Source organism: Dermabacter sp. p3-SID358, assembly GCF_025147465.1.
Lineage (GTDB): Bacteria > Actinomycetota > Actinomycetes > Actinomycetales > Dermabacteraceae > Dermabacter.
Window position 1 is genome coordinate 57,086 of the sequence record NZ_JALXOZ010000002.1, and the last position, 57,671, is coordinate 114,756.

A 57,671-nucleotide genomic window follows, 5' to 3' on the forward strand; every position below is an offset into this window, starting at 1 on the left:
ACACGGCCGAATCGATGTATCGTCACCGCCCGCGCGGGATTCTCGCGGCGGGCATCGAGGAGCCGAACGGCCTCATCACCGTGCGTGCGCGCGATGCGCATGACATCGACGAGACGATGCTCCCCGTGACCACGGTCCCGGCCACACCCGGACTCGAAACCCTTTTCGTTTCGGGGCAGGGCGCACTCGATCCCCGCCCCGATCCGACTCTTTACGACCACAAGCATCGCCACGCCGATGTGCTCATCGTGGGCGCGGGGCCCGCGGGCATCGCCGCGGCGCGCTCGGCGCTCGCCGGCCAGTGCAGGGTTGTGCTCATCGATGACCAACCGATCCCCGGGGGTTCGCTCCTTTCGTCACGCGATGTGGAGATCGATGGATTAAGCGGCCCCGAATGGGCGAGCGCCGAGATCGAGAAGCTCAAGAAGAACAGCGACTTCACGTATCTTCCTCGCACGAGCGCGTTCGGCTGTTACGACGCGAACTATGTGATCGCGGTCGAAAATCGCACCGATCATTTACCTCGCGCGAAGCGTCCCGGGGTTTCTCGCCAGCGCATGTGGCAGTTTCGCGCCACCGAGGTCATCCTCGCGACCGGTGCCCTCGAGCGCCCCCTCGTGTTCAAGAACAACGATCGCCCGGGCATCATGCTCGCTTCGGCAGTGAGCACCTACATTAATCGCTACGGGGCGCTTCCCGGACGCCGCGCGGCGCTTTTCACGACGAACGACGCGGGCTACGAGAGTGCGCTCGACCTCGCGGCCGCGGGCGCGAAGGTCGAGGCCATTGTCGATGCGCGCGAAGACGTTCCCGAGCACTGCACAACAATCGCGAATGATGTCGGCGCGCAGCTCTACGCGGGATCTGCGGTCGTCGACACTGACGCGGGTAAGGGCGGTGTCCTCTCGGGCGTGAGGGTGCGCGGGCTCGACGAGAACGGCGCGCTCACGGGCGAGGCGGCACGCATTGACGTGGACCTCCTCGCGGTCTCGGGCGGCTACAGCCCGACCGTGCACCTGCACACGCACCGTCAAGGTAAGACCACGTGGAAGAGCGACGTCGCGGGGTTCGTGCCCGTAGCCCCGGTTGCGCATCAACACCACGCAGGCGCCTTGACGGGCCAGTACTCCCGCTCATCCGCGCTCGACGTCGGTCATCGCGTGGGCATCGAGGCCCGCGAGGCTGCCGCCGAAGCGAAGGGCTTCAACGCCGGGAAACTGAAGCGCGAGGTGGCCGAGGCAAGCGTCGGAACCGCACTTCCCCTTGACCGTTCCCCCGTGCGCCCCGTGTGGCTCGTGCCCGCGGAGGAGGGTGAGCCTAGCGAGTGGAATGAGCACTTCGTGGATCTCCAGCGCGACCAGGCCGTTGCCGAGGTCATGCGCGCCTACGGGGCGGGCATGCGCAGCATCGAACACATCAAGCGCTACACGTCGATCGGCACGGCAAACGACCAGGGCAAAACCTCGGGTGTGAACGCGATGGCAATCCTTGCGGCGGCACTCGGAGAAGAGGACCTCGAGAAGGTCGGCGTTTCGAACTATCGTGCGCCCTACTCCCCCGTGTCGTTCGCCGTGATTGCGGGCCGCGAGCGCGGCGACCTGTTCGATGCCGCGCGCATCACGTCGATCCAGCCCTGGCACCTCGCGCACGGCGCCACATTCGAGGATGTGGGCCAGTGGAAGCGCCCGTGGTACTACCCGCAAGGCGCCGAGTCGATGGATGCAGCCGTGCGTCGCGAATGCGCGGCGGTACGCGAATCCGTGGGGTTCATGGACGGCACCACACTCGGAAAGATCGAGATTCGCGGCAAGGACGCCGCGGAGTTCCTCGATCGCGTATACACGAACTCGTTCCGCTTGCTCAAGGTAGGCATGGGCCGCTACGGCGTGATGTGCACGCCCGACGGCATGATCTTCGACGATGGCGTGACGATGCGCCTCGCGGAGGATCGCTTCCTCATGACGACGACCTCCTCGGGCGCCGCCAAGGTTCTCGATCATCTCGAGGAATACTTGCAGACGGAATGGCCAGAGCTCGACGTGACGCTGACATCGGTCACCGAGCAATACGCAACGATCACGGTCGCGGGCCCGAAATCGCGCGCGGTCGTCGAGAAGGTCGTGCCAAACATCGATGTTTCCGCGAAGGGTTTCCCGTTTATGGCGTTTCGCGACACGACCCTCGCGAGCGGGATTCCGGCGCGCGTGTGCCGCATTTCGTTCTCGGGTGAGCTGTGCTTCGAGATCAACGTCGAGGCCTACTACGGTCTCGCCGCATGGGAGGCCGTTGAGGAGGCTGGGCGCGAATTCGGCATCACGCCGTACGGCACAGAGACGATGCACGTGCTGCGCGCCGAGAAGGGCTTCATCATCGTAGGCCAAGACACGGACGGCACGGTCACCCCGCACGATGCGGGCATGAGCTGGGTCGTCTCGAAGAAGAAGGAGGAGTTCCTCGGCAAGCGTTCGTTCGCGCGCGCCCACACAGCTTCGGAGGATCGCCGCCACCTTGTGAGCGTCATGCCCGTGGATCGCCGGCTCAAGCTTCGCGAGGGTGCGCAGCTCGTTGAGAAGGGCACGAATCTCGAGGTGCGCGACGCCGACGTCACGACTCCGCTCCTGCCCGGCGACGGGCAAATCGAGGACATCGGTTGGGTGACCTCGAGCTACGACTCGGTTGCGCTCGGCCGCACGTTTGGTCTCGCGCTCATCGAACGCGGTCGCGAGCGCGTGGGCGAGATCATCTCGAGCCCTCTCGATGGCCGCCTCGTCGATGTAGAAATCGGGCCCCTGTGTCTTTTTGATCCGGAAGGAGAGCGCCGCGATGGCTAACGCTCAGTTGAAAGAATTTCACGTGACACCCGCCGCCCACCTCGCGAGTGAGATGGAAGCGGCGCGCGTGTGCGGGCCCCGCTCGGTCGCGCTCACGGAACTCGATTCACCGCTCCAGGTGGGGCTTCGCGCGAAGCCGGGAAGCGAGAGCGCACGGGCCCTTGAGAGTGTGCTCGGCTTTGCGCTCCCCGCGCGGGTTGGCGAGGTCACGGGAAGGTCCGACGCCAGCCACGTTCTGTGGCTTTCGCCCGACGAATTCCTGTACGTCGACCCCACGGACACGACCCAGGGTGCCGTCGCCGATCTCGAGGCTTCCCTCGAGGGCCTTCCGGGGCACGCCGTGGATCTTTCCGCGAACCGCACCGTGTTTGAACTTTCGGGCCGCGCCTCGAAGGACCTGCTCGAAAAGGGCTGCAACGCGGACCTTCACGAGCGCGAGTTCCCCGCGGGCCGCGCGATCGCGACCCAGCTCGCGCACGTGCCGATCCTTTTGCATCGCGTGGAGCACAACGTGTGGCGCGTGTACCCGCGCGCGAGCTTCGCCGACTTCGTCGCGCGGTGGATCATCGATGCGATGACGGAGTACCGCCAAAGCGAAGTCCTCTAACGCACCGCGTGGGGGTATGGGGCCGTTCCGCGCATCTGGCGCGGGGCGGCCCTCTGTCTCGCCCTACTTTTCGGCGGCGATCTTCTCGTGATGACGGATGACCTCGGTCACGAGGAAATTGAGGAAACGCTGCGCGAACACGGGGTCGAGGCCAGATTCTTCGGCGAGGCGCGTGAGGCGTTCGACCTGTTGCTTTTCGCGATCCGGGTCGCCTGGCGGGAGGCCGTGTTCGGCCTTGAGCGCCCCCACGGCCTGCGTGAACTTGAAGCGCTCGGCGAGCAAGTGCACGAGGGCCGCATCAATGTTGTCGATCGACTGGCGATGGCTCCCGAGAACCTCGCGCGCGCGAGCGATCTCGTCGTCGCTCACGTGGGCACCGGCACTCGGAGTCGCGGAAGGCGTTTCGCTCATGCGCTAAGCCTTGCAGGCGAAGCGCCTCGAGTAAAGCAAGCTCAGCACATTTCTAGGCGCTTCGGCGACGCTTCTTCTCGCTCGCCTCGCTCGATTCGGCGCGCGTGAGCATAAGCGGCTCGCGCCCCTCGGTCACCACTGCCTCGGTGATAACAATCTTCACGACATCCTCGCGGGAGGGCACCTCGAACATGACGGGCTGGAGGATTTCTTCCATGATCGCGCGAAGGCCGCGCGCACCCGTGCCGCGCTCAAGGGCGCGATCGGCGATGGCCTCGAGAGCAAGCGGCTCGAAATCAAGCTCAACCTCGTCGAGCGCGAACATCTTCTGATACTGCTTGACGAGCGCATTCTTCGGTTCAATCAGGATGCGGGTGAGATCGTCACGGTCGAGGTTCGTGACGGACGTGAGCACGGGAAGGCGGCCAATGAATTCGGGGATGAGCCCAAATTTCAAGAGGTCTTCGGGGAGGATCTTCGCGTAGATCTCCTGCTCATCAAGCGGGGTGTGGAGCTGGCTGCCGAAGCCGATGCCGCGCTTGCCGATCCGGTTGCTAATGATGTCCTCGATGCCAGCGAAGGCGCCCGCGACGATGAACAGCACGTTTGTCGTGTCGAGCTGAACGTAATCCTGCTGCGGGTGTTTGCGGCCACCCTGCGGCGGCACGGCCGAGACGGTGCCTTCGAGAATCTTGAGGAGGCCCTGCTGCACGCCTTCACCGGAAACATCGCGCGTGATCGACGGGTTCTCCGCCTTGCGGCCGATCTTGTCGATCTCGTCGATGTAGATGATGCCGCGTTCGGCGCGCTTGACGTCCCAATCCGCGGCCTGGAGCAGTTTGAGAAGAACATTTTCGACGTCCTCACCCACGTAGCCGGCCTCGGTGAGAGCGGTCGCGTCAGCCATCGCGAATGGCACGTTGAGGAGCTTCGCGAGGGTTTGCGCAAGGTAGGTTTTTCCGCAGCCCGTGGGTCCTACGACGAGCACGTTCGACTTCGCGACCTCGACCTCGTCAATGTCCGTTCCGATGCCCGAATCCTTCGTTTCGCTCGCGCGCACGCGTTTGTAGTGGTTGTACACGGCAACGGAAAGGGCACGCTTCGCGGTTTCTTGGCCCACGATGTGGGTCTCAAGGAAATCAAAGATCTCGTTGGGCTTCGGAAGCTCAAACTCCTTCGCCTGCTCTTCCTTCTTCTCTGCGGCCTCGGTTTCCTCAGCAATGATCTCGTTGCACAGTTCGATGCATTCTTCGCAGATGTACACGTGAGGACCGGAGATCAGCCGCTCGACCTGCTTTTGCGACTTGCCGCAGAACGAGCACTTGTAGATCTCGCTCGAGTCACCAATCTGTGCCATGGAGGAGGAGTCCTTCCCGGGGAAGTTTTCGGGCCCTTGCCACACTAGCGGCAGTGAGGCAGCGAAACGGGGAGGCGCACCAGCGACTGTGTGTCGCTGTGTCGCACCTCCCCGAGTGGTTCACGCGTGTGCCGCGCTTACTGGCCGATCTGGTCCTGCTCACTGCGGCGTGCGAGAACCTGGTCGATCAGGCCGTACTCGAGCGCCCCCTGCGCGGTGAGGATCTTGTCGCGCTCGATGTCGCGGTGGATCTCGCCGCGGTCGCGGCCCGAGTGGTGCGCGAGGGTGTCCTCGAGCCACTCGCGCATGCGGAGAATCTCGTTGGCCTGGATCTCGATATCCGAAGCCTGACCGCCGCCCTGGCCGCCCATCGCCGGCTGGTGGATGAGGATGCGCGCGTTCGGAAGGGCGAGGCGCTTGCCTGGGGCTCCGGCCGCGAGCAGAACAGCCGCAGCTGAAGCAGCCTGCCCGAGGCACACGGTCGTGACATCGGGCTTGATGTACTGCATCGTGTCGTAGATCGCCGTGAGAGCCGTAAACGAGCCTCCCGGGCTGTTGATGTAGAGCGTGATGTCGCGATCCGGATCCTGCGACTCGAGCACGAGCAGCTGCGCCATCACGTCGTCAGCCGAGGCGTCGTCCACCTGCACGCCGAGGAAGATAATGCGATCTTCGAACAGCTTCGCGTACGGATCCTGGCGCTTGAAGCCGTAGGCGGTGCGCTCTTCGTACGTGGGCAGCACGTAGCGTGAGCTCGGCATGTGGCCGGCTTTCATGGAGGGCTCAAAAGTCATGGGTGTACTCCTTCAGTTTCGCCGCGTCAGTTCTCGTCCATGCCGCCGTCGCCGGTCACGTCGCCAGCGGCCGACACGATTCGGTCGATGAAGCCGTACTCGAGAGCTTCGGGGGCGGTGAACCAGTGGTCGCGGTCGCCGTCGGCAATGATTTGTTCGACGCTCTTGCCGGTCTGCTGGGCCGTGATCTCGGCCATCTGCTGCTTCATCGAGAGGATCAGATCGGCCTGGATCTTGATTTCCGAAGCGGTGCCGCCGAGGCCGCCGAGCGGCTGGTGCATGAGGATGCGCGTGTGCGGCGTCGCAAAGCGCTTGCCGGGCGTTCCCGAGCTCAGCAGGAACTGCCCCATCGAGGCGGCCATGCCCATCGCAACCGTGACGACATCGGGCTTGATGTACTGCATCGTGTCGTAAATGGCCATGCCCGCCGTGATCGAACCGCCGGGGCTGTTGATGTAAAGGAAGATGTCCTTATCGGGATCTTCCGCGGCCAGCAGGAGCAGCTTCGCGCAGATCGCGTTCGCGTTATCGTCGCGAACATCCGAGCCGAGCCACACGATGCGCTCGCGCAGAAGCCGCTGGTACACGTTGTCGTCGAGGCCAAGCGGCATTTCACCGGCCGCGTTCACGCTGTGCTGAGTCACGGTGCACTCCTTGTCACTTGAGGTTTCGTACCCCTCAACCTTAGCGACCGTGAGGGGCCTTGGCGGCCCTGTTCGCCAGGGGCGCAGTTCCGACGCTTGCTGTGCTAGAGCCGCGGCTGGGACCACAGCACGCCGCCGCTTGCGTCACGTATGGTGGCGCGGGGGCTTTCGTCGAGAGTGATCTCGACGTCGAGGAAGCGTTCTCCCCCATGCTCGTGGGCGCGATACGTCATCTTCTCGTTCGCGATGTCGACAACCTCGGTGCGGGCCGTGACGAGCCACGGGTGCGCGCGGCGCACGCCGATGAGCCCTGCAATCGCATCGCGCGTCGCGGGGCCCTCGCCGAAGAAGTCGCTCGGGGAATCGGGGAAGGCCTGGCGCACGTCGTCGTCTCCGCCAATGCGCTCCTCCTTGATGCCACGGAAGGCCTGTTCATCGCCGTAATAGAGGGCTGGCATTCCACCGAGCGTGTAGAGGATCGCGTGGGCCGTGAGCGCGCCATCGGCGCCGAGCACGCTCGCGATGCGGCTCGTGTCGTGATTACCCACGAAGGTGAGCGGAACGAAATGCTCAAGAAACGTGTTGTGGCGGCCGAGAGTCCACTCGAGCTCGAACAGGTTCTCTTCCTCGATACTCGAATAGATCGCCTTCCATAGCTCGTACTCGGTCACGGAATCGACTCCCGATTCACGCACGAATTCGGCGTAGTCGCCGTGGATGATCTCCGCAAAGAAGAAGACCTCAGGGAAATCTCGGCGGAGGTCGGGGATGATCGCGTTCCAAAAACTTGTGGGCACGGAATAGGCGGCATCAAGGCGCCAGCCGTCGATTCCCCGTTCGAGCCAGGAACGCATCACGTGGGCGACCCGCTCGCGAGCGGCGGCGCTTTCGTGATTGAAGCGAGCAAGCTCCCCGTGCCCCTCCCACACGCGAGGTGCCGGGCCGCCACTTGCCTCCATATCGATATCGAATTCGCGATCGTTCGCCTTCTCGCCGGGGCTTTCAAGCTCACGAAGAAGCGGCGCAAAATCAGTCGAGACGTGCGAAAACACGCCGTCGAGAAGCACGCGGATCCCCCGTTTTTTGCACGCTGAGAGAAAGCGGCCGAAGGCAGCATCATCACCGAGCCGCGGGTCGATTTTCAGGTAGTCAAGAGTGTCGTAGCCGTGGGTCTTCGAGGCAAAGATCGGGCCGAGCACGATCCCGTTGAGGCCAAGCTCCTGCACGTAGTCGAGCCAGCCGGTGAGGTGATCGAGCCCCCGGCCGGTGCGTGAATCACCTTCGCGGATCGGGGCGTCGGTGAAACCGAGCGGGTATACGTGCCACCACAGGGCGTGATCAATCCAAGCCATGATGTGCTCCTCCTCCGCGCGGCTCCGCGCGCTATTAAAAGAGTAGCGGCCCCCCCACCGCTTGCGCGGAGAGGGGCCGCCCCGTGGGGAAGGTGCGAGACTACTTGTCTTCGCCCTTGTCCTCGTTCTTCTCTGCAGCCTTCTTCGTGGTCGCCTTCTTCGCCGGAGCCTTCTTGGCAGGTGCCTTCTTGGCGGCCGGCTTCTTCTCGGCAGTCTTCTTTTCCGCGGTCTTCTTCGCCGCGGGCTTCTTTGCAGCAGCCTTCTTCGCGGGGGCCTTCTTCTTGCCCTCGTCCTTGGCGTCCTCGTCGGCTGAGGAAGCGTCGGACTCCTCACCCTTCGAAAGGCCCAGGTCGAGAACCTTGCCCTCGCTCGACTTGACCGTCACCTCGGCAAGCGCGTCGTCAAGAGCCTTCGAGCGCTGCACCTCAGCGAAGATCTGCTCGAGCTGACCACCCTGCGCGACAGCCTGGAGGAAGGTGTTCGGGTCCATGCCGTACTGCGCGGCCATCTGGGACACGAAGCCCATGAGGTCTTCCTGGCCCACCTCGACCTGGCGCGTTTCGAGGATTGCATCGAGGAGGAACTGCGCACGGATCGCCTTGACCGTGTCGTCCTTGATCTCCTCGCCGTGAGGATCATCAGCGTTCTTGCCCTCGTTCTCGAGGTGCGCCTCGATCTCGTCCTTGACGAGCTGCTCGGGAACCTCGATCTCGATGTCCTCGAGGAGCTTTTCGAGCAGAGCGTTGCGGGCAAGCGCCACGCGGTTGCCCTCGGCATCCTTCTCCGCCTGGGCCTTGAGGTCAGCCTTGAGCTCGTCGATCGTGTCGAACTCCGACGCGAGCTCGGCGAACTCGTCGTCGGCCTCCGGGAGCTCACGCACCTTCACGCTCTGCGCGGTCACGGTGATCTGTGCTTCCTCACCAGCGCGGTCGCCACCGGCAAGCTTCGAGGTGAAGGTCGTGGTCTCGCCGGCCGAAAGGCCGATCAGTGCTTCGTCGAGGCCTTCGAGCATGTTTCCCTCGCCGATGTTGTACGAGACGCCCTCAACGGTGTCGATCTCTTCATCGTCGATCTTTGCGACCATGTCGATCGACACGAAGTCGCCATCTTCAGCCGGGCGATCAACGCCCTTGAGGGTGCCGAAGCGCTCGCGAAGCGCGGTGAGGCGCACGTCAACGGCGTCGTCGTCTACGGCGGGCTCCTCGATCTCAACCTCGAGGTTGTCGAAGGAGGGCAGCTCGATCTCGGGGCGCACATCCTGCTCAACGACGAACACGAGGTTGCCTTCTTCCGAACCATCAAGGCCGGGAACTTCCGTAACCTCAACCTCGGGGCGGCCCGCCGGCTTGAGTTCAGCCTCGGCGGCGGCCTGCTGGTAATAGCCGGGAAGCGCGTCGTTCACGGCCTCCTGGATAATCATGGGCTTGCCAAAGCGCTGTTCGATGAGCGACGTGGGAACCTTGCCCTTACGGAAGCCTGGAAGCTGCACATCCTTGGCAATCTTCTTGGCGGCCTGATCGATTGCGGGCTTCAGTTCCTCGAAAGGAACCTCAACGTTCAGCTTCACGCGCGTGGCGCTCAGCTTCTCGACTGCAGTCTTCACGTGCAAGTCTCCTCGTAGTAGTTCTCGTATTTCAAAGTCGGTAACCGGGGCGGGGCCAGCGAGGCCGCCCCTGCGACGTCGGGATGACAGGATTTGAACCTGCGACCTTCCGCTCCCAAAGCGGACGCTCTACCAAGCTGAGCTACATCCCGGTGGTGCACCACGGCCGAGACCATTCGGGCCGCGAATACCGTTATGGCAACCCCGCCAAGTTTACCCGGCCCCGCGCGACGGCGCTGCGGCATCACTTGTACGATGTGACGAGATGCATGTATCGCCGCGCCCACGCTCGTCTTGGGACACGGCGCGGCATGTGGCAAGATGGATCCCTGAAGTGCTTCGAGCGCTTCGCGCGGGTGTAGCTCAATGGTAGAGCCTCAGTCTTCCAAACTGATTACGCGGGTTCGATTCCCGTCACCCGCTCCATTTCCGAATTGCATAGAGGTTGTGGGGGTTTCAACCGCCGGCGGTGCGCCTGGATCGCTCGCCTCCCCGCCTGCTCCCCCTCTTCCCCTTCCCGCATTGACGTAGCGAAACGGACGTAACTCACGGGCTTATTCGTTGACCCACGGGCGCATACTCGGGCAGCACGCGATACAGCCACGCAGCCCCACTCCACAGGAGGCCCGTAGTGAGAAGCGCCGCCCACCCCACCGGCAGCGCGAGCGTCACGAGCGACACGAGAAGCGGCGCCGAAAGCCGCCCCGCACCCATGAGAGTGTTCCACCGCGCGAGGTCGCGTGTGCGCGTCGCGGTATTCGAAAGATCGATGCCAAGAGTCATCATGATCCCCGAGCCCAGACCGTTGCCGATTCCTGCAACGATCTGCGCGACGAGCAGAACCGCGAAACCAGCACCACCAGCAGAAAGGCCCGCCGGGCCGATCGCGAAGGGTGCCGCAAGCGCGAAACCGAGGCCGAAAATACTCATGCACGGCACGATCGCCGCGGCCCTCCCCCACCGGTCCATGATCACGCCCGCGGGATAAAACAGCAGGATCTCGATCGCGGCGGCAATGCCAAAAATGAGCGTGACGTCCTTCTCCGTGAGGTGCATGAGCACCGCCATGAGCGGAACGATGATCGGCCGGTTCGTGCGCGCCGCAGCAAGCGGGAGCACCCCAAGCGCCACGCGCAGCATGTCCCGAAACGTCAGTTGGCGCCCGAGTGCACCGGTCACGGTTGCGGGTTCGCTTGGGTGTTTCGCGGGTTTGTCATGACCTCAGACAGGTGTTTCGCGGGTTTGCTTGGGTCTTTCGCAGGATTCACCTGGTCTTTTTCAGGTCCGACGGTTGCCGAGCGAGCGTCGGACCCCACCTTTTCGCGCGGTGCATCGCCTTCAAGCATGCGTGCCCATACGCACCACACCGCGATCACAACAAGCAGGGCGTACAGGTGGAACACCCACGATGCGTGCCCCATCCACAGCACGGCGGAGGAGAGCAGGGGGCCGAGGATCTCGCCGATGCGCACCGCGCCGCCGAAGGAGGTCATGCCCCGGGCACGCACGCGCGGCGGAAGATGTGTGCCGAGGTAGGCCTGGCGACCGAGGTTCCACACGATCATGCAGGCGCCCTGCACCACGAGCGCGAATACCAGCACCATCCGGTGCCACGGCGCCGCGGAGCCGGAGAGCGCTTCACCCACGACGACGCCGAGACCCACGTTGAGGACGACAAGTAGCACTCCGGTCGCGAGAATCGCACGCCGCTCCCCCACGCGTGCCATGAGCCTTCCCGCAGGGACCGTGCCCACAACGGAAAGGATTCCGGCAATGAGGCCGAGAGCGGCGGCTCCCGAGACCGAAAACCCCATGCGGATTGCGATAAGCGGCAAGATCGGCAAGATCGCGGCGTTTCCCGAGAATTGCAGTGCCGTTGGAACATAGACGGGGAGGATGAGCGGCCTGAGTGCAGCGGTGGCCTCGGAGCGAGCACCGCCGAGGTGCGATTCGCGAGGCTGGTTTCTCGCCACGCCGTCTCCTTCAATAGACTCGCCACGACGCGGCCTCTCGCGCCGTAGCCCACACGCGTCCCGCCCGCGCGGTCCGCCCGCGCAGAAAGATTCTGCCATGCGCACACAAGAGCCCCGCGAAAGTCTCACGATCGTCGATGCCGCGAGCGCGCTCGGCGATGCCCTCGTGAGCGAGGCCTACCTTGCTCTGCGCGACGCCGGCGAGGTAAAAGCGCTGAGCGCACAGCCGGATCGCCTCACGCGCTTCTCTCGCGCGATCACCTACGAGGCAATCCCCGAGAGCCTCGAAGATTACGCCAAAGCCCTTACCGACACGAGCAGCCTGTTCCTCGTGATCGAGGAGCACGTGGAAGCCGAGGCTCTCGCGGTCGAAACGATCCGCGCAATGCGGCGCGCGGGCGTGAGCCGACTCATCGCGGCCGCCCCTCTCGATGCTCTCGGCTACACCGTGAACGGCGTGCGCGATACCGAAGCCCCGCGCCGGGAACACTCCCTCACTGAGAGAGCGAAGAAGGCGTGGGCAAACGTCGGAACCCCGAACCCAGCTCTGCTCGCCGCCCGCCGCGCAATCGAGCTCGTGCGTTGCTCGGGCCTTGAAACCACGCTGCTCCTGCACCCACCGATCCTCGTGGCGCCCGGGCCCGCACCCGTCACGCGCACGCCAGCCTCCTATGCGCCCACCGCAAGCGCCGATATCGGCGCCGCAAATGCCGCCCGCTCGATCCTCGCCGCCCGAATGCCCACGTCAATCGGCGCCGAAGACGTGCTGAGCGAAAGCTAGGCCGAGAGAAAACTCAAAAAGACTGACCACGCCCGGAGACTATGCAGCGCTATCCAGGCCCAGCCCCCTATCGTGGTGTCGTGACTGAGAACGCGACGAACGCTCCCCAGAATCTTCCAGGCGCCGCTTCCTTCAACGCGGCCGGCTTTGACGCCTACCTCTTCGACCTCGACGGTGTCGTGACCCCCACCGCCGACGTGCACATGCGAGCGTGGTCCCGCATGTTCAACCAGGTGCTCGTGAACTATGAGGGCCAGGCAAAATACACCGACATGGACTATTTCACGTACGTGGACGGCAAACCTCGCTACGACGGCGTGAGGAGCTTCCTCGCCTCACGCGGCATCGAACTTCCCGAGGGCGCCCCCGACGACGCTCCCGCGGCTTCGACCGTGTGTGGCCTCGGCAATCGCAAGAACGCGCTCGTCCTCGAAATCCTCGAAAAGGAGGGCGTGGAACCATACCCGGGAACGCTCGCCTTTCTCGACTCGCTGCCCGCGACCGCGAAGGTCGCGATCGTCTCGAGTTCGAAGAACGCCCGCACCGTGCTGAAGGCCGCGGGGCTCCTCGATCGCTTCGAAGAGATCGTGGATGGCAACGTCGCCGCCGAGAACAAGATCCCCGGCAAGCCTGCCCCCGATACCTACCTCTACGGCGCAAAGCTCGTGGGAGTGCCCGCTGAAAAAGCCGTCGTCCTTGAAGACGCGACGAGCGGCGTCCAGGCCGGAGCCGCCGGCAACTTCGGCGCCGTGATCGGCGTGAATCGCGGCGTGGGCAAGGAGGCACTCGCCCAGGCCGGCGCCACCATCGTTGTCGACGATCTGAAGGAGCTGGCATGAGCGTCCACAAAGTCTCCGCTGATCCCATGGACCGAGTCCATTTGCCCGTAAGCGAATGGGAACTCGTCGAATCGCGCCCGGGCGCCGAGCTCGGCTTCCTCGAAACGATCTTCGCGACCGCGAACGGCTACCTCGGCATGCGCGGCACCCCCGAAGAGGGCCGCGACGTGGCAAGCCACGGCACATTCCTCAACGGCTTCCATGAAACCTGGCCCATCAAGCATGCCGAGAACGCGTTTGGTTTCGCGAAAACCGGCCAGACCATCGTGAACGCCCCCGACTCGACCGTGATCAAGCTGTATGTCGACGACGAGCCGCTCAACGTCTCGACGAGCGACCTGCTCGAATACAAGCGGTGGATCGATTTTCGCGAAGGTGTGCTGCGCCGCGACCTCCTGTGGCGTACTCCAAGCGGTGCCCACGTGCGCGTGCGCTCGAGCCGCATGGTGAGCTTCACCGATCGCCACCTCGCCCTTATGTCCCTCGAGGTCGAAATGGTCAAGGGAAGCGCCCCCATCGCGATCTCCTCGCAGATCATCAACCGCCAAGACCTCGACCTCGACGCTGCGACGACTCCCGAGCGCCCCGGCACGGCGTCGAATAAGCACGATCCGCGCCAAACCACCTCGTTCGACACTCGTGTCCTCGTGCCCGAAGATAACCACGCTTCGGGCGACCGCGTGCTCATGGGCTACCGCACCGCTCACTCCGGGCTTGGCATCGGCGTTGCCGCCGATCACGCGGTGGAAACCGAAATCGATTTCCAGAGCCTCGTCAAGATCGACGATGACATGGGTCGCTTCATCATGCGCGGCGAACTCCCCGAGGGCGAGAAGTTCCTCGTCAAGAAGGCCGTGGCCTACCACTACTCCGCGGGCGTTCCCGTGCGCGAGCTCCAGGACCGTTGCCGCCGCACACTTGATCGCGTGCACAAGCACAAGCTCGAGCACTACCACAACGCCCAGCGGGATTTCCTCACGCGATTCTGGGAGCGCTCCGACATTCGCATCGAGGGTCAGCCGGCCGTGCAGCAAGCGAGCCGCTGGTGCATCTATCAGCTCGCGCAGGCCGCCGCGCGCGCCGACCAGGCTGGCGTTCCCGCAAAGGGCATGACGGGTTCCGGGTACGAGGGCCACTACTTCTGGGACACCGACATCTACGTGGTGCCGTTCCTCACGTTCACCTCGCCCGAATGGGCGCGCAACGCCCTCCGCTTCCGCGTGAATCTGCTCGATTCCGCTCGCGAGAGAGCTCGCGAACTCAACCAGCGCGGCGCCCTCTTCCCATGGCGCACCATCAACGGCGACGAGGCAAGCGCTTACTACGCGGCAGGCACCGCGCAGTACCACATCGATGCCGACATCGCGTGGGCGTTTTCGACGTACAACGACATCACGGGCGACACGAGCTTCCTCGACCTGCAGGGTGCCGAGGTGCTCGCCGAGACTGCGCGCATGTGGGCCGATCTCGGTTTCTGGCGCACGAACGGCGAGCAGACCTTCCACATCCACGGCGTGACGGGCCCGGATGAATACACGACGGTCGTGAACAACAACCTGTTCACGAACATCATGGCGAAGTACAACCTCGAACGGGCCGCGCGCACCCTCATCGACCTGCGCGAACGCCTCCCCGAGGCCTACCAGGCCCTCGTGCAGAAAATCTCCCTCGACGAGCGCGAGATCGACGAGTGGAAGGCATGCGCCGAGGGCATGTACATCGAGTTCGATGAAACGATGGGCATCCACCCTCAGGATGACCGCTTCCTCGACCGTGAGGTGTGGGACATCAAGGCCACGCCCGCCGACAGGTTCCCGCTCCTGCTCAACTACCACCCGCTTGTGATCTACCGCTTCCAGGTCATCAAACAGGCCGACGTCGTGCTCGCGACCTACCTTCGCGGCGCCGAGTTCACGAACGAGCATAAGAAGGCGAACTTCGAGTACTACGACCCGATCACGACGGGCGATTCGACGCTCTCCGCGGTCGTGCAATCCATCATGGCCGCCGAGGTTGGCCACCAAGATCTTGCACTCGACTACTTCCTCACGGGCCTCTACGTGGACCTTGCCGACCTGCATAAAAACACGAAGGACGGCGTGCACATTGCCTCCGCCGGCGGTGTGTGGAACGGCCTCGTGGCCGGCTTCGGCGGGATGCGCTTCAACGGCGGCGAGATCAGCTTCGACCCGCGCCTTCCCGAAGAATGGCCCGCCCTTGAGTTCCCCCTCACCGTGCGAGGGAGCCGCTTCACCGTGCGCATCACCAAGGATCGCATCGACTTCACCCTCGAAGAGGGCGACGGGCTCGAGGTGAGCGTGCGCGGCGAAACCGTGCGCATCACGAGCAGCGGCGTGAGCGTTCCGCTTCGTGGCCAGGGCCCCATCCTCGAAGATGGCGACCTCGAGGCGCACTACGTGGGCGATGCGCGCGCCGACGGCACCCTCATCACCTCGACCGTGCCGGACCCGAACTCGCCGTGGGAATACCCCGCGGTGGCGATTGAGGGCCACGAAGGCTAGGTCCCGGGGTTAAGATTGGGGTCCGACGGTTGCCAGGCAGGCGTCGGACCCTGATTTTTCTTGCGCGGCCGGCACAGACCCGAAGTGGAGACACGCACGTGCACCTCCTCGCGGCACACCCGGCCCCGCACGCCACTCCAGGTTGTTTTGACGCGAAAGAGAGCCATGAAACCGCGCATCGTCCGTGCTGACCTTCCCTCCGAGACCGCCCGCGAGCTTCCGCCGTGCGTGAAGCGACGCGACCTTGGCGCGCTCGGTCTGACCGGCGCCGCAGCGCTCGCGCTTGCGGGTTGCGGCCCCGATCGTGGCGGACTCAAAGCAAAAGAGGTGCAGGTCGACGATACGGGAGCTGTGTCCCTCGACGATCTTCCCGAGAACCAGACGACCATCGTGAACTTCGGTGGCCAGCGGGCGTTCGTCGCGGTCGTGCGCGGAAGCGGCGAGGAGCTTCACGGTTTTGAGGCGTACTGCACGCACCAGGGCTGTGCGCTGAATCCCGAAGGTCCGGTGCTGCATTGCCCGTGCCACGACTCGACGTTTGATTCTGAGACGGGCGACGTCAAGGGCGGCCCCGCCGAAAAGCCCCTCACCGAGGTCACCCTGAAAGTCGCGGACGGCAAGGTCACCCGTGCCTGAGCTCACGAGCGACGGGCGCGTCAAACGCGAGGTCGTGAGCTTTGTGCGGCGCGGCTCCCGGCTCAATTCAGCCCAGGAGCGGGCGTGGGACACGCATGCCGCGCAATACGTTATCGACGTCCCCCGCGGGGCGCGATCGACCCTAGCCGACCCCTCGGTGCGGCTCTCACCCGCAGAGCTGTTTGGAAACGAGAACCCGCTCATCGTCGAGATCGGCTCCGGTCAGGGCGATTGCGTAGCCGCCGCCGCCGCTTCACGCCCGAGCGAGAACTTCCTCGCCCTCGAGGTGTATAAGCCGGGCCTCGCCCAAACGATGATTCACCTCGAACGTCTCGGGCTTCCCGGCAACGTGAAAATGCTCGAGGTCGATGCAGAAAACTCGCTGCCCACGTTGCTTGGGCCCGAATCGATTCGCGAAGTGTGGATCTTCTTCGCCGACCCGTGGCACAAAACGAAGCACCACAAAAGGCGGTTGATCTCCCCAGAGTTTTTGCGCGTACTCACGGGCCTGCTCGAGCCGGGAGGAATCATTCGCACCGCGACCGACTGGGCCGATTACGCCGAACACCAGCACTCCGCGTTCGAGACTGCCGCACGAGAGGGCTTGCTCGTGAACATGCACCCCGAGGGGCCGCGGCCTGAGGGAACGGCGTCGGATCCCGTGAGCGACGCGATGCCTACCTCGGGGTTCGCCCCGCGGTTTGATGGTCGTGTGCGCACTGCCTTCGAAAAGAAGGCAACGGCGGCAGGTCGCCTCGTGTGGGAGTTCGCCTACCGCAAGGCGTAAAGCCGGGGCGCCTCAGAGCTCCGCCGGAGACTCGAACTTGTAGCCGAGCCCGCGCACCGTCACGATGAGCTCCGGGCTCTTCGGGTTGACCTCGATCTTCGCGCGCAAGCGCTTAATGTGCACGTCGAGAGTCTTCGTGTCGCCCACGTAATTCGAGCCCCACACGCGGTCAATGAGCTGGCCGCGCGTGAGCACACGGTCGGCGTTGCGCAACAGAATCTCAAGGAGCTCGAACTCCTTGAGTGGGAGCGGTGTGTCCTCGCCGCGCACGCGCACCACATGCCGATCGACATTCATTTCGATGCCGCCGGCGGAGAGCACGGCTTCGTCTTCATCGCCGTCCTGACCAGGAGCCTTCTGCTGCTCGCCGCGGCGCAGCACTGCCTTGATGCGGGCGAGGAGCTCACGCGAGGAATACGGCTTCGTCACGTAGTCATCGGCACCGAGCTCGAGACCGAGCACCTTGTCAAACTCGTCATCCTTCGCGGTCAGCATAATGACGGGAACGGTTGAGGTCTTGCGGATCTCCCGGCACACGTCAGTGCCGCTCATGCCTGGAAGCATGAGGTCGAGAAGCACGAGATCGGCTCCGTGCACCTGGAACACCGCGAGCCCGCGGTCACCCGTGTTCGCGACCGCGACCTCGTATCCCTCTTTGCGCAGCGAGTAGCTGAGCGCGTCCGAGAAACTCTCCTCGTCTTCAACAATGAGGATGCGTGCCATGATTCCTATTCTCCTGTGTGAACGGGCAGGTCCCTGGGTGAATCGTCGGCGAGCTCGGGGATGCGAAGCGTGAACGTCGAGCCCGAGCCCTCCTTCGACCATACTGTGACTTCGCCGCCGTGGTTGCTTGCAATGTGCTTCACGATCGACAGGCCAAGGCCCGTGCCGCCCGTCGCGCGAGAGCGAGCCTTGTCCACGCGGTAGAAGCGCTCAAAGATACGCTCCATGTTTTCCGGCGAAATGCCGATGCCCTCGTCTTTCACCGAAATCTCGACCATGCCGTTGTCGCGACGAGTCGACACCCCAATGAGAGTGTTCGGCGGCGAGTACGTAATCGCGTTCATGATGAGATTCGAAAGCGCCGTCGTGAGCATGGTCGAGCTTCCGAACACCTCAAGGTTCTGCGTGCCGCCAGACTGGATCGTCATGCCGTGGCCCGTGGCGAGATTCTGGTTGAGAGCGACCGCCTCAGCGACCACGGAGTCGATGTCGACAGAGGAGGCGTCGGCAAAAGATTGCGCGCCTTGCACGCGCGACAGCTCGATAATTTCCTGCACGAGGAGCGAGAGGCGCCGCGATTCGGTTTGCATACGTCCCGCAAAGCGGCGCACGGCTTCGGGATCGTCGGCGGCATCTTCCATCGTCTCGGCAAGCAGCGTGAGTGCGCCAACGGGAGTTTTCAGTTCGTGAGAAACGTTCGCAACGAAGTCTCGGCGGGTTTCCTCAACGCGGGATTGATTGGTCAAATCGTCGGCGAGAACGAGGATGCGCCGGGAGCTGCTGAGAGCACCCACGCGAACGCTCACGACAGTGGGCGTGTTCCGGTCGGATCGAGTGTTTCTCTCGTTCGTGAGGACCTGCTCGCGAAAGCCGCCCTGGCGCGAAACCTGCGTGACGATGTCGATGAGGTCGCGGTGGGCGAGGCGCGGATAGTCGCCGCCGGTCGTGCGAACGAGACCGTAGCTGTAGGCAAGAGGTGAAGCGCGCATGACATCGCCGCTCGAATCAAGCAGCACGTACGCGCTCGAGAGAATCGAGAGCACCTCAGAGGTTGGCTCCGCGACGCTCGGCTGGGGCGGCTCGGGCACCGATCTGCTGCCACGCAGTGCCGCGTAGGTCGCCACGGCTCCCGCCACGAGGCCACACACTGCGGCAAGGAGGAGGGCAACGACGTTCACCCCACCAGGGTACGCGCTTCGAGAGTCCGACGGCGCCTCGGGCCCCATCGACGCGAGTTTCGTTTCCTGGTTATTCACCCTGGGGTTTGCGTACATTCACTTCCCGCCGAGAAAATAGAGGCACAGTATTGCCTCTAGAGAAAAGGACGATCCGATGCGTGCCGCATTCCAGAATGAACTTCAGGTCCTGCGCGATGGCCTGATGGAAATGAACTCCCTTGTGGCCACTGCACTTGAGGACGCCTCGAAGGCGCTTTTCACCGGCGATCTCGCGCTCGCCGAAAAGGTCATCGTCCGCGATCAGGAGATCGACGATCTCCAGGCCGAGCTCGACGAAAAGTCGATCGACGTTCTTGCGACCCAGTCGCCCGTTGCCACCGACCTGCGTACCGTTGTGGCAACGCTGCGCATGAGCGCATCGCTTGAACGCATGGGCGATCTCGCCGCCCACATCGCGCTCGTGCTTCGCCGCCGCCACCCGAACGAGGTCATCCCCGCCGATCTCCAGTCGGCCATCGAAACTCTCGCCGACCTGAGCCTCAACGCCGTAAAGGACGCGGGCAAGGTCCTCGAAACCTACGACGTTGCGCTTGCCGCCGTGATTGAAGAGCGCGACAACAACCTCGACCGCGCAATGGACGAGGTCTACGCCGCGCTCTCGGCCGAAGGCGCCCCCTACTCCGTCAAGGAGTCGGTGGATCTCGCGCTTCTGGCTCGCTTCTACGAGCGCATCGGCGACCACGCCGTGTCGGTTGCACGCCGCGTTGTGTTCCTCGTGACGGGCGACTCGCTCGACTCGCACGGCCCGCAGACCGACGTCACCGAGTTCTGATCCGCGCTACTTTCGCGGCGTAAAACAGCTGCAGACACTTCGGATCGCGGGGCCCCGGCACATGCTGGGACCTCGCGTTTTTCATTGAGATATGCCTCCAGCAGCGGCGGGGCCCCCTTCCCCTTCAGCCACGCCCTCCCCCATAGTCACTTCCCCCTAGGCACACTCCACCCCCTCCCTCATCAAAAGTGGTGAAAAACGGCGTTAGACTCTCATTTCTCAACGCGAGATGGCGATTTTTCACCGCTTACGAGGCAGCATGAGCACATCAGCGCCGCGAACCGGGTTCTTGCATCAGCAAGGTCTGCCGGTGACACCCCCGAGGGCGAGACTTCGACCAAAGAAGGTGCGCGTCAATGGGTGCGAGGCGGCCGTCGGATCCTAAATCGTTCCAGACTCGCCCGATAGCCTGGGGCAGTATCCGCATCACAAGCGACAGGAGTTCCCATGCCCTCGAAACCAAGCAATCCCCTGGTTGGCGCCATCGTCACGGTCGCCGGGATTGGCACGTCGGTCCTCGCGAAGAAGGCCCTCGAAGTCGGCTGGCATCGCGTTTTCGACGAGGAAGTTCCCGACTCGAAGTTCGAGAAGCAGGCGAAGAAGGACCTTAAGGAGCGCAAGAAGCAGGCCAAAAAGGATGGCGCTTCGAAAGCCGAGCTCAAGGAAATGACGAGCGAGTATGAAGACGTCGCAGCTTGGAAGGTCGCGCTATTCACGGTCCTCTCCGGCGTGGCCATCACTGCGCTGCAGCAGGCGGCGAAGAACGGCGCCCAGTCGGGTGCGGAGCGTCTCGTTGCGCGGCGCCCTCGCGCAAACCGCGGCTAAGCGCGTCTTAGCAGTTTTCGGGTCCGGCTCTTCACGGAGCCGGACCTTCGTTTTTCTGGGCACCGCGTGCCTTGGCTAATTCCGCCACTATTGGCTCCGCTCCGGCTTTCTTGCCCTAGGGTCCGACGGTAGCCAGGTAGCGTCGGACCCCATTTCTTGGCCTTCTACCCACTCCGTGCCCACCGGCTCCACCCGGTTTAGCTAGCTGGCCCCAACCGACCTGCGGTGCAGCAAGATCACCCAACTATCCAGCCACCCAGGCCACCAGTGGGCAAGCCATCCAGGTCACCAGTGGGCAAGCCATCCAGGTCACCAGCGGGCCAGCCACCATGCCCCCTCTGCCACCAACTGGCCAACCCCCGCTCACCAGCGGGCTTGCCACCATGCCAACCAGGTCACCAATGTGCCAGCAAGCCAGCCATTCCCCATTCACCCGCGTTACCCCCATCTCCCGACTCCGCAGCGCTGCCATTCCGAAAGTGGTGAAAAGTCGCCACGTCATGTCGAGATCCGAGCACCTAACGCCGTTTTTCACCACTTTCGCGAATTGGTGGCAAGTGGAAGGTAGGTGCTTCGGAAGAAGGCGGAGGCACAGCCTCGAAGGCGCGCCAGTAGCAGCTGCGAGGCGGCATTTTAAACTCGAACGGCCCCGCACGTTCGTGCAGGGCCGTCGCGCTCTTAGTTGCCGATTACTTCTCAGGCGCGAGGTATTCGAGAGATTCGTCGAGCAACTGCACAGTAAGTCGCTGCGTCTCGTTGCCCACGGTGACGTCAACGAAAAGATTGTCGCCCGGCTTCTTCGAAGTCGTCACTTGGACTGCCTCGGCGCCGTCACCCCCGAGCATGATTGTCTCGCCCGCGGGGACGTTGATGCTCGCACTTCCGCTCACGCCTTCGACGAAGTTGAGGTCAACCGTGTAGTCCTGCGACGACTGATTGACGAGCGCACCGGTGACCTTCACGCCATTGGCATCCTTGACAGCGAGGAGGTTGCGCACACCAACCGGCTTCGAAGCGCCCTCGGGCGTGAAGTTGATGAGCGCACCTTCAGCCGGCTGGTAAAAGTGGTGAGTTTGCATCGGGTTGAAGTAGGCGCAGCCACTCAGGCCGAAAGCGGCGATGCCCATGAGTGCGGCAGCGCGGGAGAAGGGACGAAGTTTCACTCTGGCTCCTGCAATTCGTGAGGTCCGTGATTGTCAATGACGGAATGGTTTGCATCGCGAAGCGGGACTACCGGACCGGGACCAAGAGCCCGCGGGAATGGAAGCCGCCGCGCTAGCAGCACCCTCACAGACTACCCCACACAGCGCCTTTACTGCCTAACTCTGCAGCGGCGAAATATAGCACATGCTCGGATGTTAGAATGGTCGCTGGACGAAAGGGACCTCAACTCATGAACTTTAACGTCGGCGAAACAGTCGTCTACCCGCACCACGGTGCGGCGCTCATCGAAGAAGTCAACGAACGCACCATCAAGGGCAAGGTGAAGAAATACCTCAAGCTCAAGGTTGCGCAGGGCGATCTTACGATCGAAGTGCCAGCGGAAAACGTCGACATGGTGGGTGTTCGCGACGTCGTCGATCAGAAGGGCCTCGAAGAAGTTTTCGAGGTGCTCCGCCAGCCCTATGTTGAGGAACCCACGAACTGGTCGCGCCGATACAAAGCAAACGTGGAGAAGCTCGCGTCGGGCGACATCAAGAAGGTCGCCGAGGTCGTACGCGACCTGTGGCGCCGCGATCAGGATCGCGGCCTCAGCGCTGGCGAGAAGCGAATGCTTTCGAAGGCCCGCCAGATTCTCACATCGGAGCTTGCGCTTGCCGAGGACTGCTCGCAGGAGCGCGCTGAAGAGATCCTCAACGAGGTTCTCGCGTCTTAATGAAGCACATCGCGGTTGTGTGCGGTGCGGGGGTAGCGACATCCTCGGTCATCCGCAAGCGCATCGAGGCGTATTACGACGTCCACGCCATCGACGTCAACGTTACGCAGGCGACCGTGATGGATTTGCTCTCGCCGCAGTTTTCCGCCGATGCGATCGTCACGACGGTCACGATCCCCTCGTCGATTGGGATCCCTCAGTTAAGCGGCATGCCGCTGCTGCTGGGCACGAATGCCCGCGTGACATTCGAAGCACTCGACGCGTTGCTCGGTTTCGACCCGACGAGCACTGACTCGAACTAGGCCAAAGCTCCGGCTCGACTCGGGAGCGCCACACCTCACTACAGCAAAATGCCCCTGCCCAAAACGAGAGCAGGGGCACTTTGGCGTCACACTTGATGAAAAATCCCGGCGCTTACCCGCCCGCGGTCCTCGATGAGGCCGGTTTCTTCATGATCCCGCACGAGAAACGCGAAATCGCGAACGGCGACGCACGGCGGAATCAGTGGCAGCTCAGCGCCTCGACAGCCGAGCGCACGATGTCGTCGAGGTCCTTCGAGCTCTTCCAACCCAGCGCCTTCTCGATGCGCTCGGTCGAACACACGAGACGAGCGGGATCGCCTGCGCGGCGCGGAGCAATTTCGGGCTCAATCTCGATGCCCTTCGCGCGAGCGATCGCGTCGATCACTTCGAGAACACTCGAGCCCGTTCCCGTACCCACATTGAAGACACGATGCTCGCGCTCTTCCTTCGCGAGATAGCCGAGGGCGGCGATATGCGCGTCGGCGAGATCCTCAACGTGAACGTAGTCGCGGATACACGTGCCGTCGGGAGTGTCGTAGTCGTTGCCGAATACCTTCGGGGTCTTCCCACATTCGAGCGCGTCGAGCACGATCGGCACGAGGTTCATCACGAGGGTGTCGGCGAGCTCGGGGGCGCCCGCGCCTGCCACGTTGAAGTAGCGCAGGGCGACCGTGCGCATGCCGTGGGCACGCTCGGCGTCGGCAAGCATCCACTCGCCCACGTACTTCGTAGCGCCGTAGGGGTTGATCGGGCGGCACTCGAGTTCCTCATCCACGAGGTCGACATCGGGCATACCGTATACAGCCGCGGAAGAGCTGAACACGAAGTCACGAACGCCCGCGCGTGCGGCGGCGTCGAGAACATTGGCGAGGCCGCCGATGTTGTCGTGCCAGTACATTTCGGGTTTCTCCACCGATTCGCCAACCTGCTTGTGGGCCGCGAAGTGGATGACCGCCTTCACACCACGGTCACGCATCTCGCGCTCGAGCACCTCGACCGCGTCGCTTGCGGTGACGTCCTGCTTGATCAGAGGAGCACCGCCAAGGCGATTCTCGAAGCCCGTTGACAGATCGTCGACAACAGCGACGGACTCGCCGCGCTCTTGAAGAAGATGCACCACGTGCGAACCGATGTAACCTGCACCACCAATAACTAATGTCGTCATGTGACCAGTCTAATGGGCGCACGCCTTCAAACCTCTCCGAAATCTCCACGCAAATCACACGCCGCAACCGCAATCTGAAAAAATCCCCCCGTAAACTGACCTTCATGACCGAGTCAGAATCGCCCGAGCCCACGCTGCCCAAGCGCAACGCGGGTCGTCACCGATACGTGAGGCCCACTAAGGCCGATTCGATCGCACTTAGCAACGCTCAAAAACGCCGTGAGGCAGCGCAGCGGGAGCATGGCTTCGACCTCTCCCGCAGGAGCGCTTCGCGGTTCCCGAAACCGGGCGATTCTCGCGCTCAGACTGGCGTCGGAACCCCTGCCGAATCCGCGAAGGCAAGCACCGTTGCCCGCGTCGCAGAAGGGTCGGCCGTCACCCCGCTCGGGGATGGGGTGATGCGCACCGAGCCACTCCCAAACCTGCGCCCGCGTAACCACCAGATTTCCGTGGCTCGCGAGAATGACGATTCGATTCCCACTGGCGCCCCAGCGAGCATCGGGATTGGCCGACGCACCAGTCTTGACGAGGGCTCTCTCGCGCGCGCGTCTGTGTGGACGGCAAGCGGCAGCGTCTTCCCCGGGTTCGGTTTCATCCCTACAAAGTGGCGTGGGGTTGGCATCGCGCTCATGCTGACCAGCATCCTCATTGTCGGCGCAGTCGCCGCGCTCCTCATTTTCGGCGATCCAGCCTCGCTCGTGATTCGGTACGGAACGCGACGCGTCGTCGTGATCACCGCCCTTGTGTTCGTTGTTGTGGCCACCATCGTGTGGGTCTCGACAATTTTCCTCACCAATCAGTTGCACAACGTGCGCGAGAGGCTGCGCGGCCCCGCTCGAAGCGCCTCAAGAGCCCTTGCTTACACGCTCGCTCTCATCGTGGCACTTCCGGGCATTTACGCAGCGCATAGTCTCTACGCGACCCAGGCGCTGCTCGGAAACTCGAAAGTGTTTGCCGGTGCCGAGAAGCACAATCTCGCCCCCGGCGTGGACCCGTGGGCGAATCGAGAGCGCGTGAACATCATGCTTCTCGGTCAGGATGCTGGCCCGGACCGTACAGGAACGCGCCCTGACACGATCATGGTGGCCTCGATCGACACGAAGACGGGCCGCACGGCACTCTTCTCCATCCCCCGCAACCTCCAGTACGTGCGGTTCCCGAAAGGCACTGCCCCGGCAGAAGAGTTCCCCGAAGGTTTCACCTACTTCGGCAAGGACCAAAACCTCATCAACGCAGTCTGGTCGTGGGCAGAGGGCGTGAGGCCCGACCTGTTCCCCGGCGACAAGAACCCGGGCTTGACCGCGACAACGATGGCGGTCGAGGAAACACTCGGGCTCAAGGTCGACTACTACGCCATGGTGAACCTCCAGGGCTTCGCCGACCTCGTAGATGCCATTGGCGGTGTCGATATCGAGGTGGAGCGCGATATTCCGATCGGTGGCGGCGCCTCCAAGGTCGAGGGGTACGTCAAGAAGGGTTGGCAGCATCTCGATGGCTTCCATGCTCTTTGGTATGCCCGCTCTCGCCACAATTCGAACGACTTCGACCGCAACTGCCGCCAGCAGCGCATCGTGCGCACAGTCGCGGAAGAAGCGAACGTCTCCACGCTCGCCCTCAACATCCCGAAGGTGATCGGGGCAACCGAGCGCAACATTGAGACGGACATCCCGATTTCTCAGGTCGAGGCGTTTGCCGACCTCGCGCAGCGAATTCAGAAGGGCGGCTTTAAGTCGTACCCGATCAATCCAACCGTGACCCATTCGGGCAACCCCGACTACCCGTACATCAAGGAATGGGTGCAGGCCTCGATCAAGGATTCGATGAAGGGCTACGGCGAGGTTCCCGTGAGTGGCAAGCCGGGCGGCAAGGCCGGCACGGGCACAGGCGTGGGTATCACGAACATGAGGCCGCTTCCCGCGGAGCCCACGACGTCGCCCGATGACTCGGGTGAATCCGGAGACTCGAGCGACTCGAACTCCGGCGACAATCCCGATGTACAGGTCAATCAGGACCCGCTCGCGCCGTGCATGCCGGGTAACGAGGATCCGATGGGCTAACGCCTCACCGGCTCGCCCTCACCAACGTCCCCTCACCGCGAAGCGCCCTGGTGTGGCTCGCTCTAGTCGAGCTGCAGCAGGGCGTTTTCCAGCACTTCCGGCATCGCGGGGTGAATCCAGTACTGCTTCGTCGCGATCTCGCGCGCATCGAGACCGAAGCTCATCGCTTGAATGAGCACCTGGATGAGCGTCGCCGCCTCGGGCCCGATGATGTGTGCGCCGAGGATTGTCCCGGATTCGGCATCGGCGATGATCTTCACGAAGTCGCCCGGCGCAGAAAGTTCCATCGCCCACCCGTAGGCGACGTCGGCAAATTCCTGCCGGGCCACTCGAAACTCGCGCCCGGTTGCGCCCGCCCACTCGCGGGCCTCTCGCTCGGTCATGCCAACCGTGGCGATTTGCGGCGAGGTGAACACGGCCGCGGGAATCGGCATGTCGTCGCTGCGGCGCAGTGCGTGGGGGTTCAGGATGTTGTGTCGCGCGATCTTCAGTTCGTGGTTCGCCACGTGTTTGAGCTGCGCGGGCGAGCTGAGGTCCCCGATCGAGTAGATTCCGTCGATCACCTCGCCGCCCGAGCTCAGGACCCTCTGATGGGCATCGACCATGACACGCCCCGCCTCGTCCATACCGATCCCTCCCGCCTCGACATTCAGCAGGTCGCTGTTCGGCGTTCGGCCGGTCGCCACGAGAATGTCGGCAACGGTGAGGGTTCGCGGTGCGCGTGCGCTGGAGTTTTCGGGGTCCGACGGTTGCAGGTCAATCTCGACGCCTTTTTCCGTGCGTCGCACTCCGCTTGTCGAGGTATTGAGGTGCACCGTGTAGCGCGCCGAGGCGATCTCGGTGATGCGACGTGCCACGTCGTCATCGAAGCTCCTCAGCAGGGAGCCTGAGCGGGCAATCAGGTGTACGTCCACGCCGAAGGCGTCGAGGATGTGCGCGAACTCGAGGGCGATCACGCCTGAGCCCAGAATCGCGATCGACTCGGGAAGCCGCTCAAGACGCATGATGGTGTCGCTCGTGAGGGGATGCGAATCCTTGAGGCCGGGAATGTTCGGGATTGCGGGGCGCGAGCCGGCCGCGAGAAGAATCGTGTCGGCGGTGACCTCGCGCGTGCCATCTGCTGTCTCGACCACGAGACGTTTCGGTGCGGTGAAGCGTGCCGTGCCGCGGATGAGGGCCAGGTTCTCATTATCCGAGTGGCTCGCGCGGTAATCCTCGCCGCCGCGGGAGATCGGGTCAATTCGACCGAAAACTCGGTCGCGCACGGCCGGGAATCCGACGCCACCAAGCGCCGCATCGACCCCGAATTTCTCGGCATGTTCATGGCGGGCATTGACGGCAATGTTAGCCGTGTGCACGAACATCTTCGTGGGGATGCAGCCGAGGTTGAGGCAGGTTCCACCGAAGACGTGTTCGGGGCCTACGCCTCGGTCGATGTAGACGATCGATTTCTCCGCGAACTCGGGTCCCGGGAAGGAGTTGCCAGAGCCGGAGCCGATGAGGGCGATGTCGAAGTGTTCTGGGGCGCTCATGGTGTCAAGGATACGGGCAGCGCTGTGCCCGCTCTCATCGATGCGTTTCTTTCATCCCTTCGAATCGCGCGCCCTCTTTCGGAACGACACGCCTCCCCCACTCCTTGGCGTGAAACAATGGATCCATGCCCGACATTCTCGAGACCATGCCCGAAGCGAGCGAACCAATGTTCCTGCTCACGGCCCCAGTCGAGAATGAACTCGTCATCACGAAGTCGCGCTTTATCGCGTACCTCGCCCCCATCGAGACGGTCGACGAAGCAGACCACCTCATCCGCGAGCGCCGCGCCATGCACCCGAATGCGCGCCACCACTGCACCGCCCTCACGCTCGGCACGCCGGTGCATCTTCAACGCTCCAACGACGACGGCGAACCAAGCTCGACGGCAGGCATGCCCATGGCGCAAGCGATGCGCGGGCGGCACATGACAAATATCCTCGCCGTCGTCACGCGCTACTTCGGCGGCATCAAACTCGGGGCGGGAGGCCTCGTGCGGGCCTACGGCAACGCCGTGACTGACGCGCTCGATGTCGCCTCGTCGAAGGGGCTCGTGCGCGAACGGGTTGTTCGCCAAGTGACAGATCTCGAGGTCGGCTACGAACTCGCAGGCACCTTCGAGGCATCGATTCGCGCGTGGGCCGAGAATACCGGTGGCGTGAGCATCGAGGGCGCCGACTACACCGCGAGTGGGCTTACCCTCCGCTTCGTTCACCGCGTGGAAATCGCCTCTGACCTCGAGCGGGCTGCCGCTGAGCTTTCGAGCGGCGCCGTGAGCGCGGCAAGCGTCGGATACACATACGCCGATGTGCCCGCGCAATTTTAAGGCCGGCCAGCACCCGATTGACGTGCGAAAAGTCCCGGGTCGTCCTATAGTGCTTGGAGGCCGCGGAACCGCGTGCCCAAAGCTGACGATGGAGTCTCGATGAAAAAGATCCTCAATTCACTGCTCGCGAAGATCGTGATCGCGATCGTGCTTGGCATCCTCGTGGGTCTCGTAGCCCCCGATTGGTTTTCGCGCGGAACCGCGACGTTTTCGAAACTTTTCGGCAACTTCCTGAGCTTCATCATCCCGCTCATCATCATCGGCCTCATCACGCCCGCGATTTCTGAATTCGGTAGAGGCGCCGGCAAGTGGCTCGGCGTGACCGCTGCACTCGCGTACGCCTCCACGCTCATCGCTGGCACCTACGCGATCGGCGCCGGGTACCTTGCGTTCCCGCTGCTGCTCGGCGACGGCACTAAGCTCGGCGGCGTATCCGAGCCCGAGACGAGCTTCGAGCCGTTCTTTGAGATCGCGATGGACCCCATCTTCGGTGTCATGACCGCGCTCATTACGAGCTTCGTGATCGGCCTGGGCATCGTCGCAGTGCGCGCAACAACCATTCACGAGGGCTTCCTTGAGCTTCGCAAGATCGTCAATGCCACGATCTCGAAAATCATCGTGCCGCTTCTGCCGCTCTACATTTTCGCAATCTTCGAAAACATGACGGCGAAGAAAGAAGTGTGGGACATCATCGTGAAGATGCTGCCGATCGTTGTACTCGCCTTCGTGCTCACCGCGATTATGCTCGTTCTCCAGTTCCTCGCCGCCGGCATCGCCAAGCGCAGGAACCCGTTCGTCATGCTCGGGAAGATGCTGCCTGCCTACGCGACGGCGCTTGGAACAAGCTCGAGCGCCGCGACGATTCCCGTCACGACCCGCTGCGCCGAGAATGCCGGCATTTCGAAGTCCGTCTCGAACTTCGTGATTCCACTGTGTGCGACGATTCACCTTTCAGGCTCGACCGTGAAGATCACCCTGTTCGCGTTCGCGATCCTGTGGACCACACACGGTGATTACAGCTTCGCGAGCCTCCTCGGCTTCGTGGCGATGCTCGGCGTGTCGATGATCGCCGCTCCCGGCGTGCCCGGCGGCGCAATCGTGACCGCGTCGGCGCTTCTCGCGGAGCAGCTCGCGTTCAATGAATCGCAGGTGGGCCTCATGGTGGCCCTCTACGTGGCGCTCGACTCGTTCGGTACCGCCACGAACGTCACGGGCGACGGTGCGATCGCCGCGATCGTGGATCGCCTCTCGGGCGGCAAGGTCAGCGACGATGACGACGAGGAAGTCGCCACCGCCGACAACGCCGCTGCGCCGGCTGCCGCTGAGGGGTCGGCTGCGGCCTAAGCGCTGCACACTGCATCACCGCTGAACAGAGCAGCACCGCTGCACCGCACAGCACCGCTGCAGTGAGCAATTGGAAAGGCGTGGCTTCGGCCGCGCCTTTCCTTCGTCGAGGGCCCATCTACTTCCCTCACTCGCCTTTACCCGCTGCTCGCCCCGACTTCCGCGGTCCCTCTTCCCTCAACTCGCCACGCCCCCACACCTCTTCCCGCAGCTCGCCCCCCATTCCCGCCGACCTCTTCCCGCAGCTCGCCCTCCCCATTCCCGCCGGCCTCTTCCCGCCGGCCTCTTCCCGCAGCTCGGCCCCATTCCCGTCACTCTCCATAAAGAAACCGGCCTCCACACCCCCATCCAAGCCAGCAACCCCGCACTTTCTTCATCAACCGCGACGGAAAAGCTTCAGGTCGAGAAGGAAAAGCTTCAGGTCGAGGCGGAAAAGCTTCAGATCGTGACGCGAGACACCGGCAAAGCCTAAGATCGCGACGGAAGAACCTTGGACCGCGGCGCAGCCCCACCCGCAACACCTCAGCTGGCGCGCCCGAAGCCCCGTCTCCTAGGTCGCAGCGCTCAGCCGAGGGCAGCCCGCACCGTGCGGGCCTTCGTGAATGTTTCCTCGATCTCGGCGCCGGCATCGCTCAAGCGCGTAATCGCGCCGCCCACCCCGAATCGGGCGCCGGCCTCATCGAGCACCGCCGTGCGGATCACAATGCTGAGCGACGCCGCCCCGTTCGGCGAGATCCACCCGATCGCGCCGGAGTAGACGCCACGCGGCCCTCCCTCCAAGTCGCGAAGAAGCTGCACCGTGCGAAGTTTCGGCGCACCTGTCATCGAGCCGCCGGGAAAGGCCGCCTCGATGGCGTCGAGGGCGGTGCGGCCGGGCGCGAGTCTGCCGGTAATGGTGGAGATCATCTGGTGCACCGTGGGGAAGGATTCCACCTGGTAGATGTGCGGCACCTTCACACTGCCAGCCTCACACACGCGCGAGAGGTCGTGCCGCACGAGGTCGACGATCATGAGGTTTTCGGCTCGGTCTTTGCGGCTTGCGGCGAGCTCGGCGCGCAGCCTCGCATCCTCCTCCGGCTCAGCGGAGCGCGGTGCCGTCCCCTTGATCGGGCGCGATTCAACCTCGCCTGTGGCGCTCACCTCGAGAAACCTCTCGGGCGATGCACTCGCGACGCTCCACTTTCCACACTGAAGAAACGCCCCGTAGGGAACGCGCGCCACGCGGCGCAGCCGCGCGTATACGTCGAGCGGGTAGTACTCCCCCGGCACCTGCGCCTCGTTCGTGAGGCACAGCTCGTAACTTTCGCCTTCGCTAATGAGTTCCTGGCAACGGTCAATCAAATTCGCGTATTCCGCCGCGGTGTGCCGGTAGGTGGGCGCGGGTGAGGGTCCGACGCCAGCTTCTGCCTCACCGCCCTGATCTTCCCCTTGCGCTTCTCCCGCCCCCGTGAGCACGCTGACCAGGGTTCGAGTCGTTTCAACGATCCACGAATGCTGCTCCCCCACCGTTCCGGGATGATCCGCGCCGCCGTCGAGCTCCGCGAGCGCCACGGCCCTCCCCGTGCCGCGATCGTGGTCGATCACGAGTGCGCGCGTGAGAAACACCAGGTGAGCATCGGGTTCCATGCCCTCGCGAGACTCGCGCTCGAGGCCAAGGGTTTCGGCACCGAGCCCGTAGCCGAGGTAGCCCATGTATCCGAGGGCGAAGCCACCAAGGGTCTGCGACGCGCGCCGCCCATCCTCATCGAGCCGTACAGCGTTCAGCCTCATCCGCATCGCGCTGAAGAACCCGTCCTTTGCGGGAACGCCCTCCACGCGTTCCTCCTCCGGAACTCGATAGTCGAAAAGGTGCGCCCCTGGGCCGTCGCACGCGCCCATGATCGAGAAGCGCGAACGGCGATCCTCGCTTGCCGAGTCGAGCCACACCGCCCGTTCGTGCGCTGAAAAAAGGTTGCGATAAAGTGTTTCAGCCTCTGTGAAAACATTCGTCAACGTCACCTCGCTGCCGAGCAGCAACGTGTGGGTCGCGGGCGCAGAATCGGGTGTGGAGGCGAGCGTCGGCGCTGAAAACTCTGGGCCGACGCTCGCCGCGCAAACGTCGGACCCCACCGCCGGGGGCCGGACCGAGCCCTCCCCCGCACTGCTTTCGCACTCCGCGGCCGTGGCGCGAGGACGTTGTGCGGCCCCGCCGCCGACGGCGAGAAAGGCGCGCATGAGGTCGAGGCCGCCTTCGGTGCGAATCGACTCGGGGTGGAATTGCACGCCCCACGCGTCGTACCCGCGCAGGCGTGCTGCCTGGATGACGCCGTCGGCGGTGGTACCGAGAACTTCCAGTTCAGGCGGGCAATCGTCGATCGCGAGAGAGTGGTAGCGCACGATGCGCAGCTCGCGCGGAAGGTGCACGAACACCGGGTCGTTCGCGGCAGCGCCCGTGAAGCGCACCTCATCCTCGAGGCCATGCATGGGCGTGGGCGCACGATCCACGCGCCCGCCGTGAGCGGCGGCCATGAACTGCAGGCCAAGGCAAATACCAAGCACGGGGATGCCCCGTTCGAGTGCTTCTCGATAAACGTCCGGGGAGCAGCCGAGGTCACCGGGGTTGTGGGGTGTGCCGGGGCCCGGGCCGATGATCACGTGGCTAATGCCGTCGAGGCTCGGGCGCGGCCCGCTCGCGAGGACAACTTCCGGCATATCGCCCGAGGCTTCGGCGACCAGGTGCGCAATGTTAAACGTGAACGAGTCGTGGTTATCAACGATCACAACGCTCATGCGAAACACTCCCGGAGAGGCTCGGCGCGCTCCCACAGCGCATCCTGGAAGTCTCGCGCGGCGGGGGCGAAGGGGCCGCGGGGAAGGGCGTACGTGTCGGCAATGTGCGGGGCAGGCAGGTCCGTCAGTCCGACGGTTGCCTCGCGCACACCGTGCAGGGAACTGAGCAGCCACACGGCGTCAGCTTCGAGGAGGCGCTGTTTGGTGAGGGGCGCCGCGAGGGTTTCGTGACCGCGCTCGCGCGCGATCGTCACGATCATGCGTTCGGTGATGCTCGGCAGGCGGTCGGTATCGATGCTCGTGACGAGCACGCCGTTCGACCACAGGACGACGCTCCCGTAGACAGTTTCGCTGTAGTGGATCTGAGGGGCGAGAGGGTGCGAGGTGCCGTCGGACTTGCCTGCGCTGCTCACTCCCACTGAGCGTGTGCGAAGGAGGGCATCGTTCGCGCCGTTGCCCACGGCCCATTGCCGCACGCACTCTTGCCACGCGAAATCGGGGCCCTTGAGGCGCGGATGGGTGCGCTCGTCGCTGCCGGGGTAGGCGATCAGGTGCGCGGTGGTCTCCAGGCGCTGCTCCGGGATGGGCCGCGCGTTGACGTCGGATTGGAGCGCGCCGCCAACCTGCTCGAGGGTGAGTTTTGGGAAAAACAGGCCTGCCTCTCCCCCGAGTGTGTGCGCGGCTCGTTCGTAGAGCGCCGCCACGGCGTCGTCGATCGCGCCCGGGCCCACCTCGGCGCCCCACAACTCGTGCGCCGACTCGCGCATGCGGTCCCGGTGCAGATCCGGGGCTACCGCGCGGCCGTCCCTCACGAGGAAGGAATCAACGAGTGGCACGGCAGGGCTCCTTCACAGTGATCGCGCGGGCAGGTGGGCAAGGGGGACAGCGGTATTGTTGCTGGCTGCAGTGATAAAGGTACACCCGCCCGCGCGTGTGCCACGACGGCGCGCTACTCCTCCTTCTGGGCCTGTGCTCCCTGGGGGTACTCGGTGCGCAGCCAGGCCATGAACCCCTGGGCGACACTCGCGCCGTACGGATCGTGGACGATGCCGTGATCGATTTCCTCGGCAACGATCGCCTGGGCCAGATGGTAATGCTCGCGAACAACTCCGTAATCCATGTCTTCTCTTTCGGCGATCTCTTCCTCCCCGACGAGGCAGTGCTCCCGGATGGCCGAGAGCACGCGCATGAAGTCGTCGTTGTCGCGGAGGTGGTCGTAATCAATCATTGAGGTTCCCTCTCAGTCGTCACCATATGTGGTCTAGATAACAATAAAAAATACTTCGTGGGGCGCAACCCCTTTCGCGAATCTGTTGACCCTCGCCGCACCCACGGAAAGTGACGACAGCGACTGACGTTACGATCACTTTTCGAAGAAAGTGATCGTAAGGGTGGTCACGATGAGCAGTTCCTTGGCTGTGCCAGCCGTTGAGCGTGTACCCGAGAGATGGGAAGTTCCCCACGGCGCGACCTGGCGTCGCGCCCGTGAGCGCGGCACTCATACGCCTACGCACTCGTCCAGGTTCTTGTGGGGCAGCCCGTAGTCAACACAGTTTTCGTGCGCAAAGAGCTCGGCGTCAACACCTCCGTTGCACAGCGAGCGATCACGACACTCACTGAGCTCGACATTCTTACTGAACGCACGGGGCGCAAGCGGGGGCGCGTGTGGCACTGCACGGCCATCATCGACGCTCTCGAGGACTACGAGGAGCATTCACGCCGGGCTTGAGCAACTTCGTTGTCTTCCACGATTCGGCGCCTCCCCGAGTGGCGCGCGCACCGGCGGGCACAGAAAACGGGCGACCCGGTCGAAATGACCAAGCCGCCCGTTGCTTCGTCGAGTGGGCCCTGCGGGGATCGAACCCGCGACCCGCGGATTAAAAGTCCGATGCTCTGCCAACTGAGCTAAAGGCCCCTGTTACTCGAACTACCACAGTTTAGCGGCCCCGCGCCTCGCCTCCAAGTTCGCGGGGTGCAGCTCACGCGCGAACACGGCGAGAATCAGGGAAAAATGTGAGCCCCGACCTGGCGGGGTCAAGAATGTGTCAGGAAAAAACGGCGCCGCGGTCGCGAGCGGACTCGCGTAAGGCGTGAGCGACACCCTCACTGCCGACGACAACCCGATCGCGGCGCCGATGACTACGTGACCAAACCCTTCGCGCTCGGGGAGCTCCTTGCGCGTTTGCGCGCCAACCTCCGGCGGCGAACGTCGGGCTCCCCCTCCCCCGTCGTGACCACCGCCGATGGGCGCCTCACGATCGACCTCGCCGCGAAAACCGCGACCGTGAACGGCAGGCCTGCGCGCCTCACCCCGCACGAGTGGGGCATCGTGAGCTACCTCGTGAGCCACCCCAATCAGTTCGTACGCAAGGACGAGCTGCTTGAGAGCGTGTGGGGCCCCGAATACACGAACGAGGCCGGCTACGTGCGGGTCTACATGTCGCAGATCCACCAGAAACTCGAGGAGGATTCCTCCGCCCCGCGCTGCTTCCTCACCGAGCCGGGCCTCGGCCACCGGTTCGTGCTTGGCGGCTAGCGTTAGCGTGGCAGGTAGGCGCTGCGCTGCCTCGTCCAGGTGACGAGGAGGCGTTCGCGGGCGCGGGAAGACAAAGTTGAACTGATCCTCACCAAGTCGGTGTCGTGATTCGCTCGCAACACTATCGGTCAGCTCGAAACCGTTCGCGAGCTGAAAGAGCTCGGGGTGGAGATGCGATTCGACCAAGAGAACATCTCCTCAATCAGCGCTGGCATAGAACTCGTGCTCACACTGCCGGTGTCTTTCGCGCAGGCAGAATCGGAGTAGAGCAGCCAAAACGTGCCGTGGTGCATTTGGAAAGGCTTCAAAAAGGCAAAGCGCACCGCTTCCACTTGTACGGGTACACCGACTCCGCTGACGGCACTTACATGCAGAACATCGCTGATAGCAGGATTCAACATTTGGCCGATAACAAGATGCCCGGCGAATGGGCCCGTCACATCCTGAAGAACCCGCACTACCCCGGCGACTTCTTATAAGGCCCCGTCGAAGTCGACGGCAATGTCACCGTTCAATTCCTCGACAGCAGCACCCAAGTAGTCGCCATCAAACAGTAGCCCAGTATCGACATCTAAGCGCCTGCCAGATTCTGGTGGGCGCTTGCGTATTCTTGGAACAGTGGATCTAGTGCAACTGAGAGTTCTTCAGCAAGTGGAGGACTACGTGACGCCGTTCCAGGTGGTCGAGGGATTCAATGACCGCTGGTGGCACCGCATGGCTGGACCAGTCGGCGACGACACCCTGGGTGGCAAAGAGTACATCCAGTTTCTTGCCGATAGTGTGGAAGTCGGGCGCGCTGAGGTAACAGATTGGCCGCTCTCCGATAGCTATATCGGAGTTGACTCGACAGTGCCAACCAAAGAGATCTGGTTCTTTGAAATCCGCCATGACCTTCGCCGACAGCACTACGGGGCTGAGTTTGCAAGGCATCTGATCAGCCACTACGCAGGTTACCCCTTGATCGCTTTCTCCGAAGGCGCTGACGAGTTTTGGGCAGGAATTGGCTGGCACTATTACCCGCGTAAAGACGGGGGTCCCCATTACCGCAAGCTCTTCGTTTCCCAGAAGATTCGCCCATGACCTTTACCCGCTAGGAGTGAACCAGTCAGGCGGCTAAATCGTAGTTCGCGCGCGTTTGTATCCAGCGTGGTATGAAAGTTTCGCACAACCGCTCACGATGGACACGAGACCCCAGTGCGAAGTGGTGTTGTCGAACAGCGCCGATACTCGCTATGACCAGCAATTTTGCGCCGGATAAGCAGACCGAGAACTGAGTTGCCGTGCTAGCGAGAGCGCTCCCTCGCAAGGTTCAGAGTTGCCTTTGAACCAGAGTGAACCAGTCCGGGTCTCGCGCGCAACGATGCTCTCGCGTAGTGTGACGACGTACTTTTCTGTGTAGGCTCCGAGAGGACCTGCCCGAGTGCGCGACATCGCATGCTAGTTCTCCTGATCAGAGCGTGTATGGACACCACCCAATGATTATGAGGTCCCCGTGTTGCAGTTCGATTTGCTGCAGACGGTTAAACGGAACGATGAAGTACCGGTAGGCGCATGGGTATTGCACTCGCGGTTGCGGCTTCACCGAACATTTTTGAGCTGTGGGTCCGCCGTCATAGGGCTACTGGTAGTCATCGGCGAGGTCGGAAGTGTAGAGCGACTTCGAATCGTTCGCTTGAGCGATCGCCTCGCGGACTGAGGGGCGCCCGATGTCGAGGACGCGAAGCTTCCCACCAACCTCGGCCACTGACTCGATGCGTCGGAATTCAGAACCGTAGTTCTCGGCGAACTGCGCGAGACCCTTGAGCTTCGGTAGAGCATCGGACAGGTGGGTGCCGTGGGGGTCGACGATGTCGACGACAATGCCACGGTCAGTTTCCGAGAAGAACAGGAAGTCCGGGCGGAGCGCCTTCCACGAGTGGTTGTCCTCGTAGGCAATTGCGAGGGACTCCTTCACAGGACGGTCAGGGTTGCGGTACCAGCCAATAAAACCGGCGCGGTCCCCCTCGGCTGCCAGCACCTTCTGTTCCCAGTCGTTGAGGTCTAGCGGATAAGTCCCATCCTCGGATGTGAGCAGGTGCGTCCTGCTGACAGGCAGGTCCCGCTCGGTACCGTCAGCGTCGCGTTCTTTGGTCTCAGCCTGCGCTTTCTGAGGAACTGTGAGCACAATGCGGTCTGGCGAGAGTGACATGCCTTCGAGCCGGTCATATTCGGCTTGCTGTTCGTCGGTGAGGTTTTTGCGTTCCACGCGCGTGTCGGTCAGCCATTTCCGGGCTATGCCGTCAGCTTCTTCTTCAATTGCTGTGACAATGTCGGGCACGAGGCCAAGCGCGGAGACGGTGATCTGTGCTTCGAGCAGATCGTCTTCATCGTCACCTGGCGCGAGGTGCTGCACGTAGGCACCAGCCAGCGCCGGTGAAAGGAGGCGAGCCGCGGCACGATAAGAGTCGTCCAGGGCTCGTAGATCGACAGCGGTGTCGAAGCTGGTGGATGTCCAATCACCACCACCAATCTTCCGACGCAATTCCTCTCCGGACATGGTTTCCACGTCACGGCGCGCTTTGGCAACCTGATCCTTGAACTGAACCACACGCCCATCGAGCGCCGAACAAAGCAGGTTCTCGGCTTCGGCGACGGGGTTCTCCCGGATCTTGTCCTTCGCCAGCGTTGCCGCGAGCGCGGTGAGGCGCTTGATGGGCTTTACCTTGCCCTTAGGGATCGTGAACGTTGGTAGCGAGGCGAACTTGCCCCACACCTCATCCGGGATCGCCGGGTTCGCTCTAAGATCGACAGGCTCGAACAGGACGCGACGGCCTTCCCCACCACCCGTATCGGAGTCCTTACCCGTGGCACCGCTCATGAGCATTTCTGCCACGTTCATGGCGGTCTGTTTGTCGAAAAATGGCAGCAGGCAGTCCACTGAGTTCAGCAGTTCATTGCCAGGAATCCGGCGCGCGAGCGGAGTGCGAATCATGCGCCCAAGCAACTGGGTGATGTGCGTGGGGTCCGATGCCGGGCGGAACGAGACCAGTACCTCGGCACGTGGGCAGTCCCAGCCCGTCGAGATCGCGGTCTTGGCAAGTAGCACACGACACCAGGTCTGGTCTTGGACGCGCTGCGGCTCGAGGTAGGGCACCTTATAACCGGCGACGCTGAGGTCTTGGTGCTCGCCGAACACATTTGCCACACTATCCTCGGGCAGTTCCGGCCAGGCTTTGAAAATCGTGGTCAGCGTTCGTGACAAGTCTTCGTCAGTGGGTTTGTCACCGAGTTGTACGACAAGTAGAGGCTCGACTGGCTCCAAATCCCCCTGAGCGTCAGCGTATGCACGCCAGGCCTTGCTGGATGCGCGGAGCTTTTCGACAGCGCGGGTGAGCAGCACAGTATCAAAGGTGCCGGATTCAGCAGGGATCGACAGCACAATGTCGTCCTTCAACAAACCGGACGCCTGCACGAGGGCGGAGTCAACCTCCACTGAGGGGAGGGCAATTCGGTTCTGCGCGCCCTTCATCGCCTCTTCAAACCGCTCCACAGTTGCGGAAATACCGAGAACGATCGGGATCGCAGGGGTCTTGCCGTGGCCATTGATAAGACGCTGGACGATCGTGGTGCGGTCCTTTACCGGCTGCATTCCACGGTGTGCCTCGTCAAGCACCATGTACAACGTGAGGTCCTCGTGGTTGATCGTGTTGGCAAGCACGTCGTAGATGCTGGTCTGCAACAGGTCCGGAGTAAGGGTGTCGATTCCCTCGCCGTCGTCCACATGGCGATCAGCGCGTACCAATCGGGAGTTTTTCGACAGCTTTTGCGTGTTAAGAAAGTACACATTGCCAGGTTTGAGCGACGTCTCCGAAAACGAAGACTCAATCACACGCAGGCGTGACGCCAGCTCAGAAGATGCTGCCTGGATACGAGCGCGTGACTGCTCGTTGAGTGCGGGATCGTCGGAGAACCACAGCACCACCGCGCCCGGATCGGGCGGGAAGTCAAACTCGTCAGAACCGAAGAACAACGCCTCGATAACGCCAGCGGCCATCACGGTCTTACCGGCCCCCGTCGCAGCAGACAGGGAAAACTGGGACACATCGCCATATCGAATGTGCATATCGCGGGCACGCGAGAGATTCCCGAGCACCTTGTCGACGGCGTCGGCCTGGTAGTCCTTGAGTGAGTAACGCATCAGGCACGCCCCCTATTGATCTCGAAATTCTGCAAATACGACGAGTACAGCCGCACTGGTTCCACACCCTCGGGAAGCTTCCGGCAGGCCATCTGGAATACCGCGTCGTCTTCAGTCACAAAAAACACCGTCCGCACACCAGAAGCTCCTGCCAGAGCTTCGAAGAACTCAGCAGATTCATTGAAGTTTTCCAACACCGCATACACCTCGGAGACATTCCAGCCCCGAACGCCGAGCGAGGTGATGATCCGTCCCTGCGAACCCGCGCGGAGCCACAATATCGGTGCGACTCGTTCAAATGCGCGATGATGTCGCACAGATAAAGGCGACTCGTAAGTCAGCGTGAAGAACGCGGCATTCTCCTCGAAACCATCAGCCATCGGGAACTCGTCCGTGAACTTGTAGCCACCCTTAATCGGCTCCCCGTTGGGCGTCTTGCCCGTGATTGCAGCGGTCACGCGAGGCTTCGTAATGTAGTCACAGATGCCCAGCGCCTCCCACTCAGGATCACCCGGACGTAGGCCTTGCTTGCGGAGCTTCTTCTGCTCATCAGCGCTCACCTCGTTGTTCGTCACCGAGATGCACTGACGACGACCGCCGTCCTGCTTGTTCAAGCGCATCACGGCGTGAGCAGTGGTGCCCGAACCAGAGAAGAAGTCGAGGATTAATGCTTCGCTCTTATCTTTAGTGAAAAAGCGCAGCGCATCTTCTACGGCATAGAGAGACTTGGGAAATGGAAATCGCCGCCCGTCCAGAATGTTGGTCAGCAGTTTTGTTCCGCCCTGCTCCGGACTGTGCGAGCCCACCCTCCACTGAGTTCCGGTGACGAAGGTAGATCGATAACCCGTCTCGTCTACGATGATCGAGCCATCTTTCCTTTGACCCAAAATGGGAAAGAGACCACGCTCAACTTTATCAATATTCCCCTTCTTCAAATATGTTACAGCTGTCTCCGAACCACGCCACCTCCCAAGCCTGAGATACCCTTTCGAAAGTAGCGCCTGCGCGTTCCGTGAACTTATTTGCCAGTTCCCTTCAGAGCCATCCTTGCGAATCGGCCAGATTGCACAACATCCATCAGGAACGCCCCTAAACTCTCTTCGGTTGCCAAAAAAAGGCTTCCCGACCGAATGAAAAATCCCCTCCCCGTCTTCCTCGTAAACGAATATAGGATAAAATTGATTCGGACTATCTTCACGCTGGGTATTACTTCCAGAACGCATAAGTCCATCCCAACGAAGCTTTTCAGCACGCTTGTCGCGCGTCACCCTCCACTCAGCCGGCAGTGGCAAATCGAGCGGGGCCGACTTTCCAACAAACACGAAAAATATATACTCGTCGGTGCGCCTGAACGCTGCCTGACGTGCAGCACCACTCGGATTGATGACACTAGAAATCATCTGGGTGCGCGCCTCCGGAAAAGTCTGCTCTAACAGCAGCCCGAGACGAAGATATTCTTTCTCATCGATTGTGCAGATAAGTACCGAATCGTCTGGGTTGAGAAGTTCTTTGGCAACGAGGAGACGTCGTTCCATCATGGCGAGCCATTTGGAATGGCGGTAGGCGTCGTCCCCTTCGACGTAGTCATTGTTGTACTTCCAGTCCTTCGCACCGGTGTTGTACGGAGGGTCGATGTAGATCGCGTCGACCTTACCCCGGTGGGTGTAGGTCAGCATCTCGAGGGCATGGAAGTTTTCTGCGTTGATGACGGTGTGGAACGGCTTATCGCCGCCGCGCTCGAGGCGGCCGGTCTCGACGAGCCCTGGGAAGATGCCGTCCTTGAACTCAGCGACAACGACCAGGTCGTCGACAACTACGTCGCGCTGTTCCGGCTCCTCCGCGTACATCTCCACCAGGTGCGCGAACCTGCCGTCTTCTTCACGGGCGATGTGATCGACGAGCCACAGCCGGTTATCACCTATGGCCGCAGAGCCGCGTGGTTCGAGAACGCGTACCTTGCTACCGCGTTTGGGTGTGACACCGGGGAGTTCGACGGCTTCTGGCTGGTGGCGTTCAAAAACGAGTCCGAAGTTACGCCGACTGGTGAGAGCTCGAATCTCGCTCTCGAGGTCGGCCCCGAGCTGTGGATCTACTGCGTGGAGTTGACGCATGAGGTCAGTGAGTCGCGACATTCGCGTTCTCCTCGTCGGTTGTGGCCCTAACAGTCGAAATGTTTTGCATTATGTTCCCTGGTACTTGCTTTGTTCTCTAATTGTGTCGCTTTGCTTGAGTGTGCGCCAGTAATGAATCTCGAACTGCCTGGGTGTGTGTTGCTTCAGCACTTCGCCAGACGCGTGCCGCTACATCGCCGCAACGTCTGCTTGGGATTCTAAAGTCCCCTACCCCGTGGTGCTCTCACGTGGGCGTTCTGGGTCCCCGCTTAAAACACCCACCCTCCTAGCGGAGCTGGGAACGAACGTATTTTCACTACGCACTTTTGGAAAGGACCCCGTCATACTCCACACACAGCCGGAAGGCGAGATTTACGTGAGGAGGCCGCGGTCAGAGATATCAACCAGCGAGATTAAGGCGCAAGCTCGAGCAAGCGCGGACAACGAGGGGGAATCTAGTGAAGCGCAGCGCTAGTTTCTGCACGCGGGCGATTCTTGATGGAAGATAGCTGGCCGGTAGATCTCCGGTGTGGTTGTGCGGTTACAACACAGAGGTGCCGAGCCCATGCGGGCTCGGCGCCTTTGTAGTCTTTCTGCCCATACGGGCACCTTCGCGGTGACTCCGCGGTAAGTGGTGAGTCGAAGAGGTTAGCGCGGTCGGCGGCTCTCGGCAGAGCCCACCGTGCCGCTCACATCCGTCGGGTGGTCGAGGTACCAGTAGGCAACGCTCGCGATGTCGTCATTGCGCTCGAACAAGCCGTTGTCCCAGTCGCCAATCATCTGCTGCGTGACGCGCAAATCCTCAGCGAAGTAGATCGGATCAAGAAGGTGCCAGCGATACATATCGAAGTGCGGAGGCATGCCGTGCTCGTAGTTCGAGAACTTCGAGCGGTCCTTGACGTCGACGCGCGTGAAACCGAATGAGTGGCTCGAGTAGGTCTGAGGGATCGGTTCTGGATCCTTCCGCAAAGCATCCTGGAATGCCCAGGAGCCACCCACATAATCTTCAAGGCCCGTGCTCGTGAGGGTGGGCCATTTCTCGTCTCCGTCGATGAAGAACTTGAGCTCGCCCTCGCCCCACCAGTAACGCTCAAGCGAAGTCAGGGTGAAGAAAGAACCGAGGTAAACGCCGCTGCCCTTAATGTTTTCGAGAACGACGTGGTCATTGCCCTTCCCCAGATCGCCATTGCTCCTGCGCCACTGCGCATGGAAGTAGCCCGCCGAATCATCAAGCTCGTCGCCCAGTGTGCAATCCACCTGGTAGAAGAAGCCTTCGATGACATCCGGATGCTGGCTTTCGATGACGATCCGGGCGTGCGAACGGAACGGCATAGCGATAAATGAGTTGAACCCGGAGTTGGGCGCCACCACAATTGGGAGGGACTCCACGCGACTGGAAATAGCACCACCGCAGCAAAAGAAGTCCCCAAGGGGCGCCACGACCGAAGGCGATTCCTCGCCATCCCAATACATTTTCACGAGGAGATTGCGGTACACGAAGGGGTTCGCCTTGGTCACCGCATTACACGTGATCCAGATATGCCGCACAACACCGGGGCCCTTAACGTCGACGAGGACGAACTCCTCCCCCGGCTTGAGGTCTACGCACGGCGATCCCTTGCGGGCAACACCGAGATGCGATGCGGCCTGCGCGGCCTTTCCCTTCTCACCGCGAGGATTCTCCGCGTTGAAGGTCCGGGTCACAACGCCCGACTTCATGTCTGTGGGGTCGAAAATATTCAGCACTTTTGCTCCTTCTACTTCACAGCGCCGGCGGTCACGCCGTTGCTCAAGGTTTTCTGGAAAATAAGGAAGAACACGATGGTGGGCAGCAGGGAGAGGAACGAACCGGCGTTCACGACGGTCATATCCACCGTGTATTGACCGCGAAGTGTCGCGAGCGCGATCGGAATCGTTTGCGCATCCTGGCTATTCAAAAGCACAACCGGGATATAGAACTCGTTCCATGTCCAAATGAAGAAGAACACCATCAAGACAGCAAGCGTCGGGCGAATCACCGGAACGACAACCGTCCACAGAATTCTCCAGCGGCTCGCGCCATCAACACGTGCGGCTTCGAGAAGCTCACGCGGGAACGTTCCGAGCACCCCTGCGAGCAGGTAGGTGCCGAATGCTCCCTGCAGCACGATGAAGATGATGATGACTGACCAAATCGTGTTGAGAGTGCCCGTTGCTTGCGCGATGTAGAACAGCGGGTAAATGAGCGCTTCTTGCGGAATCATGGTCCCGAGGAGAAGAACCGCAAGAACACCGGTGCGCATTTTGATCCTGCCGATACCGATCGCATAGGCAGCGAGCATCGAAATCAACACACCAACAACGGCAACGACGACCGAGATCACGATTGAATTCGTGAGGGCTTTCGGAAAGTCGATGATGTCGAGGTAACTCTGAAGCGGCCCTAGATCAAACTTTTCCGGCAACGCCAAGGGGCCCCTCGTGGAGTAGTCCGCCGGGCTCTTGAAAGCATTGAGCACAACCAAAAGGAACGGCGAAAGAACGAGCAGGGCGCCGGCGCATGTCGCGATAAGCATGAGCAAGGATCCGGGTCTCACGCGCTCCCACAGCGTCCCTCGCTCCCGCTTCTGAATTTTGACGTCTCTCAACGGGTCTTTAGTCACCGAATCACGCATCTTCGCTCCTCCTTTGAACCCACAGCATGACGAGTGCAACCACGAGGATCACCGCCGCCATCACTGTGGCGATAGTCGCGCCGTATCCCACACGAGAGAGCTCGAAGAAGTTGCGGTAGGCGTAGTAGCTCGGCACTACCGTCGATCCCTCGGGCCCGCCTCCGGTCAGGATGAGGATGGGCGCGAAGACCTTGAGAGCGGCGACGGTCGCCGTCAGGGTCACGATGAAAATTTCGGGCCGGATCTCCGGGATGGTGATTTTCCGAAGTTGCTGAAACCATGAAGCACCGTCAAGGTCTGCCGCCTCATAGAGAGACGGATCGACTCGCCCGAGCGCCGCCATGAAGATGACGAGTGGGTATCCGAGCTGCAACCACACGAGCATGAGCATGACCGTGACGATCGCGACCTTCGGGTCACCGAGCCAATCCGGCGGATTGGAGATCCCCACGCTGCGAAGGACCGCGTTCACCGCACCCGCATCCGTATTCATCACCCAGCTCCAAATAAAGCCGGCAACGGCAATGGGGAGGATCTGCGGAAGGTAGTAGCATCCGCGCAAGAAGCTTGCGATGCGAGCTCCGTATCGCGGGGCCACGAGGTTGAAGAGGATCGCGGCGAGGAGAAGACCCAGAAGTGTGGGAACGACGACGATCGCCACGATCATCAAGAGCGAGTTCTTGAACGACATCCAAAAGGCATCGTCCTGGAACAAGGTGGTGTAGTTCTCGAGCCCTACCCAATTCATCTGCGCGGCTCCGCCTCGCCAGTCAAAGAGACTGATGAAGAGGTTTCCGAACAGTGGGATTAAGACGATGACCGAAAAGCCGATTGTCATCGGCAACAAGTACGGCCAATACCGTTCCTTGTGCCGAGCGTTGTGACGATCCCGGTCTCTAGGCCGAGCTCGACCCTCCACGCTTATTGCACTCATCGCGGTCACTTCCCAGTGCCTGCGTCATAGAAGTCCTGAAGAGCCTTGATGAAATCGTCCGCGGTCTCGTTCCCGTTCGACATCGCCTGCATGTGTTCCTGGATGAAGTCGAGGAACCCGATCACCGGGTAGTCGGGGTAGTACGACAGCACATCGCCGTCCATGAGCTCAACGAAGCGCTCGGTGTACTCGCGTGTGCGTTCATCACTGATCGTGGAAGGGTCACCTGCAATCGGCAGGCCGCCAAGTTCGCCGATCACATTTTGTACTTCGTCCGAGAGCGTGATCTCGATCCACTCGTACGCGAGCTCCTTGTTCTTCGCGCGGTCCGGAACGCCCCACAGGTGGCCCGACGAGCCCATCACAAGGTTTGCTCCGGGGAAGGTTGCGTAGCCCCAATTGAAGTCTGCTTCACTCACTGCTCGGTGGAAAACGCCGTGGTTCCACACAACCATCGCGGCCTTGCCGCTGAGGAAGTTCACCGTCGCTTGCTCGAAGTTGAGGCCCGCGATGTCCTTGCCGACGTACCCTCGCTCGATCCATGACTGGAAACGCTTGGTACCCTCTGCCCACGGGCCGGAGGTGAAGTCCACGGGATTCTTCACAAACATGAAGTCATCGATTTCGTCGCGTGTCGCGATTGCCGACACGAGCGAGTACCACACCCACATTTGGTTGAATCCTTGGCTCGTTGCCGCCGAGCTTGCAATTGGGGTGACCCCAGCTGCCATGAGCTTGTCCATCCCGGTCTCGAGCGCGTCGAGATCACTAAAGTCTGGTTCTACCCCGTGCTCCTTGAGCAGGTCCTCGTTGTAGAACAGCGTGACGTACTCGCCGATGTTAGGAATTCCGTACCAATCGCCCGAGCCAGCCATGCCGTTCTCGTACAATGCGAACGAACGCATGGAGGGACCGACCTTGTCGTCCCAACCGCGCTTGCTGACTTCATCAGTGAGGTTGGTGAGCAGGCCTTGCATGGCGAGCTGGCCACCGTCGGCATTTCCCTTGTTGAACTCGATGACATCGGGAACGTCATTGCCCGAGAGCGTAATTTTTGCGTTCTGGCGCACGGCGTCGAAGCTCGTTTGCTCGAAGCTCACCGTCACGTCAGGGTGCTTCTCCTTGAAGATTTCGAGCGCCTTCTTCCACCCTTGGCCTTGAGCCGAGGTCGGATCCTCGTACTGGAGGATCTTGAGCGACTTGCCGTCGCCCTCGCCCGACGACCCACATGCGGTGAGGCCCGTGGCGAGCACCGGCGCGGCGGCGGCGATGCCGAGAGCGCCAAGAGTCTGACGTCGCGTGATTTTCATTTTCTTACCTTTCACTTGATGCGGTTCATTCCGCAGTGGTGGAAACGGAGTTTCGAGAAATTAGAGGGCAGGGGACCTTGATGCGAGACGGTTCGGTCGGTCCGTGGTCGATCAATTGCACGAGCTGGCGTACTGCCTCGGCGCTCATGCGAGGGTGGGGAAGTTCGACGGCCGTCAGGCGTGGCTCAAAGAATTCGGACGTGTATTGCACGTTGTCGAATCCCACAATGCTGAGATCATTCGGGATTGAAAGGCCCATGGCGTGGGCTGCGCGCGCGACGCCAAAAGCTGTTCGGTCGGAGAAGCAGAAAAGGGCTGTGGGGCGTTCCTCAGCACTTCCACTGAGCAGCTCCTTAGCTGCCATTTCGCCAGCAGAAATCGAAGGGTCTAGCGCATTGATCACGAGGGCTGAGTTCTCGTCTTCGAAAAACTCCCGCATCGCTTTGCGGTAGCCCTCCTCACGCAGATGGCGAGCGATGTACTTTTCCTCGTCGACTCCGATGTAGCCGATGCGGGAGTGGCCCGCATCGATGAGGTGCTTTGTCGCGTCATAGGCGCCCTGAACTTCGTCGGCGATAACCTCCGTCACGACGGGTGTGAGTCCAGAACTGACACAGTCGAGGAAAACAAAGGGCACACCGTGCGGAACCTCAGGTATCTGGCGCCTGCGAAAGTAGTCCGCGGCGAAGATGATGCCGTCCACATCGCGCTGAAGGGCCGTGCGAATCGCGTCCTGCTCGGCGTTCGGCCCCTCAAGGACGGGGATCGTCACGAGGATGTACCCGGCCTCCGTCGCCGCTGATTGCGCGCCCAACACGAGGCCGGGAAGGAAGAGGTCATCAGCGCTCGTGTGACTGATAAGGGCAATCGCGTGGCTCTTATTGAGCTTGAGTCCGATCGCATGGAGGTTGGGCGTGTACCCCATGTCCATGGCCGCTGTGCGAATACGCTCGGCGAGTTCTGGGTTCACTCTCCCCTGATCCTTGCGATTCAGGGCAAGCGAGACCGTCGAGACTGATACACCGAGCTGCTCGGCGATGTCTCGCATACGCACCATTGCCGCCACTTCCTTTGCGCCGTTACCGTGGGTCAATCGATTTACTCGTGACGTTAGAGACGTCAAACGGTTGACGCAACGACGAATCTGAAGAATTTTGTTATGGGCTCCCCGTTACGGCTTGGCTCGTCTTTCGGCGACTAGGATCGGGACTGTTGTCCAGTAAGGGCAGCGCCAACTGCCAGGCTGCACCGATCGCGAAGGAGGACGCCCATGGCACGTCGCTGGTCCGTCCCGCCTGCGCGCGAGCGCGGCGAGGTTTTACTTGCGAGTGGTCCAAGCGGCGTTTTCCATTGCATTTACAGCTTTCCCTCCGCGATTGCCGCGGTTCTCTTTGGAGGGTTTGCCACGTTTCTCATTCTCGATCCCGGGAAAGCCACGCAAGCGGCGCTCATCATCGGGACGATCTTTCTGGCGGGCCTTGCCTTCTTTCTTCTCGCGGGGTTCGTGTGGTGCACGCGCTTTGGGGTGTGGGCTACGCGACGCGGTGTGCTCGTTCGCTACATTCCGGGTCGAACGACGTTCCTCCCGTGGACAGCGATCACCGCTTTCGAACCTGGGATGCACGATGGAGTGGAGTTGCGATCCCTGACTGCACGCATGGTCGATGGCACGAGCACCATGGTCCCTATTCTCTACAGAACAGACGGGCGACGGAACTTTCTCTCCTCGACAATCACGCCTGAAGGCGCCCGCTACGTGGGCTCCGACGTGAACCCCGCGGTCGTGCTGCCCCAACTGCTTGACCTGCATCGCCAGGGGCGGCTCGGGGCATAACCCAAGCCCGGACTTCGATTTCCCTCTGCGACAGCGTCACGCCTGCACCGGTCGCCTGCCATACTTGAGACAGATCCCCGCCACAAAGGAGCACGCCCATGGCATCACGCTGGCCCATCCCACCTGCCAAAGAGCGCGGCGATATTCTCCTTTCGTCCGGCCCCGGCGCTATCTACCGCTGGATCTACGGCGGAGTATGCGCGTTTTTCGCCGTGCTTATCGCGGTCGCACTCGTGATGATTAACCTCTTCCCCCACGACACTTCGGGTACGGAGCGCGCCGTGCAAGCGGTCGTCTTTGGCGGCCTCATCTTGTTTCTCATGTTCGGATTTCTGCTTTTCACCACGCAGGGCGTGTGGGCCACGCGAGAAGGCATTCTCATGCGCTCGTTGCCGAGCACAGGAAAGTTCCTCCCCTGGGGTGAAATCAATTCACTCGAGCCTGGCAGGCCCATCGGCAGGAGGCTTCGCACTCTCATCGCGCACACGTCAAGCGGTGAGAGCCTCAGAGTCCCCGTTTACTACAGGTGGGGAACGTCGAGCGTGAGATTCAGTGCGAAGCTCACACCCGAAGGTGCCCGCCTCGCGGGGCCCGACAACAACCCCGCGGTGGTCCTCCCCCAGTTGCTTGAGCTGCACCGGCAGAACCGGCTCGGTGCGCAACTCTAGATCAGTTCAACTACTCGGCGAATACTGGAAGCTCTACCTCGCCCACAGTGCAAGCTCTTCCCACTGGGCAGGGGCGCCAGTACGACTAAGAGGAACCAGAGCATTCACGGGATAAGTAGCCATCAGGGACGGCAAGTGCTCAGCAAGCGACAAACCAAGTTGACGATGCAGGTATTGAATTAGTGTGAGCTGGCCAAAGACCTTGTTCATCGCGCCTGCGATGGGAGCCAACCGAACATCATCGTTCAACTTGGGCTTGATGTCATAGACACGATTGAACATTCGCGCGTGGTGCGCGGCGAGGTTGCGAAGCACATTAAGCGACTTGAGCCATGACTCCAGTTGAGGCGCGCTTAAGCCACACCGTTCAGCCATCCGATTTCTGGCAGGGCCCGGAGACATTCCATAGAGGTGGGAAATCATCCCCCAGTCCATGATCTCCACTGCCGCCCAAATTGGCATCTCACCCCGATACTTCCGCCAATGATGGCCTACGAAATCCTCTTTTGATCCGCGCAACGCGGAGTCATACTTCTCCCGCCACACGTCATACTTACTCCTACGGTCTCGCCGACGTTGCCGAGCCTGCGGGCCTAAGTGTTCGGGAACGAGGTGGATGAGAGGGTCAATTCTGCCGAGCTCATAGCCGAGCATGGCACGAACCGCCATTTCCACCCGATCCAACTCGCGGAAGATACCGTGTCGGAGCCTCTCATCGAATTCGTACAGAGCAGCGACGAGTTCCAATGACGCACCGTCAATAAAATTCTCAGTAGCTACTCCATTTATCGGATTGAACTTCAGTAGTGGGTACCAGTACCCCGACAAGCGGTAATAGTTGAATCGCTGCAGGAAGCTTTCGGCCCAGGCCCGGTCGCCGATCTGCAGGCCTCGCTTGCGGAGCAAATCGACCTGCTCCGCATAGGTCTTGAATTGCTTCGCGTGGACCACGCGCCCCCCCTATCCCCAAAAGCAAAGACCGGCCCTGGACTCCCACCGAGGTGGGCAGCGGAACCGGTCGTATTAGCTCAAGGCTACCCCGGCCCAAACTTCGACACAAGCAATGGGGCCCTAGGTGGACTGACTGGGGACGTTGATTGAGTTTGCTGATTCGGCAAGAACAGTTGCTAAGTTGCTGGCGTGGCTATGCCAACTCCGGCTGGCCACGGATAACTGCCCGAGTTGGCTCCAGCTGACGCGGAATCAGCGGCAACACTGGGGGGTTCCGGGCTGCTCTCTGTGAGGCGGGCACCTATTCGCGCTGAGCCTTCTCTGATGCCTAGCTGGTCGTGGCCGACTGTCAAGCGCCCATTTGGTTTTAGCGTGACCTGCTCGGCTTCGAGGTAGTCAACAACGATTCCGAGGAGGGCTTCGCCTACCGCACCCTGAGTGACGCTCACGTCATGCTCGACCAGGCTGACATCGGCAGGAAGTGGTGAGCGGCCCCTTTCGATCCCCATAGTGCAGTATCAGCGTCCAAATCTCGGTTCCAGATTCTGCCGTGCAACCTGGACAGATCCGTTAGTCATCTTGGTTGCTATTACTGCGGGACGGAGGAGACATAGAGGCGCTTGGAGTCCCCGCCTCATGCCCCAGCGCGGAGAGTACGATACCCACCCAACCTTCGGGAGGCGTCCAGGCCCCTCGCGGTAGCACGCTTGGCTCCTCAAGATCTTCGACAGCCCCCCCTGAAGCGCCTACTTCGGCGCTCAATCAGGCTGACCACCGAAGTTGAAGGTCCACCCCTGCTCATCCACGAACTCCGGGAGCGAGCAGCAGGGCACGCTGAAAGACTCACATACGTCGGGAATGCGGGGCTTCTTCATGCTCCGCGAGCGAGTCTCTTGGGTGACCACCGTGCCGTCGTGCACCATGGCGAGTGCAATCACGAACGGATCAGCACTGTTGCGGTGGCCACCGCCACGGTTTCCCAGCAGGAGCGGGTGGGCCTTGAGGATCTTCTTCGTCGCCAACTGCACGTCCTCGGTGAGCGGGAGGAAGAGACCCTTCTGCTTCTTCACCCAGGCGGCGCACTCGTCATCTTGCTTGAGAACCTCGCGCTTGACCTCATCCACCGCCCGCACCTGCCCAAGCGCGATGAGAGCTTCGATTTGCTGCCACACGGCAGCGAAAGCACGCGGCTTGAAGATGTCGTTCCGGCCGTTTATGAAGGCGCCCGTGTCGAAGGAGTAGAAGGGGAACAGCATTTCATCCATGGCTACAAGTCCGCCACTTCAGCCAATCTCTCCATTTGGCCCACCTTCACGCCCAGGTAGGTAGCAGCCGTGGAGGAGTCGAGCGACCTGCGGCGATGGGCACCGGTAACCTGCCTAATGTAACCCTTGCCTAAGTTTCGCGCCTTCGTGTAGTAGAAAGAGCCGCCCCCCTTCTTACTGCTACGTCCCTCCGAGGAGGTGCTCTCTACCTCTGCGGCAGAGCCTCCCTCATTCCTCTGCTTCTCGCGGAACTCTTGGTACGCAGCGAGCTCGACCAATCCGAGGGTGGTGAGTCGTCGCAGGAAGGCCTCGGCGCTCACGCCGTAGGGACGGGCGTACTCGATGAGCTCGCACAGCATCCACGCGCCCTCGTGGTTGGCCACCTCGGGTGTGGCCAAGATCAGGTCTGCCGGCATGAGGATTTCCGCCGCAAGTGCGTTACAGCGCGCCTCCAGCTTACGGTCGGGGGTGGTAGCCCTTGCGTCTGTGGTGGCGTCGCAGAGGCCTTCCGAGTGCAGGAGAAGGTGAGCATACTCGTGGAGGAGTGAGAACGTGCGCCCTCGGGTGGCGTCCTTGCCGTTGAGGACGATCACCGGGATCTCTTCAAAATAGAGGGAGAAAGCACGCATCTCTGCTGTCGGCACCTCTCCCCCCTCAGTGGTCATCACCAAGACGCCGGCTTCCTCCAGCGCGTTCGTCCAATAGTTGAGGTGCTTGTATTTGTCAGTCTTCGAGGTGGGCTTCCTTAGGCTGGTGGAGGCTTGCAGTAGCGTGCGCGCCCGCGCTGCAAGCTCTCTGTCGGCGAGCCCCTCAACATTTAGGCGCCAGGTGGTGGAAGGTAGCTCACCCTCACGCTCTGCGATGTCCAATAGCGCATCGCGCTGGAAGTGCGCCCGGTGGTACTCAGCGTGAAGTGCTAGAGACCACTCCCCCGAGGTGGCCTCGGAAAGCCTGCGGAAGTCGCGAAGGGAGTCAAAGTCTCGTGGCGGCTCCGGGAGAAAGAAGACGGCCAGTGCGCGGTTGTACACCTTCGCCGCGCTGCGAAGCTGCGCGATGGTGGGATGCACATTGCCGGATTCCCACTCCGCGACGCGCCCCTCTGGAATACCAATCTTTCGCTCGGCGGCAAGGGGCTCTAGGTTTGCACTCTTGCGAGCCCAAGCAAGTAGCTCGGGCTCGACCAGCGCCGGAATAGAGGTCATGGAACAAGTCTCCCGCATGAGATTAACAAAAAGGGTGAACTCCACGCCAGGAACGAGATTTCTCTGCCAAAGAGTCGCCGTTGGCTCGGGGGTGGATTGACGCGGCGTGTTGCGACTCCAGTGGAGCAATACTCAGGATGCAACGCACAGGTGGGAACGGAAACTACTGCCAAGAGCCCGGAGTAGTTCGCTAGTACACCTGCCCGGAGACGTTAAACCATTGCTAGAAGGACGACTGAATCCGCACGCGGTGTGAGGACCGTGGTAGTTATCGTACCGTAGCGAGCCGTCCAGCTCACCCCGGCGTGGCACTTCTGAGGTGTAGCAACGGGCGTAGTCCTAGCCATCAGCCAAGGTGCGGTGAAACCACACGATCTTGCCGTTGGTCTGCGGTTAGTTCGGGCGAGTGTGCTTGTGCCTGACCTGCAGCTTGGCACAGGTGTCTCGCCACAAGCGGGAGCGGTTGGCGCCGCCGTTGTCGGACTGGACCCGCTCAACGGTCACTCCGCAAGCTCTGAACCACTCGACTAGTCAGATCAGGACGACAATCGCGGTGACGGTGATTTTGTCGTCGTGCATCTCGGCGTAAGCGATGCAGCAGAAGTCGGCGATGACGGGTTGCCGTAGGCCCTGCTCATCAGCGGGTCGCTGTACTTGACTTGTTCTTCGGCATATCGGGGTGGCGGTTCAGTTCCTTTCTCCCTGTTGTCAACCGACGTAGCACCAGCCACCGACGTCGGGGATGTTGCCGTGCTTTGTCACATCGACATGAATCATCCGGCCTGGGCGGCCGTGCTCATAGAGTCGAACAGGCTCGCGAATGGTACGGCCGACATGGGAGAGCCGGTCCGGGTGTGCGTCGGTCAGGATCCGGTGGACAGTGGACGGCGCGATCCCGAGCCAACGGGTCAACTGCACAGGTCCTTCCCGCAGTCGGAGTCTCAGCTGGATACAACGCTTCGTCCTCGTCTGGCTGGTCTTGTTGGGAGAATGATGCGGGCGCGAGGACCGGTCCGGCATCGGCTGGCCGGTCCGGTGGTGCTCTACCCGACGCTTCACCGTGGGCCAGGACACTTGGAACCGGGACGCAACCTCCTCGCATACAACCTTGACGGGCCCGTACTGGCGCATGTTCCGCATCCAGTCCTGGTCTAGGGGCGGAATCGTCTGCGCAGTCGCCGTTTGCTCCGGAATCGAGAAGTCTAAGTAGACGCTTCCGTAGGAAATAAAGGTCCAATGCCGACCCGCGAGCTGACCTGCAGCGCGATAGGCGTGTACAGGTGGAATGTCAGATCAATAATGGCTTCCCAACCACGATCAGAAACCGAACCAGAGCGTCGAGATCGCCATGATCGGACTGCACTCGGGTGGTGCCCGTAGGTGCTGGGTGTGAGCCGCGCGTCAGACACGTCACAGCATCGCCACTGGGAACAAGGTGTCGGGCGAATTGACAACCGAGGAGCGCGGTACCACCGAGAAGAAGAATGTCTATGCCAGCCGTGGTCTCGGGCGGCAGTCCTGCTTGGGACCCAATCCGCTGTGAGCAGCGTCAGGTCGCCAGAACCATGACCGAGGTGGGCAGCATGACTTCCATGCCACTCGCGGCCCTGCGCGCTATATCAGGAACCTCGATCTCAGAGAGGCACTGCGCCGACACTCCAGCCCTTCCAGCCACATCAGACAGACGCTCACCTCACCCAACGCGCTCCTCGGGGAGGTCATCGCCAACCGATGTTCTCCACAAGAGACCTCCCCCGCACCACCTTGAGCGGTGCGAAGGGAGGGCTCAATGCGAACCGGCTTCGATGCGGCTCGGTGAGGGCTAACCCCAGATCTCGGCGACGGCCGCGATGAGCTCGGGGCTCGCCTGCTCGTAATCGAAGGTGCGCGGCAAGTGGCCCGACGGCACCTTGCCAAACGCCGAAATCTCACGCATGAGCGACTCGGGGCGCTTCGCGGCAACACCGGCGATGGCCTGCTTGAGCGTGAAGCCAATCTCGGCGTCGTTCACGAAGGCACGCAAGCGCGCGTAACGAACCTCGCGGCCCTTCTCGGTGTCGTCGAGAACGGTGCTGAAACCTTCGCTCGTGAGCGTCGCTTCTGTGCCAACCGTGAGGCCGGTGACAGTGATCGTCGCGGCATGCTGCGCAGGACGATCTGCGGGGCTGAGCTTGCGAACGCGAAGCTCATCGGCGAGTTTCTCGACACCGGGGGCGAAGGAAGCGTCGGACCCGCTCGCCTTCAGATCCCCGAACCCAGCCGGGTCATGCCCAAGCAACCGAATGCGCCACCCGCGCCGCTCGAGCGCCTCGCGCGCCACCTTGGGGGTGTCGGCGGGGATGGTGAGAGTGAGGCTATTTTCCGACGCCTGCACGGCCACGCGCACGTGACTCCACACGAGATCGTCGCCCGCCTTCCACTCTTCGTGGAGCGTGAATTCGCCATCGCCACCCGCGGCGACGACGAGCTCGAGCACCTCGGGATTGTCCTCGATGTTGTCGGGAATAGCATCGGCCGGCGTGAGCGGAAGAATGCCGCCGGCGCGCACGAGCACGGGAATCGAGCCGAGCGAGCGGAACATCTCTTGCGTGAACGCACCCGAATCGGGGGTGCCGTAGCGCTGCTCGGTGAACAGGTCGAGCCACATGCCGCCCGGGAGAATCGGTTCAACGCTCCCGCGACCCACGTCCTTCGCGGCAGGGCGCGTAATCGGGGCCACGAGAAGTTCGGAGCCGAACAGATACCCCTGGTCGTTGCGATACGCGGGATATTGCGGGGCCTCGAAATACACGGGCTCCACAATCGAACGACCCTCGTGATGCGCGCGGTAATTCATCGCGTGCAGATACGGCACGAGACGGTGACGAAGACGCAAATGCGCAGCCTGAATTTCACCGTGCGGGGCCGGGAAGTTCCATGGTTCCTTCACCGCAAACGGCGAATTCGACGAATGCAGGCGGTTGATCGGCGAGAACACACCGAACTCGACCCAGCGAGTCGCGAGCTCGTTATCGCGAAAGCCCTCCATGTGCCCACCAATGTCGTGGCTCCACCAGCCGTAGCCGATGTTCGCCGCAGCAGCCGTGAAGCCGGGCTGGAACGCGAGCGAGTCCCACGTGACGATCGCATCGCCTGAAAAACCCACGGGATAGCGGTGCGATCCGGGGCCCGCGAACCGCGAGAACGTGAGCGGACGTTCAACCGAGCGCGCGCTGCGCGTGAAGTGCTCGTGGTTGAGAACCCACAGCGGGTCCACGCCTTCCACACTCGAATAGGGGCCCGATTGCCAATCGATCCACCAAAAATCCGTGCCCTCATCCTCGAGGCGCTTGTGCAGCACATCGAAATAGGCGTCCATGAACTCGTCATTGTTCACGTCAAACGGGATCGCCTGGCCGTCGGCGGGCTTGCCGAGCGCCTCGCACATCGCCTCATACGCCTCCTCGAAAGCGCGCACGCCATCAGCGGGGTGCACGTTGAGCGTCACGCGCAGCCCGCGCTTATGGAGCTCCTCGAGGAACCGCTCCGGGTCCGGGAAAAGGTCACGATTCCACGTGTACCCCGTCCAGCCCGAACCGTACTTCGGATCAACGTCCGTGAGGTGCCAATCCATGTCGATCACCGACACCGAGAACGGAATATCCTCCGCGCGGAACGCGTCCATGAGCTCGAGGTAGCTTTCCTCGGTGTAGCGATGATAGCGCGACCACCAGTTGCCGAGCGCGAACTTCGGCACAATCGGTTGAGGGCCACTAATCGCAAAATAATCCTTCACCGCAGCCACATGGTCACGACCCGCGGCGAACACGAAGAGGTCAATGCTGCCTTCCTCGGCAGCGCGGGCGCGCAGGCGACCGTCGGAATCAAACACCATCGACGTCGAATCGTCGATCTCCGCATACCCCACCGTAGAGTTCACGCCCGGCTCGAGCGGGATCTTGCCGTCGGCCACGTCGAGGGTGCGAGCCGCGCCTCCGAGGTTCCCATCGAGCGCGCGCTGCGTCTCACCATTCAGGGCAAGCTGGCGATCCGCCGGAAGCGAGAGGTCCTGCCCGTAGCGCCACACCGAGTGATACGCCGAAACGCCGCCCCTGACCTCGACCTTCAGGCCATTCGCCGAGAACGGGCCGCGGTCATACTCGAGGTAGAAATTCTCGGTCGTGACCGTGAGGCGGCCCTGATACTCCCCGATCGTGTACTCGGAAGGATCAAGCACCACGTCGCGGTTGATCGCGAAGGTTGAGGGACGATCCTCAAACGTGCCGCTCGGCGAATACTCGAGGCGCACCACGCGCGGCGTGACCGGCGTGATCCGGAAATGCTCGCCGACGAGCTCAGCGGGAAGGGCAATATCAGTCATGAAGTCTCCTCATCTCGCGCGGGCCCACATGCTCAGCCTACGTGCGGGACTTGAGCCGAGGCCGGGTGGGATGCACCGACGCCTTGCGCAGATCGCGCCTATGCCGCGCGAGTTCATGAAAAAACCAGAGCGTGCAGGCCCGAAAAGGCGCTGCAGCCCTGGAATTTTCATGAAGAGTGACGCCACCGAGCAACGACCGGGTCCTGGCTTAGCTCTCGAGGGGCCTCGCGTCCAGGTCGAAAGCCATGATCACGGCATTCGCTAATGCGCGCTCCTGATCGGGCTGAAGGAAACCAATAGTACGGCCGAGGAGCGAGGCAGGGATCGTGACTGTGTTGTCGACGGAAGCGGTACATCGGTGGTCGAGCCCGTTACGCTCGCCGAGCTCAACCTCGCTCGAGAGGCCTTTGACGGTCGAAGTAACGGGCGCGACTGTCACCTTAGTCATCGCACTTCGGGCGACCTCGCGGGTCAGCACGAGCACCGGTCGAGTCTTGTCGAGCTTCGCAAGGCAGATTTCACGCACGTCAGCCCTCGAATGAGGCGTGGCCCGCGGTCCACTCCACGAGAGAGTCGAGATCGTCCTCTGGACCTTCGGCATCCAAAATTGCGGCGTCGGCAAGTGCGGCTTGCCGCCTCTTCTCCCTTTCGAGAGCGAGCCTCACCAGATCGGCTCGGCTTCCGGCAGCCCCTGCAGACACGCTTTGGTCTAGGAACTCCACAAGGTCGTCGGGAAGACGCAAGGATATTTGCACCGTCATGCCTTCAGCCTACCAAGGTGCATCCCGATCTGGGATGCACTGTCAAATACGCTTCGACGTCAACAAAATAGGCCTAACACCCGGTGCCGCGTGGGACTCGCGCCTATCCCGTGCAAGTCCATGAAAAAACCAGAGCGTGCAGGCCCGAAACAGGCGCTGCAGCCCCAGAATTTTCATGAAAAGTGACGCTCGGGCGCCTACATCACGTTCCGGCGGCCCTTCTCGGCGCTCGTCGCGTGACCCTGCGGGTCAACCTCGAGGATGAACCGCAGCACGTGAAGCGCCGTGCGCTGAAGCTCGCCGAGGGTGAGCCCCTCCTCCACATCGAGCGAATCCCGCACCCC

General features: G+C 62.1%; 50 protein-coding genes, 3 tRNA genes and 2 pseudogenes (2 of these 55 running past the window's edge). 21 read left to right on the top strand and 34 right to left on the bottom strand.

Annotation, left to right across the window (positions count from 1 at the left end):
- On the top strand, window positions 1-2,831 hold the 3' portion of the coding sequence (locus tag M3B90_RS01705) for a 2Fe-2S iron-sulfur cluster-binding protein (protein WP_259888334.1). 139 nt of this gene lie to the left of the window's left edge; only the last 2,831 of its 2,970 coding nucleotides appear in the window; its start codon lies off the left edge, out of view; it ends in the stop codon at window positions 2,829-2,831.
- Entirely contained in the window at window positions 2,824-3,438 is a 615-nt protein-coding gene (locus M3B90_RS01710) for a sarcosine oxidase subunit gamma (protein ID WP_259888335.1), read from the top strand. The genes M3B90_RS01705 and M3B90_RS01710 overlap by 8 nt, the downstream gene beginning before the upstream one ends.
- 63 nt (window positions 3,439-3,501) lie before the next feature.
- Here the strand turns inward: M3B90_RS01710 and M3B90_RS01715 are convergent, their stop codons facing one another.
- The 7 genes from M3B90_RS01715 to M3B90_RS01745 form a co-directional block, all read right to left on the bottom strand.
- Entirely contained in the window at window positions 3,502-3,849 is a 348-nt protein-coding gene (locus M3B90_RS01715; RefSeq protein ID WP_259888336.1) for a chorismate mutase, read from the bottom strand.
- A 52-nt stretch (window positions 3,850-3,901) separates the two neighbouring features.
- A complete protein-coding gene (gene clpX / locus M3B90_RS01720) occupies window positions 3,902-5,206 on the bottom strand; it encodes an ATP-dependent Clp protease ATP-binding subunit ClpX (RefSeq protein WP_259888337.1) in 1,305 nt (434 codons plus the stop codon).
- A gap of 137 nt (window positions 5,207-5,343) precedes the next feature.
- The gene (locus M3B90_RS01725; RefSeq protein ID WP_259888338.1) at window positions 5,344-6,000 is read right to left on the bottom strand and encodes an ATP-dependent Clp protease proteolytic subunit; all 657 of its coding nucleotides are present in this window, start codon (window positions 5,998-6,000) and stop codon (window positions 5,344-5,346) included.
- A 26-nt stretch (window positions 6,001-6,026) separates the two neighbouring features.
- Window positions 6,027-6,611 carry an ATP-dependent Clp protease proteolytic subunit gene (locus M3B90_RS01730; RefSeq protein ID WP_259888419.1) on the bottom strand — a complete coding sequence of 195 codons (585 nt, stop codon included), beginning with the start codon at window positions 6,609-6,611 and terminating at the stop codon, window positions 6,027-6,029.
- Window positions 6,612-6,748: 137 nt separating this feature from the next.
- Window positions 6,749-7,996 carry an alpha-amylase family glycosyl hydrolase gene (locus M3B90_RS01735; RefSeq protein WP_259888339.1) on the bottom strand — a complete coding sequence of 416 codons (1,248 nt, stop codon included), beginning with the start codon at window positions 7,994-7,996 and terminating at the stop codon, window positions 6,749-6,751.
- 100 nt (window positions 7,997-8,096) lie between these two features.
- Window positions 8,097-9,599, bottom strand: a complete 1,503-nt coding sequence (gene tig, locus M3B90_RS01740; RefSeq protein WP_259888340.1) for a trigger factor — start codon at window positions 9,597-9,599, stop codon at window positions 8,097-8,099.
- A 78-nt stretch (window positions 9,600-9,677) separates the two neighbouring features.
- A tRNA-Pro gene (locus M3B90_RS01745) sits at window positions 9,678-9,751 on the bottom strand.
- A 200-nt stretch (window positions 9,752-9,951) separates the two neighbouring features.
- Between M3B90_RS01745 and M3B90_RS01750 the strand changes: the two genes are divergently transcribed.
- Window positions 9,952-10,025, top strand: a tRNA-Gly gene (locus M3B90_RS01750).
- A 120-nt stretch (window positions 10,026-10,145) separates the two neighbouring features.
- Here M3B90_RS01750 and M3B90_RS01755 read toward each other — a convergent pair.
- On the bottom strand, window positions 10,146-10,778 hold the full coding sequence (locus M3B90_RS01755; protein ID WP_259888341.1) for an MFS transporter: 633 nt from the start codon (window positions 10,776-10,778) through the stop codon (window positions 10,146-10,148).
- Window positions 10,775-11,572: an MFS transporter gene (locus M3B90_RS01760; RefSeq protein WP_259888342.1), complete on the bottom strand. Its 798-nt coding sequence runs from the start codon at window positions 11,570-11,572 to the stop codon at window positions 10,775-10,777. Before M3B90_RS01760 ends, M3B90_RS01755 begins: the two co-directional genes overlap by 4 nt.
- Before the next feature lie 97 nt (window positions 11,573-11,669).
- Here M3B90_RS01760 and M3B90_RS01765 point away from each other — a divergent pair, with 97 nt between their 5' ends.
- The 5 genes from M3B90_RS01765 to trmB all read left to right on the top strand — a co-directional run bounded on the left by M3B90_RS01765 (window position 11,670) and on the right by trmB (window position 17,137).
- Window positions 11,670-12,353, top strand: coding sequence for an SDR family oxidoreductase (locus tag M3B90_RS01765; protein WP_259888343.1), 684 nt, complete (start codon window positions 11,670-11,672; stop codon window positions 12,351-12,353).
- 80 nt (window positions 12,354-12,433) lie between these two features.
- A complete protein-coding gene (locus M3B90_RS01770) occupies window positions 12,434-13,192 on the top strand; it encodes an HAD family phosphatase (protein ID WP_259888344.1) in 759 nt (252 codons plus the stop codon).
- Window positions 13,189-15,714, top strand: a complete 2,526-nt coding sequence (locus tag M3B90_RS01775; protein ID WP_259888345.1) for a glycoside hydrolase family 65 protein — start codon at window positions 13,189-13,191, stop codon at window positions 15,712-15,714. The genes M3B90_RS01770 and M3B90_RS01775 overlap by 4 nt, the downstream gene beginning before the upstream one ends.
- Window positions 15,715-15,879: 165 nt before the next feature.
- On the top strand, window positions 15,880-16,350 hold the full coding sequence (locus M3B90_RS01780; protein WP_259888346.1) for a ubiquinol-cytochrome c reductase iron-sulfur subunit: 471 nt from the start codon (window positions 15,880-15,882) through the stop codon (window positions 16,348-16,350).
- Window positions 16,343-17,137 carry a tRNA (guanosine(46)-N7)-methyltransferase TrmB gene (trmB, locus tag M3B90_RS01785; RefSeq protein ID WP_259888347.1) on the top strand — a complete coding sequence of 265 codons (795 nt, stop codon included), beginning with the start codon at window positions 16,343-16,345 and terminating at the stop codon, window positions 17,135-17,137. The genes M3B90_RS01780 and trmB overlap by 8 nt, the downstream gene beginning before the upstream one ends.
- Before the next feature lie 12 nt (window positions 17,138-17,149).
- On the opposite strand, the gene M3B90_RS01790 is transcribed toward trmB, so the two are convergent.
- Window positions 17,150-17,860: a response regulator transcription factor gene (locus M3B90_RS01790; protein ID WP_259888348.1), complete on the bottom strand. Its 711-nt coding sequence runs from the start codon at window positions 17,858-17,860 to the stop codon at window positions 17,150-17,152.
- Window positions 17,861-17,865: 5 nt separating this feature from the next.
- Window positions 17,866-19,116, bottom strand: coding sequence for an ATP-binding protein (locus M3B90_RS01795; RefSeq protein ID WP_311199922.1), 1,251 nt, complete (start codon window positions 19,114-19,116; stop codon window positions 17,866-17,868).
- Between the two features lie 76 nt (window positions 19,117-19,192).
- Between M3B90_RS01795 and phoU the strand changes: the two genes are divergently transcribed.
- Together phoU and M3B90_RS01805 are read left to right on the top strand one after the other, a co-directional pair.
- Window positions 19,193-19,870: a phosphate signaling complex protein PhoU gene (gene phoU, locus M3B90_RS01800; protein WP_259888349.1), complete on the top strand. Its 678-nt coding sequence runs from the start codon at window positions 19,193-19,195 to the stop codon at window positions 19,868-19,870.
- 447 nt (window positions 19,871-20,317) lie between these two features.
- A complete protein-coding gene (locus tag M3B90_RS01805; protein ID WP_259888350.1) occupies window positions 20,318-20,695 on the top strand; it encodes a DUF4235 domain-containing protein in 378 nt (125 codons plus the stop codon).
- 689 nt (window positions 20,696-21,384) lie between these two features.
- On the opposite strand, the gene M3B90_RS01810 is transcribed toward M3B90_RS01805, so the two are convergent.
- Entirely contained in the window at window positions 21,385-21,858 is a 474-nt protein-coding gene (locus M3B90_RS01810; RefSeq protein ID WP_259888351.1) for a hypothetical protein, read from the bottom strand.
- Between the two features lie 230 nt (window positions 21,859-22,088).
- On the opposite strand from M3B90_RS01810, the gene M3B90_RS01815 reads away from it, so the two are divergent.
- Window positions 22,089-22,571 (top strand): CarD family transcriptional regulator, encoded by a 483-nt coding sequence (locus tag M3B90_RS01815; RefSeq protein ID WP_259888352.1) that lies wholly within the window; start codon window positions 22,089-22,091, stop codon window positions 22,569-22,571.
- Window positions 22,571-22,873 (top strand): PTS sugar transporter subunit IIB, encoded by a 303-nt coding sequence (locus M3B90_RS01820; protein ID WP_259888353.1) that lies wholly within the window; start codon window positions 22,571-22,573, stop codon window positions 22,871-22,873. The genes M3B90_RS01815 and M3B90_RS01820 overlap by 1 nt, the downstream gene beginning before the upstream one ends.
- Before the next feature lie 199 nt (window positions 22,874-23,072).
- Here M3B90_RS01820 and galE read toward each other — a convergent pair whose 3' ends face one another.
- Window positions 23,073-24,038, bottom strand: coding sequence for a UDP-glucose 4-epimerase GalE (gene galE / locus M3B90_RS01825; RefSeq protein WP_259888354.1), 966 nt, complete (start codon window positions 24,036-24,038; stop codon window positions 23,073-23,075).
- 104 nt (window positions 24,039-24,142) lie between these two features.
- Here galE and M3B90_RS01830 point away from each other — a divergent pair, with 104 nt between their 5' ends.
- On the top strand, window positions 24,143-26,095 hold the full coding sequence (locus M3B90_RS01830; RefSeq protein ID WP_259888355.1) for an LCP family protein: 1,953 nt from the start codon (window positions 24,143-24,145) through the stop codon (window positions 26,093-26,095).
- Window positions 26,096-26,157: 62 nt separating this feature from the next.
- Here M3B90_RS01830 and M3B90_RS01835 read toward each other — a convergent pair whose 3' ends face one another.
- Complete coding sequence (locus M3B90_RS01835; protein ID WP_259888356.1) at window positions 26,158-27,627, bottom strand: mycothione reductase; 1,470 nt, start codon at window positions 27,625-27,627, stop codon at window positions 26,158-26,160.
- 125 nt (window positions 27,628-27,752) lie between these two features.
- On the opposite strand from M3B90_RS01835, the gene M3B90_RS01840 reads away from it, so the two are divergent.
- On the top strand, window positions 27,753-28,451 hold the full coding sequence (locus tag M3B90_RS01840) for a YigZ family protein (protein WP_259888357.1): 699 nt from the start codon (window positions 27,753-27,755) through the stop codon (window positions 28,449-28,451).
- A 99-nt stretch (window positions 28,452-28,550) separates the two neighbouring features.
- Window positions 28,551-29,795: a dicarboxylate/amino acid:cation symporter gene (locus tag M3B90_RS01845; protein WP_259888358.1), complete on the top strand. Its 1,245-nt coding sequence runs from the start codon at window positions 28,551-28,553 to the stop codon at window positions 29,793-29,795.
- Window positions 29,796-30,359: 564 nt separating this feature from the next.
- On the opposite strand, the gene pabB is transcribed toward M3B90_RS01845, so the two are convergent.
- The 3 genes from pabB to M3B90_RS01860 form a co-directional block, all read right to left on the bottom strand.
- Complete coding sequence (pabB, locus tag M3B90_RS01850) at window positions 30,360-32,564, bottom strand: aminodeoxychorismate synthase component I (protein ID WP_259888359.1); 2,205 nt, start codon at window positions 32,562-32,564, stop codon at window positions 30,360-30,362.
- Window positions 32,561-33,400, bottom strand: a complete 840-nt coding sequence (locus tag M3B90_RS01855) for an aminotransferase class IV (protein WP_259888360.1) — start codon at window positions 33,398-33,400, stop codon at window positions 32,561-32,563. Before M3B90_RS01855 ends, pabB begins: the two co-directional genes overlap by 4 nt.
- Window positions 33,401-33,513: 113 nt before the next feature.
- On the bottom strand, window positions 33,514-33,792 hold the full coding sequence (locus tag M3B90_RS01860; RefSeq protein WP_259888361.1) for a hypothetical protein: 279 nt from the start codon (window positions 33,790-33,792) through the stop codon (window positions 33,514-33,516).
- Window positions 33,793-34,086: 294 nt separating this feature from the next.
- On the opposite strand from M3B90_RS01860, the pseudogene M3B90_RS01865 reads away from it, so the two are divergent.
- Window positions 34,087-34,293 (top strand): annotated as a pseudogene (locus M3B90_RS01865) (Fic family protein); the annotation flags it as partial.
- A 113-nt stretch (window positions 34,294-34,406) separates the two neighbouring features.
- On the opposite strand, the gene M3B90_RS01870 reads toward M3B90_RS01865, so the two are convergent.
- Window positions 34,407-34,479: transfer RNA gene (locus M3B90_RS01870), tRNA-Lys, on the bottom strand.
- 228 nt (window positions 34,480-34,707) lie between these two features.
- Between M3B90_RS01870 and M3B90_RS01875 the strand changes: the two genes are divergently transcribed.
- Entirely contained in the window at window positions 34,708-35,100 is a 393-nt protein-coding gene (locus M3B90_RS01875) for a winged helix-turn-helix domain-containing protein (RefSeq protein WP_259888362.1), read from the top strand.
- A gap of 128 nt (window positions 35,101-35,228) precedes the next feature.
- On the opposite strand, the gene M3B90_RS01880 is transcribed toward M3B90_RS01875, so the two are convergent.
- Window positions 35,229-35,558, bottom strand: a complete 330-nt coding sequence (locus M3B90_RS01880) for a hypothetical protein (protein WP_259888363.1) — start codon at window positions 35,556-35,558, stop codon at window positions 35,229-35,231.
- A gap of 205 nt (window positions 35,559-35,763) precedes the next feature.
- Between M3B90_RS01880 and M3B90_RS01885 the strand changes: the two genes are divergently transcribed.
- On the top strand, window positions 35,764-36,180 hold the full coding sequence (locus M3B90_RS01885) for a GCN5 family acetyltransferase (protein WP_259888364.1): 417 nt from the start codon (window positions 35,764-35,766) through the stop codon (window positions 36,178-36,180).
- Window positions 36,181-36,718: 538 nt separating this feature from the next.
- On the opposite strand, the gene M3B90_RS01890 is transcribed toward M3B90_RS01885, so the two are convergent.
- Entirely contained in the window at window positions 36,719-39,277 is a 2,559-nt protein-coding gene (locus tag M3B90_RS01890; RefSeq protein ID WP_259888365.1) for a DEAD/DEAH box helicase, read from the bottom strand.
- A complete protein-coding gene (locus M3B90_RS01895; protein WP_259888366.1) occupies window positions 39,277-40,953 on the bottom strand; it encodes a site-specific DNA-methyltransferase in 1,677 nt (558 codons plus the stop codon). Before M3B90_RS01895 ends, M3B90_RS01890 begins: the two co-directional genes overlap by 1 nt.
- Window positions 40,954-40,962: 9 nt before the next feature.
- On the opposite strand from M3B90_RS01895, the gene M3B90_RS01900 reads away from it, so the two are divergent.
- Window positions 40,963-41,439, top strand: coding sequence for a hypothetical protein (locus M3B90_RS01900; RefSeq protein WP_259888367.1), 477 nt, complete (start codon window positions 40,963-40,965; stop codon window positions 41,437-41,439).
- Between the two features lie 597 nt (window positions 41,440-42,036).
- On the opposite strand, the gene M3B90_RS01905 is transcribed toward M3B90_RS01900, so the two are convergent.
- From M3B90_RS01905 to M3B90_RS01925, 5 genes are all read right to left on the bottom strand, one after another.
- Entirely contained in the window at window positions 42,037-43,134 is a 1,098-nt protein-coding gene (locus M3B90_RS01905) for a glycoside hydrolase family 172 protein (RefSeq protein ID WP_259888368.1), read from the bottom strand.
- Window positions 43,135-43,145: 11 nt separating this feature from the next.
- Complete coding sequence (locus M3B90_RS01910; protein WP_259888369.1) at window positions 43,146-44,042, bottom strand: carbohydrate ABC transporter permease; 897 nt, start codon at window positions 44,040-44,042, stop codon at window positions 43,146-43,148.
- Window positions 44,035-44,880, bottom strand: coding sequence for a carbohydrate ABC transporter permease (locus M3B90_RS01915; protein WP_259888370.1), 846 nt, complete (start codon window positions 44,878-44,880; stop codon window positions 44,035-44,037). Before M3B90_RS01915 ends, M3B90_RS01910 begins: the two co-directional genes overlap by 8 nt.
- Before the next feature lie 101 nt (window positions 44,881-44,981).
- Window positions 44,982-46,286, bottom strand: coding sequence for an ABC transporter substrate-binding protein (locus M3B90_RS01920; protein ID WP_259888371.1), 1,305 nt, complete (start codon window positions 46,284-46,286; stop codon window positions 44,982-44,984).
- Window positions 46,287-46,311: 25 nt separating this feature from the next.
- A complete protein-coding gene (locus M3B90_RS01925; protein ID WP_259888372.1) occupies window positions 46,312-47,379 on the bottom strand; it encodes a LacI family DNA-binding transcriptional regulator in 1,068 nt (355 codons plus the stop codon).
- A gap of 177 nt (window positions 47,380-47,556) precedes the next feature.
- Between M3B90_RS01925 and M3B90_RS01930 the strand changes: the two genes are divergently transcribed.
- Window positions 47,557-48,120: a hypothetical protein gene (locus tag M3B90_RS01930; protein WP_259888373.1), complete on the top strand. Its 564-nt coding sequence runs from the start codon at window positions 47,557-47,559 to the stop codon at window positions 48,118-48,120.
- A 98-nt stretch (window positions 48,121-48,218) separates the two neighbouring features.
- Window positions 48,219-48,788 (top strand): hypothetical protein, encoded by a 570-nt coding sequence (locus tag M3B90_RS01935; RefSeq protein ID WP_259888374.1) that lies wholly within the window; start codon window positions 48,219-48,221, stop codon window positions 48,786-48,788.
- A 33-nt stretch (window positions 48,789-48,821) separates the two neighbouring features.
- Here M3B90_RS01935 and M3B90_RS01940 read toward each other — a convergent pair whose 3' ends face one another.
- From M3B90_RS01940 to M3B90_RS01975, 8 genes and pseudogenes are all read right to left on the bottom strand, one after another.
- On the bottom strand, window positions 48,822-49,739 hold the full coding sequence (locus M3B90_RS01940; protein ID WP_259888375.1) for an Abi family protein: 918 nt from the start codon (window positions 49,737-49,739) through the stop codon (window positions 48,822-48,824).
- 758 nt (window positions 49,740-50,497) lie between these two features.
- Window positions 50,498-50,995 carry a DUF4411 family protein gene (locus M3B90_RS01945; RefSeq protein WP_259888376.1) on the bottom strand — a complete coding sequence of 166 codons (498 nt, stop codon included), beginning with the start codon at window positions 50,993-50,995 and terminating at the stop codon, window positions 50,498-50,500.
- An 11-nt stretch (window positions 50,996-51,006) separates the two neighbouring features.
- Entirely contained in the window at window positions 51,007-52,206 is a 1,200-nt protein-coding gene (locus M3B90_RS01950; RefSeq protein WP_259888377.1) for an XRE family transcriptional regulator, read from the bottom strand.
- A gap of 222 nt (window positions 52,207-52,428) precedes the next feature.
- Window positions 52,429-53,301 (bottom strand): annotated as a pseudogene (locus tag M3B90_RS01955) (IS481 family transposase); the annotation flags it as partial.
- Window positions 53,302-54,028: 727 nt separating this feature from the next.
- Entirely contained in the window at window positions 54,029-56,566 is a 2,538-nt protein-coding gene (locus M3B90_RS01960) for a glycoside hydrolase family 31 protein (RefSeq protein ID WP_259888378.1), read from the bottom strand.
- Window positions 56,567-56,774: 208 nt separating this feature from the next.
- Window positions 56,775-57,092, bottom strand: coding sequence for a type II toxin-antitoxin system PemK/MazF family toxin (locus M3B90_RS01965; RefSeq protein ID WP_259888379.1), 318 nt, complete (start codon window positions 57,090-57,092; stop codon window positions 56,775-56,777).
- A 1-nt stretch (window position 57,093) separates the two neighbouring features.
- Window positions 57,094-57,327: a ribbon-helix-helix domain-containing protein gene (locus tag M3B90_RS01970; RefSeq protein ID WP_259888380.1), complete on the bottom strand. Its 234-nt coding sequence runs from the start codon at window positions 57,325-57,327 to the stop codon at window positions 57,094-57,096.
- Window positions 57,328-57,524: 197 nt separating this feature from the next.
- A protein-coding gene (locus M3B90_RS01975) for a glycoside hydrolase family 3 C-terminal domain-containing protein (RefSeq protein WP_259888381.1) crosses the window boundary here: on the bottom strand, window positions 57,525-57,671 show its 3' end. 2,289 nt of this gene lie beyond the right edge of the window; the window shows 147 of its 2,436 coding nt (coding positions 2,290-2,436); its start codon lies beyond the right edge, outside the window — the gene reads right to left on this strand; it ends in the stop codon at window positions 57,525-57,527.

Excerpts from the sequence above, each read along its gene's own strand:
- M3B90_RS01790 (WP_259888348.1), bottom strand. The coding sequence starts at position 17,860 with ATGGCACGCATCCTCATTGTTGAAGACGAGGAGAGTTTCTCGGACGCG.
- M3B90_RS01960 (WP_259888378.1), bottom strand. The coding sequence starts at position 56,566 with ATGACTGATATTGCCCTTCCCGCTGAGCTCGTCGGCGAGCATTTCCGG.
- M3B90_RS01710 (WP_259888335.1), top strand. The coding sequence starts at position 2,824 with ATGGCTAACGCTCAGTTGAAAGAATTTCACGTGACACCCGCCGCCCAC.
- M3B90_RS01935 (WP_259888374.1), top strand. The coding sequence starts at position 48,219 with ATGGCATCACGCTGGCCCATCCCACCTGCCAAAGAGCGCGGCGATATT.
- M3B90_RS01725 (WP_259888338.1), bottom strand. The coding sequence starts at position 6,000 with ATGACTTTTGAGCCCTCCATGAAAGCCGGCCACATGCCGAGCTCACGC.
- phoU (WP_259888349.1), top strand. The coding sequence starts at position 19,193 with ATGCGTGCCGCATTCCAGAATGAACTTCAGGTCCTGCGCGATGGCCTG.
- M3B90_RS01950 (WP_259888377.1), bottom strand. The coding sequence starts at position 52,206 with ATGACCTCTATTCCGGCGCTGGTCGAGCCCGAGCTACTTGCTTGGGCT.
- M3B90_RS01815 (WP_259888352.1), top strand. The coding sequence starts at position 22,089 with ATGAACTTTAACGTCGGCGAAACAGTCGTCTACCCGCACCACGGTGCG.
- M3B90_RS01775 (WP_259888345.1), top strand. The coding sequence starts at position 13,189 with ATGAGCGTCCACAAAGTCTCCGCTGATCCCATGGACCGAGTCCATTTG.
- M3B90_RS01910 (WP_259888369.1), bottom strand. The coding sequence starts at position 44,042 with ATGCGTGATTCGGTGACTAAAGACCCGTTGAGAGACGTCAAAATTCAG.
- M3B90_RS01895 (WP_259888366.1), bottom strand. The coding sequence starts at position 40,953 with ATGCTGACCTACACCCACCGGGGTAAGGTCGACGCGATCTACATCGAC.
- M3B90_RS01930 (WP_259888373.1), top strand. The coding sequence starts at position 47,557 with ATGGCACGTCGCTGGTCCGTCCCGCCTGCGCGCGAGCGCGGCGAGGTT.
- M3B90_RS01945 (WP_259888376.1), bottom strand. The coding sequence starts at position 50,995 with ATGCTGTTCCCCTTCTACTCCTTCGACACGGGCGCCTTCATAAACGGC.
- M3B90_RS01845 (WP_259888358.1), top strand. The coding sequence starts at position 28,551 with ATGAAAAAGATCCTCAATTCACTGCTCGCGAAGATCGTGATCGCGATC.
- galE (WP_259888354.1), bottom strand. The coding sequence starts at position 24,038 with ATGACGACATTAGTTATTGGTGGTGCAGGTTACATCGGTTCGCACGTG.
- M3B90_RS01820 (WP_259888353.1), top strand. The coding sequence starts at position 22,571 with ATGAAGCACATCGCGGTTGTGTGCGGTGCGGGGGTAGCGACATCCTCG.
- clpX (WP_259888337.1), bottom strand. The coding sequence starts at position 5,206 with ATGGCACAGATTGGTGACTCGAGCGAGATCTACAAGTGCTCGTTCTGC.
- M3B90_RS01860 (WP_259888361.1), bottom strand. The coding sequence starts at position 33,792 with ATGATTGATTACGACCACCTCCGCGACAACGACGACTTCATGCGCGTG.
- M3B90_RS01780 (WP_259888346.1), top strand. The coding sequence starts at position 15,880 with ATGAAACCGCGCATCGTCCGTGCTGACCTTCCCTCCGAGACCGCCCGC.
- M3B90_RS01765 (WP_259888343.1), top strand. The coding sequence starts at position 11,670 with ATGCGCACACAAGAGCCCCGCGAAAGTCTCACGATCGTCGATGCCGCG.
- M3B90_RS01715 (WP_259888336.1), bottom strand. The coding sequence starts at position 3,849 with ATGAGCGAAACGCCTTCCGCGACTCCGAGTGCCGGTGCCCACGTGAGC.
- M3B90_RS01830 (WP_259888355.1), top strand. The coding sequence starts at position 24,143 with ATGACCGAGTCAGAATCGCCCGAGCCCACGCTGCCCAAGCGCAACGCG.
- M3B90_RS01890 (WP_259888365.1), bottom strand. The coding sequence starts at position 39,277 with ATGCGTTACTCACTCAAGGACTACCAGGCCGACGCCGTCGACAAGGTG.
- M3B90_RS01835 (WP_259888356.1), bottom strand. The coding sequence starts at position 27,627 with ATGAGCGCCCCAGAACACTTCGACATCGCCCTCATCGGCTCCGGCTCT.
- M3B90_RS01735 (WP_259888339.1), bottom strand. The coding sequence starts at position 7,996 with ATGGCTTGGATTGATCACGCCCTGTGGTGGCACGTATACCCGCTCGGT.
- M3B90_RS01920 (WP_259888371.1), bottom strand. The coding sequence starts at position 46,286 with ATGAAAATCACGCGACGTCAGACTCTTGGCGCTCTCGGCATCGCCGCC.
- M3B90_RS01730 (WP_259888419.1), bottom strand. The coding sequence starts at position 6,611 with ATGCCGCTTGGCCTCGACGACAACGTGTACCAGCGGCTTCTGCGCGAG.
- M3B90_RS01900 (WP_259888367.1), top strand. The coding sequence starts at position 40,963 with ATGGAAGTTTTCTGCGTTGATGACGGTGTGGAACGGCTTATCGCCGCC.
- M3B90_RS01915 (WP_259888370.1), bottom strand. The coding sequence starts at position 44,880 with ATGACAATCGGCTTTTCGGTCATCGTCTTAATCCCACTGTTCGGAAAC.
- M3B90_RS01970 (WP_259888380.1), bottom strand. The coding sequence starts at position 57,327 with ATGACGGTGCAAATATCCTTGCGTCTTCCCGACGACCTTGTGGAGTTC.
- M3B90_RS01805 (WP_259888350.1), top strand. The coding sequence starts at position 20,318 with ATGCCCTCGAAACCAAGCAATCCCCTGGTTGGCGCCATCGTCACGGTC.
- M3B90_RS01840 (WP_259888357.1), top strand. The coding sequence starts at position 27,753 with ATGCCCGACATTCTCGAGACCATGCCCGAAGCGAGCGAACCAATGTTC.
- pabB (WP_259888359.1), bottom strand. The coding sequence starts at position 32,564 with ATGAGCGTTGTGATCGTTGATAACCACGACTCGTTCACGTTTAACATT.